Consider the following 57,671-nt stretch of genomic DNA (forward strand, 5'->3'; position numbering starts at 1 on the left):
TCCGGCTTCCTGGCCGTGACGATGCACGCTGTGCTGTTGCTGTTCCTGTGGGTCGGCGTCAGCTGGCAAAACAATGATCCGGTGGAAGTGCAGGCCGAAATCTGGGACATGAAGGTGCAGGAAGCCGCGCCGCCGGCGCCAACGCCCGATCCCGCCCCTGAGCCGGAACCCGAGCCGGAAGTGGTTCAACCGCCGCCGCCCGTGCCCAAGGTCGAAGCGCCGCCAGAGCCGAAGGAAGATCCGGAAATCGCCCTGCAGCGCATCAAGAAGAAAAAGCTGGAAGAAGAGAAGGCTGAGAAGCTGGAACAGGCGCGCCTGAAGAAAGAGGCGGACGAGAAGCTGGCCAAGCTGGAAGCCAAGAAAAAAGCTGAGCAGAAGGCCAAAGAGGAAAAAGAAAAGGCCGAGGAAGAAGCCAGGGAAAAGGCCCTCGCCGAGAAAGAGAAGAAAAAAGCCGCCGCTGAAAAGCTGGCCAAGGAAAAGGCCGAGAAAGCCGCCAAGGACAAAGCCTTCGCAGCGGAGATGAGCCGCATCACCGGCGCCGCCGCCAAAGGCACCACCGGGACTGCCGCGCAGTCGACTGGCGGACGCACCGACGGCGGCTACCGGGCAGCAGTGATCGCCAAGATCAAGAGCAATTTGAACGGCAATTTCGATGACAACCTGACCGCCAGCTATGCCATCAAACAATTGCCGACCGGCGAGATCATCGGCGTTCGCAAGCTGAAAGGCAGTGGCTCGGACGCCTATGACCGCGCGATTGAGAGCGCGATTAACGCATCGTCACCACTACCCAAGAAAAAAGATGGTACGGTAGAGAGCGACATTACCGCTGATTTCAAAATGAAGGATATGCACTGACATGAAAAAACTGAATATGCTCTACACCGGCCTGGTCATCGCCGCCACCATGGGCAGCGCCCAGGCCCAGATGCGGATTGAGATCTCCGGCGTCGGCAACAATCAGATCCCGGTGGCAGTGGCCGGCTTTGCCAACGAAGGCGTCTCGCCACAGAAAATCTCCGAGATCATCAAGGCCGACCTGGAACGCAGTGGCGCCTTCAAGATCATCGACGCCGGCGTCATCAACGACGTCAACAACATCGACTATAGCGGCTGGAAAGCCAAGGGCGCGGCTGCGCTGGTGGTCGGCACCGTCGACGCACTGGCCGATGGCCGCTACGACGTGCGTTACAAGCTGCTCGACACCAGCCAGCAGGCCAAGATCTCCAACCTGGACAAGTCGGTCACCGCCCAGTTCACGCGCCTGTCGGCACACCAGATCGCTGACGACGTGTTCTTCAAGCTGACCGGCATCAAGGGTGCATTCTCGACCCGCATCGCCTACGTCAAGCAGGAAGGCCGCACCTACCAGCTGATGGTGGCTGACGCTGACGGCGAAAGCGAACAGCTGGCGCTGCGCTCGAACGAACCGATCATCTCGCCATCCTGGTCGCCGGATGGCACCAAGGTCGCCTACGTCTCGTTCGAACAGAAAAAGCCGGTGGTCTACGTGCAGAACCTGATCACCCGCGCGCGCACCGTGGTGGCCAACGAAAAAGGCAGCAACTCGGCCCCATCGTGGGCGCCTAGCGGCAACAAGCTGGCGATCGCCCTGTCGAAGAGCGGCAATACCCAGGTCTACACCGTCAACGCCGACGGCAGCAACCTGCGCCGCGCCTCCAACAGCTCCGGCATCGACACCGAACCGCAATGGTCGTCCGATGGCGAAAGCATCTACTTCACCAGTGACCGCAGCGGCGGCCCGCAGATCTACCGCATGAACGCCGACGGCGGCGACGCCAAGCGCGTCACCTTCGGCGGCAGCTACAACATCAGCCCGCGCATCTCGGCCGACGGCAAAACCCTGGCCTACATCTCGCGCCGCGACGGCAACTTCCAGCTGTACGTGCTGGACCTGGCCAGCGGGCAGGAGCTGCGCCTGTCGGACACCACCAGTGATGAATCCCCAAGCTTTGCCCCCAACGGCAAATACATCATGTACGCCACCCAGGCCGGCGGCCGCAAATCGCTGGCCGTGGTTTCGGTTGACGGACGTGTTAAACAACGCCTGACCACTCAGGCGGGCAACATCAAGGAGCCCACCTGGGGTCCGTTCATGCAGTAATAACGATCTACTACTAGGAGAATTAATATGCGTAAACTCAGCAGCTTAGCATTTGCCATCACGACCGCCGCCATCCTCGCCGCTTGCTCGTCGACCCCGATCGATGACAAAAAACCTGCGCCAGTGGTAGAGCGTCCGGTCGACAAAGCCGTACAGCCACAAGCCGACACCCGCACCGTTGCGCCAGTCGAAACCAAATCGCTGGACCCGCTGGACGATCCAAAAGGCGTGCTGGCTAACCGCAGCGTCTACTTCGACTTCGACAGCTACGCCGTGCGCGCTGACGGCAAGCCAGTGGTGGAAAACCACTCGGCTTACCTGGTCAAAAACAAAGCCCGCGCTATCCTGATCCAAGGTAACACCGACGAACGCGGTGGCGCCGAGTACAACCTGGCCCTGGGCCAGAAACGCGCCGAAGCCGTGCGCAAAGCCATGGCCACCCTGGGCGTGCCTGAATCGCAGATCGAAGCCGTCTCGCTGGGCAAGGAAAAACCAAAAGCCACCGGCGCCAACGAAGAAGCATGGGCACAAAACCGCCGTGCTGACATCGTTTACAAATAATCAAAAGCACTACCTTTTTGCCGGGTCACAGGCATAATACGGGGCGGCGCGCGGTACAAATCCGCGCCCTGCCCCGTTTTTTTATTGTTTAGATTTGTGTGAAAGAGCGCCCGACATGATGAAATTCTCCAAATCCGGCCTGAGCGCCGCCCTGCTGGCTGCGATGACCTGGCTGCCGCTGCAAGCCCATGCCGGCCTGTTCGACGACGACGAAGCCCGCAAAGCCCTGCTCGACCTGCGCGCCAAGGTGGAAGCGATGCGCACCGAGCTGCAAGCACGCATCGACAACAAATCCGACAAGTCCAGCACCCTGGACCTGATCAACCAGAACGACGCCACGCTGCAGCAGGTGAACCAGCTGCGCGGCCAGATCGAAGTGCTGGCCAACGAACTGGCCAACGCGCAAAAGCGCCAGAAAGACTTCTACGTCGACCTCGACACCCGCCTGCGCAAGCTGGAGCCGCGCGAAGTCACCATCGACGGCAAAACCTCACAGGTTGATCCTGGCGAGCAGCGCAACTACGAAGCCGCCACCAAGCTGTTCACCGCCGGCGACTACAAGGCGGCCGGCGTAGCGCTGCAGGAATTCGTCCAGCGCTATCCAGGCTCCAGCTACGCGCCGAACGCGCAATACTGGCTGGGCAACGCCTACTTCGCCCAGCGCGACTGCAAAGCCGCCATCGCGGCGCAGCTGGTGGTGCTGAAAAACTACCCGGACAGCCCAAAAGCCCCGGACGCCATGCTGAACATCGCCAGCTGCCAGACCGAGCTGAAAGACAAGGCTGCCAAAAAGACATTGCAAGACCTGATCAAGCAATATCCTGACTCGACGGCGGCCGAGACGGCGAAACAGCGCCTGGGCGGCAAATAATTACCGCTGGGTATTTGACAGCCGGGCTAGTGATCCCCTATAATCTCGCTTCTTTCGGGGGTCGTTAGCTCAGCTGGTAGAGCAGCGGACTTTTAATCCGTTGGTCGCAGGTTCGAATCCCGCACGGCCTACCATTCCGAAAGTACCTAGGTTTTATGCCTATGGGTCGTTAGCTCAGCTGGTAGAGCAGCGGACTTTTAATCCGTTGGTCGCAGGTTCGAATCCCGCACGGCCTACCAAGATTCATCAGAAAAGCCACCTTCGGGTGGCTTTTCTGTTTTCCCGAAAAGAAGGCGCGCCATGACTTACGAAGAATTCCTTGATGAAATAACCACCCTGCTCACCGAAATGTACGACCTCGATGACCAGGCCGCAATCAAGCTGGTGGTCGATGCGCAAGCCAACGACTACTTTGTCACGCACGACGACAAAGAAGAACTGCGCACCTTCGCCCAAGCCAAAGTAGAAGCCATCGCACTGTACGAGGCCAAGCAAAACAAAAACGAAACCCAGCGCAAGCAACAGCAGCGCCAGGTGCAGAAGAAAAAAGCCCGTTGATAGGCTGTAGTAAAAAATCAGCGTTTAAGTCAGCGGACTTTTAATCCGTTGGTCGCAGGTTCGAATCCCGCACGGCCTACCAAGAATTATCAAGGAAGCCCACGAATTTCGGTTCGTGGGCTTTTTTGTTTCTGGTCCATTTCTGGTCCCATCCCTCCTATCCCCGTGCTTAAGGCCGGTGCACATTGCTCTCCAGGGGATAAAGGGAGGGGGAATGAAACCGGGAAATCAAGCCTAGACTCGCTCGTCATGACCGGTTTTCACTTCTCAATCACCTGACGGACGATCGGCTGTTCGTTTGCTCGCCGAATTGACCCTGTCCGATTGACCCGCCTTCCACTGCCTGGCGAACGCCGCCACGCGGTCGTATGACCCCTCGTAACCCAGCTCTTTCAGGTCTTCGTGGATCTGCTTCAAATTGCGTCGCTGCTTGCGCGGCTTGACCGTCTCAGCCTTGAGCCAGCCCGACAATTGCAAAGAGTATTTGTCCAGCGCGCTGGACGCTCGCCGCTCCGCATAGGAGGGCTCTGTGATTTCCGAGCGCAGATAGCGTCGGACGGTGTTCCTTGAGATGCCCAGTCGCCTGGCAATCTCCCTGAGGGGGACCTGGTCACGCAAGTGCCAGCGTCGAATTATGCCTAGCAATGCCACGTCTATCACTCCGTTCTCCTGCCGATGAGACAGGTGGATTGTGCTTCAAACGTGGGTCAGATTCATTTGCAAATTACTGGGGGAAACGGGTCAATTTTCGGCGCAAATCAACACTTCCCCTGATGGCCCTTCGCCAGACTAGGGGGCATTCCAGGCCGCCGTGCTCGCTTTAGCCAGAGCCACGGATTCGAACTCCGTGCTCCTCAACGCCTCGCATTATTGCGCAGCCGCAAGTCGCGACATTTCCACACCCAATAAGCTAAGGGACACGTATTTGGAGAGGGTTATGGGACAGAGCAAAGCTAGCGATGAACAATCTCTTTTTGAGAGCACAATGAAGTCACTTGAAAGCCAGGTAAGCAATGTGGGAGCTCATCTCACTATCGACACGCAGGCACGCTTGCTATACGTTCAAGAGATCAAACGAATGTCAGACCGATTGCGAGCCAATGCAAGTGCTGGAAGAATCACCTGGTCCGCCGCAGCCTGTGAAGCGCAAGAAACCCGCAACCTCATCATGGGCATAGTGCGCGCACGGAGCACACCGGTAGGACGATCATTCGCGGAAAAGCTGAAACGCAAAGGCTATTCGTTGAACCAACTGATCGCGAAAAAGACGATTGAATTACACGGTGAAAACGCTATTTTCTCCCGCCTATCGAACACAAAGCAGAACGTCATTTATGCAAACATAGTCACATCTGCCGGCAAGTCCAATCCTCAAGTTACTCGGGCAATGGCAGGCCTTTCGTATGCGGGACGTGGGGTGCTTTTCCTAGCGCTGGCTCTCTCGGCTTATCACATTGCCACGTCGACAAACAAAGCAGCCACACTTAGGAAAGAGCTTGTTGTCAACGGCGCCAGCGTTGCAGGCGGCATTGCAGGCGGTGCATTGGCGGGCCTGGCATGCGGCCCGGCGGCGCCAGTTTGCGTCACGGTCGGAGCGTTCGCGGGAGGTGCATTTGCCGCGTTTGGAGCCAGCTACAGCTGGTAGAGAAACGATGAAATTACTACATACACCGGCGTATTCGATACGCGTCATCACACTGTCGGACGCTGATACGGTACCCCTGTGTGAAATCATCATGGCCGGAAAAGCGACCGGCGTGATCCTCCAGGGTGCGGTGTTCGAGGCTGCTCTCAAGTGGCACGACTACACCTTGCTCTTTCTCACCAACGATGTGCCTTTTGAAGACACACTGAACATCTACCTACTCGACCGGGACCTGAATGTCGCAGACTACGCGCGCATGTACTTTATGTACGCAACAGGTATCTTTTCCGATCTGGACCTCACCGAGGCGGATACTGTCCGTTTTAATTTCCTAGGAGAGAAGCGCTGGATTCTTAAGTTGTTTTCACAGAAAAGATTTTTTGTCCCAGTGGCTTCGAGCGCTTTAGAAGTGCATCGTCCATTTACATTCTTCCGCAGATTTCAGCTATCTGCACAAGCATTGCCCAGCCAAGATCGAGAATCCGACAAGAGCAGCCAAGGCTGATGTACTCGAGCACCGGCTACGCCTCATGATTCTCTAAAGGTCTCAAACGCTGCCCGCACGCTCGACCACGAGAATGCGGGCCTCGCCACGCGGATGAGCGCAGTGGGCGTCGCCATCGCCAGCAAAGAACAGATCGCCTGCGCATAGTGTGACGATCTGTTCGACGCCATCCTGGCGATAGTGCATGTCCACCTCGCCATCCATCACCGCGAAGACTTCCTCGCCATCGTTGACGTGCCACTTGTATGGCTGATCGGTCCAGTGCAATCGCACCGTCGCATCGGGAATGGCGGCCACCAGCTCGGCGCCCCAGGCGCGCGACGCGACAAACTCTTTGCTACGGATGATTTTCATGTTGGGGCGGAATGTTAGCTATGGCCATCGATAATGGCACGGCAGCCGCCACAGGCCATGACATTCATGGTTGAATATCTGCCAGCTCTCTTCGATTCCGCCTCATCCAGATAAGAACGCCAGCTCCGCAACCGCAAGCTGGCGTTCTCTACGCTTAGAACGCCGCGCGTAGGCCCACATTCACGCGACGGCCAACATCCTCCAGCGTCAGGAACTGCGTTTCGTTCAGCGCATACTCACGCGTGCGTGCATTGCTCAGGTTGATCGCGTCGAGATACAGCGCCAGCTTCGGCGTGATGTTGTAGCGCAGGCTGGCGTCGGTCTGGCCGTAGGCCGCGCGGTTGCGTGGCTGGGTGCTGCCGCCGCCGCAATCGACCGAGAAGTGATTACGCCAGTTGTAGCTCACACGCGCCTGGAAGTTGCTGTTCTCATAGAACAGCGAGGCGTTGTACGACTGTGGCGACAAACCTGGATAACCGCAGTTCGGCGTGCCGCTGTCGACTTCGCGGGTGGCGGTGGCGTCCACGTAGGTGTAGTTGGCGGTCGCGCCGAAGCCGCGCAGCCAAGGCACCACGGTATCGAAGGCGTACTGGCCGGCGATCTCCACGCCCTTAATCTTGCCTTTCTGACCGTTGCGCACGCGGGTGTCATGCACCACCTCGCCCGGATACTGCGGCAACGAAATATCGACCAGGCGCGTCTCCAGGAAGTCGCTGACGTTTTTCTGGAACACGGCGGCGCTGACGTAGTTGGTTTTGGACAGATACCATTCCCACGACAAGTCGTAGTTGTTCGACTTCATCGGCTTCAGGTTGGGATTGCCGCCGCCGGTCTGCACGTCGCCATAACGGCCGCCATAGGAGTTGGTCACGCCCAGTTGATTCAGCGTCGGACGGGTTTCCGTTTTCGACGCCGCCAGGCGCAGCAGCATATCGCGCGACAGGTCGAACTTGATATTGGCCGACGGCAGCACGCTGTTGTAGCTGTTATCCATCTTGAGCGTGCTCATCGGGCCATAGTTCAGGATGTACGTCGTGTCGTTCGGGCTCTTGGTGGCCGACAGCAGCACGCGGCTGGTGCCCGACGATTCCGACTGCACATGCACCAGGCGCACGCCGGCGTTGGCCGACCAGCGCTCGCCTTCCCATTTGCTGTCGAGGAAGATGCTGCTGACCTTCTCCTTCACCGCCCAGGTCGATGGCTTGGTGTAGTCAATCGCCATCGGGCCGTTCGGGTACAGCGTGGTGTTCATGTACAGCGCCGGATCATTCGACTGGGTCAGGATCGAGCGCTGGTTCAGATAGTTCATGTACTCATAGGGATTGAAGCGCAGATAAGCGCTTGGCACCGTGGCGCCGCCGCCGACAAAGTTCTCCAGCGGCGTCACCGTGAACAGCGACGATGGCAGCGCCACATGGTAGCCACTGTAGGTATTCCACGAATCACTGCTCCACGAAGTGCGGCCGACCTCGCGCTGCGAGTAGCTTAGACCGGTATCAATGCCCTTGAAGTAGCCGATATCGTGGCCCCAGTTCAGGGCCAACCGGCCTTCGGACAATTTATCGGTATTCTGCACATCGCCATTCGAGACAGCGTGCGCGCGCACTGCGCTCGGGTCGGCGATGCCGTCGCCAAACACGATCGATGGCGAGCCGTTAAAGCTCAGCAGGTCGCCATTTTTCGGCACCATGCCGGCCACCACCCACATATCCGGCGAACCGGAGGACGTGCGCGAGGTATTCACGTCGCCCTCCAGCTTCCATTCCGGCGCCAGCGCCCATTTCGAATTCAGGCCGAAGGCGCGCGTGATCGATTTGCGGTCGCCGCCCTTGACGATCATGTCATTGGAATTGACCTCGCCCAGCAAATTGCCGCTACCGGACAGCGCCGGGTTATTCGCGTAGAAAATCGAACCCGGACGCTGCAGGCTGGTGATCTGGTTGCCACTGATCTGCGCGCCCAGCACCTGCGGATTAATCCAGTCGCTGACGGCGATCACATCGTTACGCTGGTCCAGGTGCGAATACAGCGCGTCTGCCGTCAGCTTCCAGGTCGGCGACGGGTTGTACTGCACCGTCAGATTGCCCACCAAACGCTTGCGGCTCTCGTCCTCCTGCTGGAAGCCGTAGCTTTGCGGGATGTAGAGCTTGCGGGTGGTGACGTTGGCCATGGTCAGGCCCTTGGAATTCAGGTCGCCATTGATGACCGATACGTCGCGGTAATTCCACGCATCGGTGATCGCCTTGTTCTGCTTGGACGCGCGGTCGGTGTACGACAGCGAGGCGTTGACGCCGAAGTTGCGTTCCTCGTTGGCAAACGAGTACATGCCGCTGATGTTGGGCGTTTTCTTTTCCGAGTTGTTGTCGTACGAGCCGGAGGCGTTGATCACCGTGCTGTGCCCGGTCTTGCCGGACAGCGGACGCGCGGTCTGGATATCCACCGTCGAACCGATGCCGCCTTCTGGCAGGAACGGTTGCGAGGTCTTGTACACCAGCGCCTTGGAAATCAGATCCGACGACAGCAGGTCGAACGAGAATTCGCGGCCGCCGGTGTCGCTGGTCATGGTGCGGCCATTGACCAGCACGTTGTTGAACTCCGGCCCCAGGCCGCGCACCGAGATATAGCGGCCTTCACCGCCGTTGCGCTGGATCTGCACGCCGGTCACGCGTTGCAGCGATTCGGCGATATTGGTGTCGGGGAATTTACCGGCGTCTTCGGCGGACACCGCGTCCACCACGCCATCCTGCATGCGCTTGGTGTTCAGCGACGAACTCAGCGAGGCGCGGATGCCGCTGACCACGACGGTGGGACCGGCATCGGCGGTTTCAGCGGTGGTTTGGGCTTGGGCGCCGACGCTGATCAACAGGTCGGCAATCAGTACTGCGAGCGCAGTCTTGCGAGGTATAGCCATGATGTAGTCTCCGGTTTTGTAATTTCTTTTTGATGACATCGTTTGCAACCGATTTCGATCTTACGCCCGGTCTAACCATGCCAATCTATTATTTCTTTACAAAAAGCCATTCCAAAATGGTATAACTACGCAGCTCTCCTTGTTAGCGCGGCAACGAGCGTGGCATATGGACATCACGCACAACGAGCCGTTCTGCAACAAAATGCATCAGCCGGCTCAGCGGTGATTCCACCCAGCGATGGAAAGCCGCGCCGGCGGCCAGACTGCCACTCCAGGCCAGCAGCATGCCCAGTGCCTGCCACTCCGGCTCAGCGGGTGCGAAGCGCGTGAAGGCCGCGTTGACCAGCAAACACACCGGGAAGTGAATCAGAAACACCGAATAAGAAATCTTACCCAGGCCGTTGACGACGGCCCAGGCGTAGCCTTCGGCTGCGTGGCGGTGGCGGCCCCACAGGAACAGCACGCAGGCAACCACGGCCGCCAGCGCGATACGGCTGCGGAATTCCAGCAACAGCCCAACCACGGCCGGCAACAAGGCCATCAGCATCAACACCACTGCGATGCCCGGCTTGCGGCGCGGATCGCTGGCCCACCAGGCCATCACCCCCAGGCCGTAGCTACCGAAGAAATATGCTGCCCAGTTGTCCCAATCGGCGTCGAGATTGAAATGCAGCAGCGACAGCGTGATGCAGGTTGCCGCCACCAGCGGCATCAGCCATGCCTGCTGGCGATTGCCGGACACGCGGCCAACCAGCCACAACATGCAAACCATCAGCGCATACAGCTGGAAATCAATCGCGACATACCAGGCGCCAGCCGACAGCGACTCATAGCCCAGCACACCATGCAGCAGCAGCGCGTGCGCGCTCAGCTGGCTGAACGTGGCTGGTGCGGAAATCGAATCATGCGACATCCATTGCGCCGCCCAGACAGAAGCGCCAGCGGCAGCCAGCGTAGCGGCAAGAAATGGCGGCGCCAGCTTGGCATAGCGGCGCCAGATAGCGCGCAACGGCGCGGCGCAACCGGCGTGGCCGGAAGGCGCAAGCGATTTGGCGGCCAGAAAGCCGCCAATGACGAGGAAGACTTGCACAGCAATGCGTGCGCTACCGGCGAGCCAGTCGAACAGCGCCGGGTAAATCACCCGCGCGTGATCCGACATCGGGCCGTAGAACGCCAGATGGTGCAAAACGATCAGCTGCGCCGCACCTGCCTTCAACAAATTAATCAAACCAAACTGCGCGGGAAGCATTTTCGGGGCGCCCGCCACAGTTCCTGCAACTACTTTCATCCCTAATCCTTTTAACAGCAGGGCGATATGATAGCTGAGTTGCTTGATTAGCGGCGCACGTAATAGCGTTCTACCTCAATTGATGCTTGAATTTTCGAGAGCCTGCCAGTACAATTCTGGCCCTTGGGTCGTTAGCTCAGCTGGTAGAGCAGCGGACTTTTAATCCGTTGGTCGCAGGTTCGAATCCCGCACGGCCTACCAAGATTCAACGAAAACGCCAACCTTCACCGGTTGGCGTTTTTGTTTTAGGTCCGCACTCAGCGGCGGAACTTGCGCGGCTGGCGTTTGCGCGCGGCCGAGTTCTGGTCTTGCAGGATCGCGTCGACACGCTCCGACGCTTCACGCGACAATCGCTGCGCCAGTTCGGTGTCCGGGAAGTATTCCGGTTGACGATACGCCAGCCATGCATAGGCCGAGTACAGCCGGCACGCATCTTCCACCTCTTGCAGATTCATATAATGCAGCGGCCGGTCATTGCCCTTCAGCTGCGTGACATTTTTGTGCGCCAGCGATTTCGCCCAGCTTTCCCACGCATGCTGCAACGATGGCACTTTCGACGAGATCGGCACCAGCGACAGCGCGAATTTCTCCGCCACCGTCAATTCCAGCGTATCCAGCCATGCGGCGCGCTCGAACTGGTCTTCGGTGATGCGCGGATAGAAGAAACCATCCGGCACATCGATGTTGTGCACGAAGCGCTTCAGCAGCTTGGCCAGCGCATGCTCGTGCGTGACCGATGCGATACGATGCAGATGCTCCAGCGTCGGCGCCACCGCAAAGCCGGTGGTCTTGATCGGCACCGGCTTCTCGCGCAGCAGCGAACGCATCACATTGTGCGTCTCGTTATCGTAGCCGGCCACCAGGCCTTCCTCGTGCACCCCAAAGCGCCCTGCCCGGCCAGCGATCTGGCGCGCCAGCGCGGCTGGAATCTCTTCCTCTTCATAGCCGTTGTACTTGACGGTGGTGGTCATCACCACCCGCGCGATCGGCATGTTGAGGCCCATCGCGATGGCGTCCGTGCCAACCACCACATCAGCCGAACCTTCGCGGAAACGCTGCGCCTGCGCGCGCCGCACTTCCGGCGAGAGGTTGCCGTACACAGTCGCTACTGACAGGCCCATCTCGGTCACCATGTCGCGCCACATCAGCACCTCGCGGCGCGAGAAGCAGATGACCGCATCGCCGCGCCGCAGATTGCTCAGCTTGCGCACGGCGGCCGGCTCCACCGACAGCGGCCCCTTGCGCTTGAGGATGTGCACTTCCAGCTCGCACTCCAGCCGCGCCGCCAACACCTCAATGGCACGCCGCGCTTCCGGCGCGCCGACCAGATAGACGATATGCGCCGGCGCGCCGCAGACGGCGGCAGTCCAGGCGGCGCCGCGGTCGCGGTCCGACAGCATCTGGATCTCGTCAATCACCGCCACATCGACCGGGGTGTGCGTATCCAGCATCTCCACCGTGCTGGCGACATGGGTGGCGCCCGGCACCAGCCGGCGCTCCTCGCCCGTCACCAGGCTGACTTTCAGTGGCTTGCCATGCTGTTGCATTTCCTGCAAACGTTCATAGTTCTCCAGCGCCAGCAAACGCAGCGGCGCCAGGTAGACGCCGCTTGGCGCCTTGGCCAAGGCCTCGATCGCCTGGTGGGTCTTGCCGGAGTTGGTCGGTCCCAGCACCGCGATGAATTTACGCTTCATACGCCGCGCCACCTCGAACGAGGCCGGATATTCGGCCAGATTGATGCTCTGGCGGGTACGCTCGGCGTGCTGCTCCTCCATATCCCGTTCGACCGCGTGCTCCAGCCGCATGCGGATGCGGTCGAACACGATGCCGGCCGGCTCGGACACTTGCATATCGCTCAAGGCGTGCAGGAAAGTGTCGGCGTCCATATCGCAGTCATCGCAGGCGTCAGTCAGTTCCTCGACGAAAGCGGCGACGTAGCCGTGCAGCTCGGCCACCACCGCCTCGCTGGCGCGCTCGCGCAGCAGCGCCGAGCGGGCATCAATATCCATTTTGCGCCATTTGGACGCCTTGGCCATCACACCTTGTGCGGGCACCAGATCGTAAGCCACCCGGCGACGGCCGTACTCGACCTCGCCGGTCACGCGCAGGAACACCCTGCCCTCGGCCTTGGCCAGGATGATGCCGCGTTCGGCCAGGCCCAGTTGCCGCATCAGGTCGTCGTCATCTCCCTGGTCGCCATCGGCAGCGGAAATATGAGGGGCGGGAGAGGATGGGGTCATGGCGTATCAGGTGGGATGAACTCGGCCCAGATTATACCGCCCGCCTCGGCCGCATGGCGTCCTCGCCTGATTTCTGGCACCATACGCCGCTTCACCGCAATCGATCTCCCCATGCCACAAACTATAAACTCGGCTGTTCACCATGAATTGCTGATTAAAAAAAGCCGCTTTATTGCCTGCGTCCAGCCAATGCCGGATCGCGCCAGCGCGCAGAAAGTCGTGGCGGAATTATGGGAACAACATCCAGGCGCTGCCCACGTATGCTGGGCGTTATTAGCCGGCGGCCAATCCGCTGCTGTTGATGATGGCGAACCAAGCGGCACCGCCGGCCGTCCTATGCTCGATGTATTACGCCATCAGGATCTGGAAGGCGTATTGGCCACGGTCGTGCGTTATTTCGGCGGGGTTAAACTGGGTGCAGGTGGACTGGTGCGCGCTTATACCGACAGCGTAGCACAGGCATTATTAAAGGCCGAGAAAATCGCCATTATCAAACAGCGCCAGCTCATTTGCAGCGCGCCTTATGCGATGGAAGGTTTACTGCGCCGGGAAATAGAATTAGCCGGCGCTACCCTCGATAATGTCCAGCATGCTGATGAGGTGTTATTTACATTCAGCCTGCCGGATAGCGCGGCCGACGACTTAGTTATTCGGCTAAATGAATCCGGCCATGGCCGCATCGCCTGGATCACACCAGACGATACGACCGGCACAGACTGATTTTTGGTGTATCCGCGCTAAGTTTTGGCACGACTGCCGCCCCAGGTCAGCCTATGCCATACGGTTTCAAGCGGTCCCTGGGCGTGCGATGCCAGCCACCACACGCTGAACTGCCGCTGCAACACAGCCAGCATGATGCCGATCACCAGCGCAAAACTGGCGCCGGTATATTGGTACATGCCCAGCCCGAAGCCATAATAAATCGACGTACCGATAATCGACTGCACCACATAACTGGTCAAACTCATACGCCCCAGCGGCGAGAATATCGCCAGCCAGCGACGCGAATAAAACATCTCGACAAACACCGCCACCAATACCACCATCAGCGCCACGTTGGCCCATGAAGTAATAATCACCAGCAGCGGACGGCGTACCGCCTCACCGACACCCCAGCTTTCCGGCCAGGTCTTCAATATATACAGGGGAATAAATACGAGGATGGCGAATATCAACGCCTTGCGCCAGAATAAGGCATCCTTGAAAAATCCCTTGCGGCCGGCCAGCATCCCCAGCATGAATAAAGCGGGAATCTGGAATATGCGGCCATTTTCCCAGCTCCAGCGAATAACCCCGACTTTGCCGTTGCTCAGATTGCCAGCCCACACCTGCAAAGCTGAACCATGGGCAAAATAATCATTCGCCCGGCCAAAATAAGCCCAGGAAGCGGGATTAGGCAGTTTCTCATCGGGATTTGGCAACGCCTGAATAACTTCCAGCCAGGCATATGGCTGCGCCAATAACACCAGCGCAATCGCCAGCACCCAGCGATTACTTAACCGCGCCACCGGTATCAGCGTCAATCCCAGTACCGCGTAAATACTCAGGATATCGCCGTGATAAAACATGGAATTGATCAGCCCAAACGCCAGCAGCCACATCAATCGCCAGGCGAAACGGGCGCGAAAATCCTCGCCCCGTTCGGCGCGGTTTTGATATTGGATGTAGAACGTCATGCCAAACAGCAAGGCAAAAATCGCGTAGGACTTACCGCCGAACAAGAAAAACAGGGTGTCCCAGATCACCTTATCGACCACTTTGAGCCAGGCCGGCAGCCCCTGCGGCGAGAAATAAAAGTCGAAATGCTCGATGTTATGCAGCAGCATGATCGACACGATGGCAAAGCCGCGCAGCGCGTCAATCACGTCCAGCCGCGAATGTTGAGTTGTTATGGTCATGCGTCTCCACTCCTTTATGAATAGAATGCCAAGTTTATCTGGAATTCATCAGCGCCAATATTAATGTGGCTGAATGTCTGCAACTTTCATCACCTTAGTTGCCATAGGGGAATTATGTGTGTATATTGGTGACTATTCACTGCATTTCTGATCGCCTAATTCTTGCGATCGCCTCTCTTTCTCCGGCCTTATTCCCGCCAACGTTCCCCACGGAACGCGAGTGACTTTCTCGATTACGGAATATCATCATGGACATCAAGAACCTCAAAGTTGGCACCCGGCTGGGGCTGGGTTTCGGCGTGGTACTTCTTCTGCTGGCGATCACCATCGGCCTGAGCATCTACAGCCAGGGCGAGCTGGCCGACAACACGGACGACATCGTCACAGAAACCTATCCCAAAGTGCTGCAGGCGCAGCTGATCATGAATCACAACAACAAGATCGCACGCGCCCTGCGCAATGCGCTGCTGATCCATGATGAAACCAAGGCCGCCAAGGAAATGTCGGTGGTGATGGAGCGGCGCAAGGAAATCGACGTTGAGATGAAAAAACTCGACCAGATGGTCAAATCGGGCAAAGGCCGCGACCTGTTTGAGGCGATGGCCACCACCCGCAAACCGTATGAAGCCTCGCTGGACGAAGTGATGCGCCTGCGCCGCGCCAACGATGTGGATGGCGCGGTCGGCGAAATGCTCGGCAAGATGCGCGGCCTGCAACTGGCGAATATGGACGCCATCGACGCGCTGATCGCGCACCAGAGCGCCAGCATGGAACGCGCCCGCGCCAGCGCGGAAGAAACCTTTAAGGACTCGCGCAATCTGTCGATTGGGCTGGGCCTGCTGTCGCTGGCTATCGGCGCGGCCATGGCGTGGGGGATCACCCGCCAGCTGCTGCACCAGCTGGGCGGCGAGCCAGCCGATGTGACCGTCATTGCGGGCAAGATTGCCGATGGCGACCTGGCGGTGCCGATCGCCCTGCGTGAAGGCGACCAGCGCAGTCTGCTGTTTGCGATCCAGGGCATGCGTGACAGCCTGGCGGACATCGTCGGCCAGGTACGCAGCGGCGCCGACAGCATCGTCACAGCAGCGACTGAAATCGCCAGCGGCAATATGGATTTGTCCTCGCGTACAGAGCAGCAGGCGGGCTCGCTGGAAGAAACCGCGTCGTCGATGGAAGAGCTGACCGCCACCGTCAAGCAAAACACCGAAAATGCGCGCCAGGCGAATATGCTGGCAAAGAGTGCGTCGGACATCGCCCAGCAAGGTGGCGAAGTGGTATCGGACGTGGTCAAGACCATGGATGCGATCAACGAATCGGCGCGGAAAATTGTCGACATCATCAGCGTCATCGACGGCATCGCCTTCCAGACCAACATCCTGGCCCTGAACGCGGCGGTAGAAGCTGCACGCGCCGGCGAACAAGGCCGTGGCTTCGCGGTAGTGGCGTCGGAAGTACGCACGCTGGCGCAGCGTTCGGCATCGGCCGCCAAGGAAATCAAAGTACTGATCGACGACTCGGTCAGCAAGGTTGGCGCCGGCACCGAACTGGTGGGCGAAGCTGGCGCAACGATGGAAAAAATCGTCGCCGCCGTGCAATCGGTGACCGCCATCATGGCCGAAATCAGCGTCGCCAACAACGAACAGGAAGCGGGCATCGAGCAGATCAACCACGCCATCGCCGAAATGGACACCGTGACGCAGCAGAATGCCGCGCTGGTGGAAGAAGCAGCTGCAGCGGCCGAAGCGCAGCAAGACCAGGCGCATCAGCTGGTGCAACTGGTGGGCGTATTCAAACTCAGCACCGACAGCAGCATCGCATCGGTGAGCCCACTCTCCCGGCCACAACCGCAACGCCTGGCCCTCGCCGCCTAAACTCCGGGATTGGGTTTAGAGGCGGAAGACTTTGACGGCTTCGGCCAGGCCGGCGGCTTGTTCTTGCAGGGCGGCAGCGGCAGCGGCGGCCTGTTCGACCAGCGCCGCATTTTGCTGGGTGGCGCTGTCGATGGCGCCGATGGCTTGGTTGACTTGGTCGATGCCGACTTCCTGCTCGCGGCTGGCGGAGGCGATTTCGGCCACGATGGCGGTCACGCGCTGGATGCTGCCGACGATTTCTTCCATCGTGCCGCCCGCCTGCGCCACCAGCGCGCTGCCTTCGCCGACCTGCACCGCCGATGCTTCGATCAATTGCCGCACTTCTTTGGCCGCCGCGTCCGAACGGTGCGCCAGGCCGCGCACTTCCGACGCGACCACCGCGAAGCCGCGTCCCTGCTCGCCGGCGCGTGCAGCCTCCACCGCCGCGTTCAAGGCCAGGATATTGGTCTGGAAGGCGATGCCTTCGATGACCGCGATGATGTCGACAATTTTCTGCGACGACGCGGTGATGCCGCCCATCGTGTCCACCACCTGCGCCATCACCTCGCCGCCACGCGTGGCCACCTCCGCCGCCGACGAGGCGAGCCGGTTGGCCTGGTCGGCGTTGCTGGAGTTCTGCCGCACCGCCGACGTCATTTGCTCCATCGACGATGCCGTCTCTTCCAGCGAACTGGCCTGCGACTCGGTGCGCGCCGACAAGTCCATATTCCCCACCGCGATTTCGCCGGAGGCCAGCGCAATCGCATCCGTGCCGCCGCGCACCCGGCTGACAATGCCGTGCAGGCTGCCATTCATGTCGCGCAAGGCGCGCTTGAGCTGCCCGGTTTCGGTCCGGTCGTCCTCGGCCAGCGTCACCCGCGACGACAGATCCCCCTGCGCCACGCGCGAGGCGAAGCCCACTGCGTCATCCAGCGGCAGCAGGATGGAGCGCGAAATCATCTGCCCCACCACCAGCGACACCAGCACCGCCAGCAGGCCGAAGCCGATGATCTGGATGCGCGACTGGCTCACCGCCGCGTCGCCCACATCGCGCGTATGCTCGGAATCTTTTTCGATCAGCTCGCTCAGCGCCGCCATGCTTTTCTCCAGCACGCGGAAGCTGTCCATAAACGCCGGGAACTTCGCCTGCGCCGCCGCCGGATTGGTCAGCGACAGCTCGACCATCTCTTCCGCGCTCTTCAGGTAGCGGTCAACATCAGGCCGCACCTGGTCCATCGCCCGCCGTACGTCGGCACTGGTGCTGGCGGCGTCCATTTCCTTGATCAGCTTGCGAAACAGCGCGATGTGCTCGGCGGTATCCTCACGCACTTCCTTCACTTCGGCCGGGTTACTTCCGCCCGCCGCCAGGCGCGCGGCCAGCACGTCGGCACGCAGGGCGTCGTGGGCCTGGTCGGCTTGCAGCTGGTCTTTCATGGCAGAGCTATTGGCGCTGATGCCGTCCATCGATTGGTCCAGCACGTAGACGGCGTAATATCCGACCACCCCGATCAGCGCCACAAACACCAGCGTGGTCAGGTTGATCAACAACAGGCGCTGCTTGATGGTCAGTCGCATGAAGCCTCCTGCTTAGAATTTGATGGATAAGCCTGCGGTCCAGCTCCAGTCCGGCGTGTTGCGGTTCAGCCCGCGCGACAATGCGGTATCGATCTGCACGGTGTCGGTCAGCAAATAGGCGGCGCCGATGTCGAAGGTGGTGACCGAGCCGCCATGCCGGCCGCGCGCAATCGCCGGCGCAGAGTATTCGATGAAGGTACGGAAGCGCTCATTCCACTCCTTGCCCAGCACGATGCCGAAGATGCCGCTGGTGTAGCGCCCGCCATTGTCGTCGCGCTGCCAGGCGATGCCGGGCATGACGCCCAGCGCCAGCTCGTCGCTCAACTCCCATTCCGCCGCCAGGCGCAGCGAGCCGCCTTTGCCGGCGGCGCGGAAAGCGCTGGAGCCGCTGTCGAGGTCGACATGGGCCAGCACGCCCATCGAGGGACGGGCGCCTTGCGCGTCCGCCACATGCCATTTGATGCCCAGCGCAAGGTCGGCATAGCCGTTGACGGTCTGCCGTCCGGCGATCGGGTCATCAACCACGCTGCGCATGCGCCCATCGGTTTCGATGCGCGCCTCCAGCGTGTCGCTGATGCCAAAGCGCAGCAGCGTCGGCGTGGAATAACTTCGTTCCCTGACCCCGTCAGCCTTGTTGCGGTCCAGCGCGAAGCTGGTCTCGATCTGGAAACGTCCCTTGCCAACCACATTGCTCGACTCGACGAAGTCCGGGCGATCGGTGACGATCTGGTCCGGCTCCTCTGCCGCGTGGGCCAGCGCAGGCAATGCCAGCAACGCAGCAATCATCTTGATATGCATGTCTCCTCCGCACGTAGTCAGCCACCCTATCACATTGCCTTAACCCAAGTGGTTGGAAATTTTCCACAGCGCAGGGCGCTGTCCGTTTCCGGACGATGCTGCGCGGAGACGGGCAACCGCAATCGCCGCACGTAGCACATAAGCCATTGATTTACAAGGATTTACTGAGGTGGCACGGGGATTGCAATAAGGAGGACATGGATACCGATATCAGCCCTCACCTCATTCGCCGACGCAAGCGCAACACCGTGCTGGCGGTCGCTGGCCTGCTGGCCACCATCAGCCTCGCCGCCTGGGGCCTCAACCGCGCCGTCGGCCCCAGCGTGGACGCCGGCAGCATCAATCTCGCCACGGTCCGCGTCGGCAACATCGCCAACAGCATCAATGCGTCGGGCATCGTCATTCCGGTGCATGAGGAGCTGGTTTCCAGCCCGATCCAGACCCGCGTGTCCAAGGTGCACGCCAAGCTGGGCCAGCAGGTGCAGGCCAACGAGCTGCTGCTGGAGCTGGACAACCGCAGCATCCTGCTGGCCAGCGACTCCCTCAAGGAGCAGCTGGCGCAGCAGGAGAACCGCATTCTCGCGCTAACGCTGGAACTGGACCAGAAGCGCAAGCAGCTGGCCAGCGCCATCGAGCTGCTGCAACTGGACCTGGAAGCCGCCCGCGTCAAGCTGGGCCGCTATCAGACCTTGCGCAAGGCCGGCGGCGTGTCGGCCGAGGATTTGCTGACGGCCGAGCTCAACGTCAAGCGCGCCGAAATCCAGCTGCGCCAGCACCACGAGCAGCAGGAAGACAACAAGCGCGTCACCAGCAGCAATATCGAAGGCGCGCGGCTGCAAAAGAGCATCCTGCAAAAGCAATTGCAGGAGCAGCAGCAGTTGCTGGCGCAGATGCAGGTGCGCGCACCATTCTCCGGCATGCTGACCTGGCTGCTGGCCGATGAAGGCGCCAGCGTCAGCACCGGCCAGCTGGTCGCCAAAGTCTCAGAGCTAAACAACTACAAGGTGGAAGCCTCGCTGTCCGACTTCCATGCGCGCGCCTTGAGCGCCGGCCAGCAGGTACTGGTGGAGCAAGGCAATATCAAACTGCGTGGCGAGGTGCAGACCGTGCTGCCGGAGATCCAGAACGGCACCGTCAAGCTGCTGGTCTCCTTGCAGGAGCCGCACCACAATATGCTGCGCAACAAGCTGCGCGTCGAAGTCAACGTGATCACCGAGCAGAAGCAGAATACGCTGCTGGCGGACGCCGGCCCGGCCTTCAACGGCCGCGGCCCGCAAGACATTTTCGTGGTACGCGATGGCCTGGCCCGCAAGACCACCATCAACATCGGCGCCAGCGATGGCAAATCGGTCGAAATCCTCTCCGGCGCGCGCGCCGGCGATCAACTCATCATTTCAGACACCAGCCGCTACAAGGACCGCGATAGCGTCCGCGTGGCCCAATAAAGGAGAATACTTTGATACGCCTGAACAAAGTCAGCAAAACCTACCAGACCGACAAGGTGGAAACCCTGGCGCTGAAGGATATCGACCTGCATGTCGCCAAGTCGGAATTCGTCAGTATCATGGGGCCCAGCGGCTGCGGCAAGAGCACGCTGCTGAACCTGATCGGCCTGCTCGATGAACCCGGCAGCGGTTCGATCGCTGTCGCCGGCACGCCGGTCGCATCGTACAAGGATAAATACGTGGCCAAGCTGCGCAACAGCACCTTCGGCTTCATCTTCCAAAGCTTCCACCTGATTAACGACCTGCGCGTGATCGACAATGTCGAGCTGCCGCTGCTGTATCGCGCGATGTCGGCCAAGAAGCGCCAGCGGCTGGCGCGCGAGGCGCTGGAAAAAGTCGGCCTGGGTGCGCGCATGGACCACTATCCGAACCAGCTGTCCGGCGGCCAGCAGCAGCGCGTCGCCATCGCCCGCGCCATCGTCGGCCAGCCGCAAGTGCTGCTGGCCGACGAACCCACCGGCAACCTGGACAGCAAAATGGGCCAGGAGGTGATGGAAATCCTGCTCAAGCTACACAGCGAAGGCACGACCATTGTCATGGTCACCCACAACGAGCAGGAGGCGCAACAGGCCACCCGCATCGTGCGCGTGTTCGACGGCCAGCTGGTCGCTTAAGGAGCCCGCATGTTACGCAATTACCTGCTGACCGCATGCAAGGTCTTCATGCGCCGCAAACTGTTCACCGCCATCAACCTGCTGTGCATCGTGCTGACGCTGGTGGTGCTGATGGTGATCACCGCACTGCTGCAAAACACCTTCTATCCGGCTGGCGTTGAGGGCAAGAGCGAGCGCTTCGTGCAGATGGTGATGGTGCAATCCACCAATGCTGAAAAGACGACCCAGCGCCGTGGCACGCTCGGCTACAAGCTGATCGAGCAATACCTGAAGCCACTGAAAAACGCCGAGCTGGTGTCGACCACCGGCCTGCCGCAATCGGTGTCGGTGTATCAGGAAGGCCGCGTCAGCGACCAGATGATGCGGCTGACCGATGCGGAGTACTGGAAGATCCTCGATTTCAACGTGGTTTCCGGTCGCGTCATCAACGCCGACGACGTAGCGCAAGGCCGCATGGTGGCAGTGCTGAATGAAACCACCGCGCGCAAGCTGTTCCCCGGCCTGCCCTACCTGGGCCAGAAGTTCAGCGCCAACGGCCAGACCTTCACCGTCATCGGCGTGGTGCAGGATGAGATGCACGTCAACGCCTACGCCGATATCTGGACGCCGATCAGCGCGCAGCCGTCAAGCGATTACAAGAACAATATCTTCGGCGGCTTTGGCGCCATCATCCTGGCGCGCAGCGCGGACGACTTGCCGGCCTTGAAGCAAGAGATCATAGCGGCGGCCAAGTCGGTGCAATATGAGGACCCGACCGTCTTCAATGAATTCCACTTCTGGGGCGACTCCAAGCTGGCGCTGTTCTCGCGCACGCTGCTGAGCAGTGAGGCTGAAGACGGCGACGCCGGCACGCTGCTGACCATCATCGTGGTGCTGATGCTGCTGTTCATGGCCCTGCCCGCGCTGAACCTGATCAACCTGAACGTCGGCCGCATCATGGAGCGCAGCAGCGAGATCGGCGTGCGCAAAGCTTTCGGCGCCACCAGCCGCCAGCTGGTCGCGCAACTGGTGCTGGAAAATGTGCTGCTGTGCCTGATCGGCGGCGCCATCGGCCTGGCCGGCGCGGCCGCCGTGCTGTGGTGGCTGGAAGGTTCCGGCCTGATTCCCTATCTGAAAGTGAGCCTCGACCTGGCCGTGTTCGGCTATGGCCTGCTGATTACGCTGGTGTTCGGCATCCTGTCGGGCGTCATTCCGGCCTGGAAGATGTCGCGGCTTGCGCCCGTCCACGCTTTGAAAGGAAATGCCTGATGTTGCGCCATCTGTTGAAACTGATCTGGAAACGCAAGTCCCGCAACATGATGCTGAGCCTGGAAATCATGCTGGCTTTCCTGGTGGTGTACGCCATCATCGCGTTCGGCCTGCGCTACTGGCAGCTGTACCAGCTGCCCACCGGCCATAGCTGGCAAAACCAATGGTCGGTGAATATCCGCGCCGCCAAGGACATTCCCAATGATCCCGCCGTCTTCGACAATCTGAAGCGCGGCCTGCAAGCGCTGCCGGAAGTCGAATCGGTCGCCTTCAGCTCCTTCGGTACCTACGAGCTGTCGCGCTGGACCGGCGACTACGGCCTGCCTGACGGCAGCCTCAAGCTGCATGTGGACGGCATGGGCGTCAGCGACGATTACTTTGCCACCATGGAGATGAAGATTCAGCAAGGCCGCTTCTTCTCGCGCATGGACGACAACGCCGACGCCGCACCGGTGGTGATCAACCGCCGCCTGGCCGACAAATGGTTCGCCGGTAAAAATCCGGTCGGCCAGCTATTCACCGAGCAGCTGCGCAGCAAGCGCGAAGGCCAGCGCTATCGCGTGGTCGGCGTGGTGGAGCAATTCCGCTCGCATGGCGAATTCATGGACCCGGTCTACTTCATGCTGCCGCGCTGGATACCCGGCGTCGGCAAGGAAGCCGCGCACACCATCATGCTGAAGCTGAAACCGGGCACGCCGCGCGTCTTTGAAGCCAAGCTGAACGCTCGCCTGAAGCAGATCCGCAGCGACTGGAACTACGTGATTACGCCACAGACCGAAGCGCGCGCGTCGATGCTGAAGATGCAGACCATACCGTTGATGATCTTGTCGGTGATCGCCTGCTTCCTGCTGGTGATGGTGGCGTTCGGCCTGTTCGGCGTGCTGTGGCAGAACACCACCCAGCGCATTCCGGAAATCGGCCTGCGCCGCGCGCTGGGCGCGGATGCGGGCGACATCTACCGCCAGATCATCTCCGAACAGTTCTTGCTCAGCACTGGCGCCATCCTGGTCGCACTGGTGCTGCTGGTGCAACTGCCGCTGACCGGCGTACTGGGCGACAGTCTGAACTGGCCGGTGTTTTTCGGCGCGGCCGCGCTTTCGGCCAGCGTGATCTATCTGTTATCCTTGCTCTGTTCGCTCTACCCCGGCTGGCATGCGGCGCGCCTGAGCCCGACGCAAGCGCTGCACTATGAATAAATGATGGAATCCACACGCAAGCAACGCATTTTAATTATCGACGACGACAGCGCGGTACAGGTGTCGCTGGCCCTGCTGCTGAAGCAGGCGGGCTATGACGCGCTGTGCGCCGACGGCCCGCAACAGGCGCTGGCGGTGCTGCACGGCGCCACCGCGCAGCCAGTCGACCTGGTGCTGCAGGATATGAACTTCTCGCTGCAAACCAGCGGCGAGGAAGGCTTGCAGCTGCTGGCCGATATCCGTGCCGCGCAGCCAGCGCTGCCGGTGCTGCTGATGACGGCCTGGGGCTCGATCGCGCTGGCGGTGCGCGGCATGCAGGCCGGCGCGGCCAACTTCTTCACCAAGCCTTGGGACAACACCCAGCTGGCCGAACTGATACGCAGCACGCTGGAGGCGGCCACGCCGGCGCCGGCCGGCAGCGCATCGCGCCAGGCGCTGGATGCGCAATTCGATTTCAGCGGCATCATCGGCGAGCATCCGCGCCTGCTGAAAGTGCTGACCACCATCGGCCAGGTGGCCAACACGCGCGCGCCGGTGCTGATCCTCGGCGAAAGCGGCTGCGGCAAGGAGCTGATCGCCGACGCCCTCCACCGCAACAGCCCGCGCGCAGGCAAAGCCATCGTCAAGATCAATATGGGCGCGATCACGCCATCGCTGTTTGAAAGCGAGATGTTCGGCCATGTGCGCGGCGCCTTTACCGACGCCAAGGCCGATCGCAAGGGCCATGTCGCCAGCGCGCACGAGGGCACGCTGTTCCTGGACGAGATCGGCGAACTGAATCGCTCCGACCAGGTCAAGCTGCTGCGCGTGCTGCAAGACCAGACCTACCAGCCGGTCGGCGCCAGCCGTACCGAACGCGCCGATGTGCGCGTGGTATCGGCCACCAACCGCGAACTGGCGGAACTGGTGGCTGGCGGCGAGTTCCGCGAGGACCTGTTCTACCGGCTGAACCTGATCACCATCCGCCTGCCGCCATTGCGCGAGCGGCGCAGCGACATTCCGCTGCTGGCGCGGCACATCCTGGCCGAAGTGGCGGCCAGCTATGGATTGCCGTCGCCAACCATCGCGCCGCAGGCGCTGGAATGGCTCAGCGCACAGCCGTGGCCGGGCAATATCCGCCAGTTGAAGCAGACACTGGAACGCACACTCCTGCTGGTTGGCCATAGCGAATTGCGCCAAGCCGATTTTGTCGCGGTCGAACAGCACGAGCATGGCGGCAGCAGCGCCGCTGGCGGCCTGCGCGGCGTCGATGGCATGACGCTGGAGCAGGTCGAGCGGCATATGATCGCGCACGCGCTGGAACAGCATCAGGGCAATATCTCGCGCGTGGCCAAGGCGCTTGGCCTGAGCCGCACCGCGCTGTACCGCCGCCTGGAACGGCACGGCCTCGGCAGTGCCCCTGAATCCACCGACGACGGCAATCTCGCCCACGCCGCCAGCATCACGCGTATGGGCAGCGGGCGATGAGCCTGCGGCGGCGGCTGTACGCCTATCTGATCGCATCGCACCTGCTGTTCCTGGCGATCACCGTGCTGCTGTTCCGCAGCCAGCCCTTGCTGATGCTGGGCCTGGAAGCGGCCGTGCTGTTCAGCCTGGCGCTGGGCGTGTACCTGATCCGCCGCGCGCTGGAACCGCTGGGCTACACGCGCCACTTCCACGACCTGCTGCAAGACCAGCACTACGCCGCCCGCCTGCAACACAGCAGCGACGCCGAACTGAACGAGCTGGTGCAGCTGTTCAACACCATGCTGAGCGCGCTCTACCAGGAGCGGCTGCAGATCGGCGAACAACAAGGCTTCCTCGACCGCCTGCTCGAAGCCACGCCCAGCGCCGTCATCGTGTTCGACTTCGACGGCCGCATCAGCCTGCTGAACGCCAGCGCGCAGGCGCTGCGCGGCCTGGGCAACGCCAAAGGCCTGCCGCTGAACGCATGCCTGCGCGAACCGGGCGGCCTGCTGGCGCAGCTGGACGCGCTGCCGCTGGGCGAATCACAACTGCTGACCGACGCCGACGGCCGCCGCTACCGGGGCCAGCGCGGCCAGTTCTACGATCGCGGCTTCGCCCGCCACTTCCTGCTGGTCGAAGAACTGACTGAAGAACTGGAAAGTTCGGAACGCACCACCTACGAAAAACTGATACGCGTACTGGCGCACGAGGTCAACAACACCGTCGCCGCCACCGGCTCGGTGCTGGATTCGCTGCTCTACTATCGCGGCCAATTGGCCGAGCGCGACAGCGAAGACTTCAGCACCGCCATCCTGGCCGTGCAGCGCCGCAACGCCAGCCTGGGCGAGTTCATCGAGCGCTTCACCCGCGTGGTCAAGATGCCTGCGCCGGAACTGCGTCCGGTGGCCGTACGCGACATGATGGACGACATCCTCTACCTGTACCGCGAACAATGCCGCAGCCGCGGTATCACGATTGCGTGGCAGCGCTGCGACCAGGCGCCCGCCATCGCCATGGACCGGCAACTGATGGAGCAGGCGCTGCTGAATGTAGTGAAAAACGCGATGGAGGCGGCCGAAACCGGCGCCGGCGCAGACAGGCGCATCGACTTTGTGCTGGCGCGCGAGGCGCAAGGCGTGCGGCTGTCCGTGATCGACAGCGGCAACCTGCTGGGCGACGTGCCGGCGCGCCAGCTGTTCACGCCCTTCTTCACCACCAAAAAAGGCGGCCAGGGCATCGGCCTGCTATTCGTGCGCGAAGTCCTGAACCGTCACGGCTTCCGCTATCAGCTGGCCGCCACCGGCAACGGCGCGACCAGCTTCGACATCTGGCTGAGCCGCCAGGATTAGAACTCTTCCCACTCGCCGTCACCGCCGGATGAGGTGGCCGAGGCGGGCCGTTGCGGCTTGGCAGCAGGTGCTGGCGCAGCCGGACGCGCCAGCGCGGGCCGGACCGGCTTGGCCAGCGGCGTCTTGCGTGCGGCCGGCGCAGCGCTACGCACCGGCGCCGCAGCGCCACTCATCCGCTGCACGCCATCCAGCTGGAACACGCTGACCACCCGCTCCAGATTGGCCGCCTGATTCTGCATCGCCTCCGCAGCGGCGGCAGCTTCCTCCACCAGCGCGGCGTTCTGCTGCGTCACCGTATCCATTTCACTGACCGCCTGGTTGATCTGCTCGATGCCGGCGCTTTGCTCATCGCCGGCGGTCGAGATATCGGCCATGATGGCGGTCACGCGCTGCACGCTGGCCACCACTTCACCCATGGTCTGGCCGGCCTGCTCGACCAGCTTGCTGCCGATCTCGACCTTTTCGACCGACGCGCCGATCAGCTCCTTGATTTCCTTGGCGGCAGTGGCCGAGCGCTGCGCCAGCGTGCGCACCTCGGACGCCACCACCGCAAAGCCGCGACCCTGCTCACCGGCGCGCGCCGCTTCCACGGCGGCGTTCAGCGCCAGGATGTTGGTCTGGAACGCAATCCCGTCGATCACCGAAATAATATCGACAATCTTGCGCGACGAATCGTTGATCGCGCTCATGGTGTCGACCACCTGCGCCACCACCGAACCGCCCTGCTGCGCCACTGCCGACGCCGACTGCGCCAGCTGGTTGGCCTGGCGCGCGTTGTCGTTATTGGCGCGCACGGCGCTGGTCAGTTCCTCCATCGACGACGCGGTTTCCTCCAGCGAGCTGGCCTGTTGCTCGGTGCGCGCCGACAAGTCCTGGTTGCCGCTGGCGATCTGGGTCGACGCCGAGGCGATGGTTTCGGTGCCGGTGCGCACCTCGGCCACAATCCGCGCCAGCGCGTCGCGCATCATCTTCATCGCGTGCAGCATGCTCTTGCTGTCGTTGCTGTCGGTGGACACCACCACCGTCAGGTCGCCGGCGGCGATGCGGCCGGCGATCTCGGCCGCGTAGTCCGGCTCGCCGCCCAGCTGGCGCAACAGGCCGCGTGCGATCATCATCGCCGCCGCCGCGCCCACTGCAATCGCCAGACCGCTCAGCACCAGCATCAGCACACGCGCGCGCTGATACGCGCTGGTGGCGTCGGCCGCGTCGGCCTCATTGGTGCTTTTCTGCAGCGCGGCGTACTCGTCCATGGCATCCTGCCAGCCTTGGGTGGCGGGACCGGCCTGCTTCATCAGCACCTCGGTGGCTTCGGCGTCCTGGTTGGCCAGCGCCAGCTCAAACACCCGGTCGTTGAATGGGCGCGCGGTCTTTTGCAATTCGACGATGCGCGCGCGGATATCGATGCCCTTGGCGGTGGCCGGCATGGTCGCCAGCTGGTCCAGCGCGGCGTTGTAGGAAGCACGCGCCTTGGCGACTTTTTCCATTTCCGCACGGATGGCCGGCTCTTGGTTCAGCAGCACCACCGAGCGCGAGACGCGCGCCACGATGTGCACCGACTCCGACATCTCATTGACCAGTTCGGTCTTCACCGCATTTTCGTTGACGATCCGTTCCAGCTTGGCATGGATCGTGCTCATATTGAATACACCAAGCATGGCGACCAGCAGCAACAAGAACAGCACCAGGCCAAAACCCAGGCTCAAGCGGGTACCCACCTTCATGTTTTTGATCGACATGCACTGTACTCCTTTGCAAAAAGTGATACATAAATTGTACGCTTACAACTTCGTGTAGTTGAATTAATTCACCGATTGGTAAAAAGTTACAACAGTCTATATATGAATTTCGCATAGTTATATAGCGAAATATTCTGAAATTCTTCTATAAGCGCATATAAAATGCGCGATCGGTAATAAATAAGTAGCAAGGGCAAGCAAATGGCGATAAACGTGATCCTCAATCTGCTGGTGGCGGTGGCGCTGCTGGGGCTGCTGTATGCGCAGCAACGCAAACATGCGTCGTTTTCGGTGCGTGTCTTCACCGGCATGGGGCTGGGCGTGGTGCTTGGCGCGGCGTTGCAGGCGATCTATGGCGCTGGCGCGGCCGAGATCAAAACCACTGGCGAGTACCTGGACATCGTCGGCACCGGCTACGTCAAGCTGTTGCAGATGATCGTGATGCCGCTGATTATGGTGTCGATCATCTCCGCCATCCTCAAGCTCAAAGGTATCAACTCGCTCGGTAAAATCAGTGCGCTAACGATCGGAACGCTGATGGTGACCACGCTGATTGCAGCTGGCATCGGCATCCTGATGTCCAAGGTCTTCAGCCTGAGCGCGGTCGGCCTGACCGCTTCGGCAGCCGATATCGCGCGCGGCGTCTACCTGCAAGGCAAGGTCGAATCGGCGCAAGCCATCTCGCTGCCGAGCATGCTGCTGAGCTTCATCCCGGCCAATCCCTTCCTCGACATGACGGGCGGCCGCAAGACCTCCACCATTGCGGTGGTGATCTTCTCGGTATTTATTGGCGTGGCCGCGACCGGCATCCATGACAAGAAGCCGGACATCTTCGCTTCTTTTGAGCGCTTCATCCAGGTCGCACATGCGATCGTGATGCGCATCGTCACGCTGGTGCTGCGGCTGACGCCGTATGGCGTGTTCGCGCTGATGGCGCAGGTCGTGTCGAGCTCCAGCTACACCGACATCCTGCACCTGATCGATTTCGTACTGGCCTCGTACAGCGCGCTATTCCTGATGTTCCTGGTACACCTGCTGATCGTCACCGGGCTGGGCCTGAATCCGCTGCGCTGGACCAAGAAAATCCTGCCGGTGCTGACCTTCGCCTTCACCTCGCGCAGCAGCGCGGGCGCGATTCCGATGAGCGTGCAAACGCAGACGGAGCGCCTGGGCACCTCGGAAGGCATCGCCAACTTTGCCGCCTCGTTTGGCGCCACTATCGGCCAGAACGGCTGCGCCGGCATCTACCCGGCAATGCTGGCGGTAATGATTGCGCCGACGGTGGGCATCGATCCGTTCACCATCAGCTTCATCGCACCGCTGCTGGCCATCATCACCATCGGTTCGGTGGGCGTGGCTGGCGTCGGCGGCGGCGCCACCTTCGCCGCGCTGATCGTGCTGTCGTCGATGAACCTGCCAGTCGCGCTGGCCGGCCTGCTGATCTCCATCGAACCACTGATCGACATGGGCCGCACCGCGCTCAACGTCAGCGGCTCCATCACCGCCGGCGCCGTCACCAGCCGTGTACTCGGCGAAACCGACCAGGCGGTCTTCAACAGCGACTAAAATCCGGGGAACTGCCCCCGGAGGGGATTAGAACTTGTAGTTGTAAGACAGGCCGATCAGCGACAGGTGGGTCTGGTAGACGCCACGGGTGGTTTCGCCGTTGCCGGTGCAGGTCGTGGCCAGCGGGTTGCACTGGTTGGTGTAGTTGATGCGCGCGTCTTTGAAGTCCAGGAAGCTGTACGCCAGGTCGATCGACGAACGCGGGCTCAGTTTCCAGTTGGCGCCGATCGAATACTGCATGCGGTCGCTATCTGGCAGCGCCGGGTGGGTCAGCTCGGCGTTTTTCACCGGCGATTCGTCGTAGGCGATGCCGCCGCGCAGGGTCAGATTATCGCTGTAGGCATAGTTGCCGCCCAGCGAAACGCGGACCGTGTTTTTCCACTGCTGGCGTATCACTTCGGCGCCTTCGGTGGTGCCTGGGAATTCGATGTCCAGATTGCCCATGCGGTTGTTGCGGGTGAAGGTCACGTCCGCCATGCCCGCCCATTTCGAATTGAATTGGTGGAACACGTTGGCCGACAGCGTCTCCGGCGTGCGCAAGGCCACCAGCGCGGCCGAATTCACCTTGTGCGAAGCGGCTGCCAGCACCTGGTTGACGATCGGGTCGCTGGTCACTTGCGAGAAGTCCCACACCGTGCTGCCGCGCAGCTTGTGCGAGATCGACGAGCGATAGGCCAGGCCGAAGCGGGTGTTTTCATCCAGCGTGAACATATAGCCCAGGTTGAAGCCCCAGCCCCAGTCCTTGCCGTCGTTGGAACCGTGCGCATCGCCGGCGGTACGCAGCAGTGCAGGATTGCCGCCCAGTGCGGCGATCTGGCGGATCAGCGCCGCACCCTGTGCCGCGCCGGCGCCGCTCGACAGCGCAGCAATCGAACCCGGCACGTCCACCGCCTGGCCCAGCTCGGCCTTCATGAATTCGGCATCGATGCCGAAGCCGAAGGCATGGTGTTCATTCAGCTTCCACGATACCGAAGGATTCAGGTTGATCGCTTCCAGCTTGATGTTGGACAGCGCATAGCGGCCGTTCCAGTTGTTACCATAGTCCAGCTTGGCGCCGTAAGGCACGTACAGGCCGAAGCCGACCGCCCATTGGTCGTTCAGCTTTTTGCTGACGTAGATCGACGGCGCGGTCACCGCGTCCGGCGCATAGTCCTTGGCAGGCGTGCCGCCGGTCGGCGCGCCGGTGAAGTGGGTCGAGCCGGTGTCAGTGTAGGTCGAGTGCGGCACAACCACGGTGGCGCCGACGCTGAGCTGGGTGCCGTCCAGGCGCGACAGGCCGGCCGGATTGTAGAAGATGGTCGACGCGTCAATCGCTTCGGCGCCATTGGCGTCCGCCGTGCCTTGGCCGGCCACGCTTTGCGAACCGAAACGGTAGCCGGACGCATGCGCGCCTACGGAGAAGGCGCTCAGAGCGGCGGCAATGATCAGAGGGAGGTATTTGGGCTGCATAGAGTCTCGCTTTATGAATGGTTTTATGGTTCCCGTAGCCAAAGGGTACGGGAAGGCTAGCAGCTTACTACACAAATAAAACATCCATTTAGAGCAGAAATACTAAAAAAGGGCCCGCAGGCCCTTTTTTTAACTAAGAAGATATATTTTTAAGCAATTTTCCGCTCTTCTTCGACCGGCTGCTCAGGCTGTGGCTTGGGACTGCGGCCAGTCAGCTTGTACACGCCCTTCATGAAGCTGCGGAACAGGAAGCGTATCAGCAGCAGCGTCAGCACTGCCTCCAGCAGCGTCACCACGCCGGCAACCACCAGCGGCCAGCGTGCCGCGCGACGGCTGAACTTGGCGCCCATGCGGTCCTTGCTGATTTCGATGCTGTCGTAGAAGGTTGGCACCATCAGCAGCGTCAGCAAGGTGGAAGTGATCGTGCCACCGATAATGGCGATCGCCATCGGACGGTAGAACTCGCCGCCCTCGCCCAGGCCTATCGCCACCGGCAACATGCCGGCGATCAGCGCGAAGGTGGTCATCAGGATAGGACGCAGACGCATGCGGCCGGCGTACATCAGCGAGTCCTCGCGGCTGAAGCCCTCTTCCTGGCGCTTGCGCGCCGCGTCCAGCAGCAGAATCGCGTTCTTCGCCACCAGGCCCATCAGCATGATGACGCCAATCAAGCTCATCAGGTTGATGGTACTGTTGGTGGCCAGCAGGCCCAGCACCACGCCGATCAGCGACAGCGGCAGCGACAGCATCACGCCGATCGGCGCGGTGAACGAGCCGAACTGCATCACCAGGATCAGATACATCAGGCCGACGCCAGCCACCAGGGCGATGCCCATGGCGCCAAACACTTCCTGCATGTCCTTGCCGGCGCCGCCCAGCGCCAGACCATAGCCCGGCGGGAAGTCGATGTCTTTCACCAGCTTCATCGCGTCGGAGGTCACTTCGCCCGGCGAACGGCCCTCCACGTTGGCGCTGACCGAAATCACCCGCTTGCCATCCTTGTGCTTGATGGTCGATGGGCCTTTGCCCATGGTCACGCTGGCGATCTGATCCAGCGGCACCATCTGGTTGGTGCCGGCTACGGCAATCGGCAGGCGCTCGATGTTCTCGGCGCTGGTACGGTCTTCCGGCGCCAGGCGCACCGCCACGTCGCGCGACTCGCCGGTCGGGTCCACCCAGTCGCCCACTTCGATACCGGCGAAGGCCACACGCAGCGCGCTGGCCGCGTCGCCGGCGGCAATGCCCATCGAATTGGCCAGGCCACGGTTCAGCACGATTTGCAGCTCGTCTTTCGGGTCCATCTCCGACAGGCCGACGTCCACCGCGCCCGGCACTTTGCGCAGGCGGTCCATGAAGGCGTTGGTGATTTCCATCAGCTTGCGCGAATCGGTACCGGTGAACTCAATCTGCACCGGCTTGCGGGCGCCGTTGCTCAGGTCATCCAGCACCGTATACTCGGCGCCGACCAGGCCGGCCAGTTTCTGGCGCAACTCCTTGGCGATGTCCACCACGCCGCGATTACGCTCGGTCTTCTTGCCGACGTCCACATAAATGCGGCCGCCGCTCAGGTTGACGTAGCTATTGGTATCCTTGGTTTCCTTCAGCGTACGGGCAATCACCGCCGCGTTTTCCAGCTTGCGGCGCGAATATTCCAGCGAGCTCGACGACGGCGTGCGCACGTCAATCGCAATCGTGCCCCAGTCCGACGCCGGCACGAAGCTGGCGCCGCCGAACTGTGCCTGCAGATAGATCGCGCCGACAAAGGTGGCCATCGCGATCACGCCCATCGAACGGCGGTGATGCAGCGCCCATTCGATCACCCGGCCATAGCGGTCGGCCTGATGGTCGAACCAGACATTGAATTTGGCGAAATACTTCTCGATACCACGGCGCGGTGCGTCATGGTGATCCGGCGGGTCGCCCCAGAAGGCCGACAGCATCGGGTCCAGCGTGAAGGAGATGATCAGCGACACCGCCACCGAGCAGGTCACGGTCAGCGCGAACGGACGGAACCATTCGCCGGTGATGCCCGGCATGAAGGCCACCGGAATGAACACCGCCATGATCGAGAAGGTGGTGGCGGCCACCGCCATGCCGATCTCGGCCGTGCCCTTCAGCGCGGCGGTGCGGCGGTCGGCGCCCAGCTGCATATGGCGTACGATGTTTTCCCGCACCACGATGGCGTCGTCGATCAGCACGCCGATCGCCAGCGACAGGCCGAGCAGCGTCATGAAGTTCAGCGTAAAGCCGCACAGCCAGACGCCGATGAAGGCCGCCAGCACCGAGGTCGGCAGCGACAGCGCGGTAATCAGCGTCGAGCGCCACGAGTTCAGGAAGGCGTACACCACGAAGATGGTCAGGCCGGCGCCGAACACCAGCGCATGGATCACATTGTCCAGGCTGGACTCGGCGTTTTCGCCATCATCCTGGGTGATTTCCAGCTTGGTGCCGGCTGGCATTTCCTTCTGCATTTCCTCGGCCATGGTCTTGATTTTCTTGGCCACGGTCACGGTCGATGCATCGCGCGAGCGGGTCACCGAGATACCGACGTTGGGTTTGCCGGAACGCACGCTCAAGCTATTGGTTTCGGCAAAGCCGTCGACAATGGTAGCCACCTGCGCCAGGCGTACCAGGTCGTCGCCATTGCGTTTGACCACCACTTTCTGGAACTCTTCCGGACGCTCGATGCGGCCGACCAGGCGGATACTTTTCTCGTCCAGCTCGCCGCGCACCTTGCCGACCGGCGCGTTGGTATTCTGGTTGCGCAGCGCGTTGACCACGTCGTTGACGGAAACGTTGTACTCGCGCAGCTTCTCAGCTTTCAGCAGCACGCTCAGCTCACGCCGCAGCGAACCGTCGATGTTGACCGAGGCCACGCCATCGATGCTGCGGAAGCGGTCGGCCAGCTTGTCCTCGGCCATGCGCGAAATTTCCGCATGGCTTTGCGAGCTGGACGACAAGGCCATCTGCATCACCGGCTGCGCCGACGGGTCTATCCTCTGCAGGATGGGCTCGCGCATCTCGATAGGCAGCTTGTAGCGCACTGCCGCAATCGCGTTGCGGATCTCGTCCGACGCCTCGATCAAGTTCTTGGTAAAGGTGAACTTGATGAAGATGCTGGCCGAGCCTTCCGACGCAGTACTGTTAATCTCGGTCACGCCGGTAATCGAATTCAACGATTTTTCCAGGCGATTGACGATTTCGCGCTCGACCGTCTCCGGCGAGGCACCCGGATACGGAATCGCCACCACGATGAACGGCACTTCCACATCCGGGTTCTGGTTGACGCGCAATTTGCTCAGCGCCATCAAGCCCAGGCACATCATCGCGACGATCAGCACGATCGTCGCAACGGGCCGCTTAACACTAAAATCCGATAAGAACATGGCTTTTATCCTTTTATTTGCCCGACGTTTTTTCGGTCGAAGCCGATGCCACCGCAGCTGCTTTCGGCGCGGTCAGTTCCACTTTCTGCCCATCCTTGAAGCCGGAGGTCGGTACGCGCACCACCATGTCGCCGGATTGCAGGCCAGTCAGCACCTGCCAGCGGCCACTGCGCTCGTCGCGGGTGCCGATGGTCAGCGGCACCTTGGCCAGCGTGCCGTTCTTGACGCGCCAGACATAGTTGTTGTCGCCTGCCTGCACCAGCGCCGACGGCGGTATCATCAGCGAAGACGAGGACTGCGCCTCGACCCGGCCTTCGGCGTACAAGCCGGCCACGCCCGGACGGGCGGCTTCGGCGAACTCCACCAGCACTTCCACCTGGCGGGTAATCGCGTTGGCGGCCGGATCGACGCGCTTGACCTTGCCGTTGAATGGCTTGTCGCCATAGCCATTGACGCGGAACAGCACCGGCTGGCCAACCTTGACCACGCCGATCTTGTCGGCCGACACCGTGCCCTCGAAGCGCATGCTGCTCGGGTCGATCACTTTAATCAGTTCCTTGCCCACCTGGGCCGTATCGCCATTCGACACCTTGCGCTCGCTGACGATGCCGTCAAACGGCGCGCGCACCAAGGTGCGGGTCAGCTGCTGGCGCGCCGACACCGAGCGGGACTTGGCGGCCGCCAGATCGCTCTGGGCGTTGTTGCGGCGCACCTCGGCGTCTTCCAGCGCAGTGGTGGACACCATGCCGGACGCCAGCAGGGTTTTCTGGCGCTCGTACATGCGCTGCGCCTGGGCCAGCGACTGCTCGGCGGCGCGGGTGGCTTCGTCAGCCGAAGTCAGGCTGTCGCGGATCGAGGTTTCGTCCAGGCGCAGCAGCACATCGCCCTTTTTGACGGCTTCGCCGTTTTCCTTGAGGACCTGAAGCACGATGGCGCCGACTTCGGCGCGCAGGTCGGCGCGGCGTTCCGGCTGGATCGAGCCGGTGATGACCGGGCCGGACGCCAGCGCATCCGACTGGATGGTCAGCGTGTCTTCAGGCGACATCAGCAATGTCACCTTTTTCTCGTCTTTCGCTGCGGCGGCTGAGGCCGAAGCGCTAGCTCCGGCTTTCTCAGGCTCCTTGGCTGATTTGCCACATGCAACCAGGGCAGAGGCAATGGCGAGAGCTAGAAAGGTTTTGCGCAACATAAAGTTCTCCGAGAAAGTGGCACGTTGAGTGCTTTTAGAATGAGCCAGACTACAGGGCGCAGAGTATCCGCGAGCGCCCTCCTGTGGTCAATCACAGTGCGACGGACGGTAGAATTTGTGGCTGAAATGCCAAATACGGGGATGAACGGTAAAGCCGGGAGGGAGAAACTGGCGGGAGCGGACGTCCCGCCGGACAGTGGGCGGACAGTTAGCCGCGGCCGAAAATGGCGTGGATGATGTGGGCAATCGCAATGCCGGTGCACAGGCCGCCGGCGATTTCCACCAGGGTATGGCCCATGCGCTCGCGCAGCCAGGTATGCGCTATACCTTGCCCACCGTCTTGCTTGGCCAGGCGATTGATCGCCGCCGCCTGCTTGCCAACGTGCTGGCGCAGACTATTTGCATCAATGATAACAATGAAGCACAGCGTCACCGCCACCCCAAACGCCGGATGGCCTATGCCCTCGCGCAGCGCGATCAGCGTCGCCATGCTGGACACCACGGCACTGTGATTGCTCGGAAAGCCGCCGTTACCGACCAGATTGAACGCCCATTTGCGTGCCTTGACGCTATTAATCAGAAACTTGATCGGCCCCACCGTGATCCAGGTAATCAGCGGCGTGACGAGGTAAGCGATGTCCATCGTTATGTCCTTAACATTTTTGTGGCGACATTATCGCAGATGGCTCCCCAGCGACGGAAGCAAGTAATATAAAATTCAGCCATTGCACACATTTCAACAAAGACAACCATGCAACACTTCAGAATCTCGTATGCCGTCACCTTCATTCTGCTGGCCCTGGGGGGCTGGTGGGGCTACAACCACGGCGGCATGGCCGGATTGGCGCAGGCGCTGTGGATCACCGCCGTGCTCGGCATCATGGAAGTCTCGCTATCGTTCGACAACGCCGTGGTCAACGCCTCGGTGCTGAAACACTGGAACGAGTTCTGGCGCAAGCTATTCCTGACGGTTGGCATCCTGGTGGCGGTATTCGGCATGCGGCTGGTGTTCCCGCTGCTCATCGTGGCGATGGCCACCGGCCTCGGCCTGGTGGACGTGTGGCATATGGCACTCAACAACCCGCAGGAATACTCGCGCTACCTGACCGGCGCGCACGCCGAGGTGGCGGCGTTCGGCGGCGCCTTCCTGCTGCTGGTATTCCTCAACTTCCTGTTCGACGACCAGAAGGAACTGCACTGGCTGGGCTGGATCGAGGAGAAAATGGGCAAGCTGGGCAGCGAAAGCCTGGCCGTGCTGCTGACCCTGGCGGCGATCTTCGGCTGCGTGTCGCTGGTCGGCGCCGATGAGCAATACAAAGTGCTGGTGGCGGGCGTGGTTGGCGTCATCGTCTACCTGGCGGTGGGCTGGATCAGCAGCCTGCTGGAAGAAAAGCAGCCGGAGGATGACGAGGACACCACCGAAGCCGGCGTCGGCCCGATCGTCGCCACCGTCGCCAAAGGCAGTTTTGGCGGCTTCCTGTACCTGGAAGTGCTGGATGCCTCATTCAGCTTCGACGGCGTAATCGGCGCGTTCGCCATCACCACCGACGTGGTCATCATCATGCTGGGCCTGGCCATCGGCGCGATGTTCGTGCGTTCGCTGACGGTATTCCTGGTGCACAAGGGCACGCTGGACGAATACGTCTACCTGGAGCACGGCGCCCATTATGCAATCGGCATCCTGGCGCTGATCATGCTGGCCAGTGTCAAATACCATATTCCCGAGTGGTTTACCGGGCTGTCCGGGGTCGCGTTCATTGCCGTATCGCTGTGGTCGTCGGTGCGCTACAAACGCCACAACAACGCGTGATAAGATAGCCGCCATGACGACCTCCAAACGCGTAATCCTCTACTCCTTCGGCCTGCTGATCGCCGCCCTGCTGCTGATGGCCGCCTACACCTGGGCCATGCTGCACATCTCCTACTCGGATGGCGAGCGGGCCGGCTACCTGCAGAAATTCTCCACCCGTGGCTGGATCTGCAAAACCTGGGAAGGCGAAATCCTGCTGACCTCGATGCCGGGCGCGATCCCTGAAAAGTTCGAATTCAGTGTCCGCGACCCGCAAGTGGCCAAGGAACTGACGGCGGCCACCGGCAAGCGCGTGGTCCTCAGCTACGCCCAGCACCGCGGCGTCCCAAGCCAATGCTTCGGCGAAACCGAATACTACGTCACCAAAGTCACCTTGCAACAATAATCCAGGGTTTTTACTGTTTTTACTGGTTTTAGCGGGCGCGCCAGACAGCTTTGGTGGTTTCGGCCGGGGCAGACTGGCGGGCAGCTTCTTTGCGGGCGCGGGCGTCGTCCAGCGTGGCGACGTTGCCGTCGGCCGCCAGCGCTTCTTCAGCGGCGATCTTGGCTTGCACCGAGGCCAGCACTTTTTGCGCTGCGCCCAGGCGGCGGGTTTCCAGTTCCAGCAGTTTTTGCTTGGCGGCGGTCATCGCGGCGGTGGTCTCGGCGACTTTGCGCTGCATCGCGGCGTGCGCCTGGGCGGTTTCCAGCAGCGATTTCTGGGCGGCAGCCTTGTCGGCCAGCGCCTGCTCGGCAGCCTGCTCTTCTTCGGCGCGCTGGCGGGCGCTGCTGGCCACGGTTTTTTCCGCTTCCAGGCGGCCGGCGATGGCTTGCGATGCACGCACTTCGGAGGCGGTGGCGATGCGCTGCTGGGTCAGTTTCTGGTCGATCAGCGCCAGCGATTTGCGCTCGGTCTCGATGAATTCACGTTCCGCCGCCAGCAGTTCTTCCGCCCTGGCGGCTTTTTCCTGCTCGACGCGGGCGCGTTCGGCATGCACAGCACCCAGCTCGACCGCCAGGCTGGCCTGCGCCGCCAGTGCCTGGGCGGCGATGGCTTTTTGTTCGGCTTCGGCCGACACTTGCTCGGCCATCACGCGCGCCGCTTCGGCTTCGCGGCTGGCGGCGTCGGCCAGGCGCTGTTCGGCTTCCTGCTGCTGACGCAGTGCTTCGCTTTGCGCGCGCTCGGCTTCCACGCGCTGACGCGCCGCTTCGGTGGCGCGCTGTTCGGCATCCAGTTTTTCTTTCAGCGAAACGATGGCCAGTTGCTCGGCCTCCGCACGGTCCTGCTCGGCTTGCAGCAGCGCGCTGGCGCGCTCGGCGCGTTCGACGGCAAACGCGTTGGCTGCCTGCTGCGCCTGCACCTGTTGTTCCATGGTGGCGATTTCGGCCTGTTCGGCGGCGTTCTGGCTGGCCGCCAGTTCGGTCGCAGCACGCGACAGCGACTCGCGCTCCTGCGCCAGACCAGCGGCACGTTGCTGTTCCAGGCTGTCGGCGTGCGCTGCTTCGGCGGCGGCTTGGTCAGCTGCCTGGCGCAGCTTGGATTGTTCCAGCGCTTCGGCTTCCGCTTCCACTTTGGCCAGGGTCACCATTTCGGCTTCTTCTTCAGCGTGCACGCGCGCCAGCGAGACGGCGCGCAGCTGGTTGTCGACTTCGATGCGCGCTTCGGTCGCGGCAATGATGCGGGCGTCGGCTTCGCGGCGCGCCTGCGCACTGGCGGCAGCCACGGCTTCCATGCGCTCGCGGTGGATGGCGGCATCGCGGATTTCTTTTTCGGTTTGCAAACGCAGGCGCAGCGATTGCGCGGCGCTGTGTTCGGATTCTGCCTTGGCCTGGGCGATTTGCTCGCGCTCCTGCTCCAGGTGGGCCAGCGCGCGGGCTTCTTCCAGCGCGCGCACCTCGGCGGCCGAACGTTTGAAAGCGGCTTCCAGCGCCACTTTGTCGGCACGCTCACGCTGCTTGGTCAGTTCCAGCGCTTCGGCTTCGGCTTCGGCCAGCTGTTGTGCGGTCAGACGGGCGCCGGCGGCGTGGCGTTCACGTTCGCGCGCCAGCGTGGCGACGCGGGCGTCGGCCGAGGCGATGCCGACTACTTCTTCTTTGGCAGCCTGCACGGCGGCGACGCGCTCGGCAGCTTGCAGACGGGCTTGTTCGGTTTGCGCCTGCAGCTCGGCGGCGGCGCGCGAGGCTTGCTCGGTCAGTTCCGCTTCGGTGGCGATCTGTTCGTGGGCGCGTTTACGGTTTTCTTCTTCGGCCTTGGTGCGCTCTTCAGCAGCTTTGCGGATCTGGTTGTCGGACTCGGCACGGGCGCGCAGCCCGGCGGTTTCCAGCTTCACGGCATCCAGGCGGGCCACGCTGGCCTGGGCTGCGGCACGCAGCGATTCCAGCCGTTCTTTATTAGCGACGATCGCCTCTTCCGACGCCTGCGCATTCTGCAGCGCAACGGCCGCAGCAGCGGCATCGGTGGCGGCGCGGTCCTCGGCCAGCGCACGGGCGCGGGCTTCGGCGTGGGCGCGGCTCTCGGCGGCACAAGCAGCCTTGGCTTCGGCTTCGACCCTTGCGATGGCTTCCTGGATGGCTTTCATTTCCATCGCGGCGCGTGGCATCTGGGCTGGCGCGGCAGCGTCGGCTTCACGCACGGTTGCCATCGGCAATGGCAGCAGGGCGACGTCGTCGTTGGCGCGTTCTTGTTTGACCAGTTGTGCTTGCATGAGAGTCTCGCTGAGAGGTTTTCCGAGTACTCATTATCATGTAGCCATCAAGCAAGCCTAGCGGCAAGCAGAAGCGGAAACACCCGCTATTTCTTCAGACTGGCAGCGGCGCCTCGTCCATCAGGGCGACCTGCTCGCGCAGCTCCAGGATGCGGTCCTGCCAGTAGCGCTGGGTGTTAAACCACGGAAAAGCCGCCGGGAAGGCCGGATCGTCCCAGCGCCGCGCCAGCCAGGCTGAATAATGGATCAGCCGCAGCGTGCGCAGCGCTTCCACCAGGTGCATCTGACGCGGATTGAACGCGCAGAAGTCCTCGTAGCCGGCCAGGATATCGCCCATCTGGCGCACCTGCTCGGAACGCTCGCCGGACAACATCATCCACAAATCCTGGATGGCTGGCCCCATGCGCGCATCGTCGAAGTCGACGAAGTGCGGACCGGCGTCAGTCCATAAAACGTTGCCGCCGTGGCAATCCCCGTGCAGGCGCAGCTGCGGCAGCTCCCCGGCGCGGTCGTAACAGCGGCGCACGCCGTCCAGCGCCTGCTGGGCGATGGCGGCGTACGAGGCTTTCAGGTCCATCGGGATGAAGTCATTCGCCTGCAGGAATTCGCATGGTTCGGTGCCGAAGGTGTCGATGTCCAGCGCCGGCCGGTGCGCGAACGGCTTGACGCCGCCCACCGCGTGGATGCGGCCGATAAAGCGGCCGGTCCACTCCAGCACCGCCGGATCGCCCAGTTCTGGCGCGCGGCCGCCGTGGCGGGTGAACACCGCGAAGCGGAAGCCCTGGTACTGATGCAACGTGGCGCCGTTCAGCATCAGCGCCGGCACCACCGGAATCTCCGCTGCGACCAGCTCCTGGGTGAACGCATGTTCTTCAAGAACGGCCTGATCGCTCCAGCGGCCCGGCCGGTAGAACTTGACCACCAGCGGATTGTCGTCTTCAATGCCGACCTGGTAGACCCGGTTTTCATAGCTATTCAGCGCCAGCAGGCGGCCATCGCCGCGCAGTCCGATGCTGTCGAGGGCGTCGAGCACGCAGTCGGGGCTCAACGCGGAATAAGGATGTGATGCAGTCATAAGCGCCATTGTACGGGGCGCGGCGTGTATACTGTCACCCTTACCCCAAATAAAAAGAGCAAAATATGCAACTCGACCAGCCACTGAGCGAAAAAGAATTCGACGAACTGGACAGCTTCCTGCTGTCCGAACGCAGCCCTGAAGACGCCATGACCATGGACATGCTGCACGGCTACCTGACCGCCATCGCCATCGGCCCGGAAACCGTCATGCCAGCCGAATGGCTGAAAAAAGTCTGGGGCAAGGAAGATACCGACGTGCCGCAGTTCAAGCACGAGAAGGAAGAGCAGCGCATCATCGAACTGATCATGCGCTTCATGAACGAAGTGCTGGTCACGTTTGAAGTGGCGCCGAAGGAATTCGAGCCGCTGTTCGTCGAGCACGAGCACGAAGGCCAGACCCTGATCGACGCCGAAGCCTGGTGCTGGGGCTTCTGGGAAGGCATGGAGCTGCGTCCAGGCTCGTGGGACGCGATCTGGGATTCGGAAGTGGGCGATCTGATGCGTCCTATCTACCTGCTCGGCGCCGACGAGATCGAGGAAGAGGAACTGCCGCTGGTTGAAGATCCGGTCAAGGCGCACAAGCTGGCGCAGGAACTGGAAGCCAATCTGCCGAATATCTACAAATTCTGGCTGCCACGCCGCAAAGCCGCCGTCGAGACGGTCAAGCGCGACGAGCCGAAAGTCGGCCGCAACGACGATTGCCCTTGCGGCAGCGGCAAAAAGTTCAAGAAATGCTGCGGCGCCGACGCAGTGTGACATTGACAAAATGACAGAGGCGCTTGTCTCTCTTTCTACAGTAGAATTTAGGCATTCAGTTCAGGATGCCTATGTTCGCCCTCCCCTTCAAGCTGCCTTTTAAGCTCCCTACTACGGCCACCGCGCCGTTCTGTCCGTCCGAAGTGGCCGGCACCGTCACGGTGCCGGAGGGCGGGCCTTTCTGGAAAAAAATCCTGCGCTTTGCCGGCCCCGGCCTGCTGGTGTCGGTCGGCTATATGGACCCCGGCAACTGGGCCACGGCCATCCAGGGCGGCTCGCAGTTCGGCTACCAGCTGCTGTTCGTGGTGGTGCTGTCCAGCCTGGCGGCCATCGTACTGCAATGCCTGAGCATGCGGCTCGGCATCGTCACCGGCAAGGACCTGGCCGTGCATTGCCGCGAGCAATATCCGCCGGCGGTCGGCAAGACCTTGTGGGGCTTCGCCGAGATTTCCATCATCGCCTGCGACCTGGCCGAAGTGCTGGGCTGCGCGCTGGCGTTCAAGCTGCTGCTGGGCGTGTCGCTGCCGACCGGCGTGGCGCTGACCGCGCTCGATACGCTGATCGTGCTGGGCCTGAAAGGCAAAGGTTTCCGCCAGGTCGAGGCGATTGTGCTGGGGCTGATCCTGACGGTGGCCATCTGCCTGTTCACCGAGCTGATTTTCGTCAAGCCAGACTGGCAGGCGGTGGCGGCGGGCCTGGTGCCGTCGCTCAGCGCGCTGTCGTCGCGCGAGCCGCTCTACCTGGCGATCGGCATCCTCGGCGCGACCGTGATGCCGCACAATCTCTACCTGCACTCTTCCGTAGTGCAAACGCGGGTGGTCAGCCAGACCGAAAGTGCCAAGCGCGAAGCCATCGGCCTGTCGCGCATCGACACCATCGTCTCGCTGCTGCTGGCGCTGCTGATTAACGGCGCCATCCTGGTGCTGGCCGCTGCCGCGTTCCACCAGCCGGGCAAGCCGGCGGTACTGGATATCGACGAAGCCTATCTGCTGCTGGAACCGGTGGCTGGCACCGCGCTGGCCGCCATCCTGTTCGGGCTGGCGCTGCTGGCGTCCGGGCAAAGCTCGACCTTCACCGGCACCATCGCCGGCCAGGTGATCATGGAAGGCTTCCTGAAGATGAAGATCCCGTGCTGGCAGCGGCGCGCCCTCACCCGTGGGCTGGCGCTGATACCGGCCATGATCGGCGTACTGGTGCTGGGTGAGCATTCGGTCGGCAAACTGCTGGTGCTGAGCCAGGTGGTGCTGAGCATGCAACTGCCGTTCGCCATGTACCCGCTGGTCAGCCTGACCTCGCAACAGCGCATCATGGGCAACTTCGCCAACGCCTGGTGGACGGTGGCGCTGGCCTGGTTCCTGTTTGCGGTCATTTCCGCCGCCAACGTGTGGCTGGTGGTGCAGGCGTTCTCGGAATGAACCCGGCCGCGCCAGCCGGCACGCTGTCCGAGAATATCGGCGCGGGCCTGCTGTCCTCGGTCATCATGCTGTGCTACGCGCTCAGCTACGCGGCGCTGATCTTCAGCGGCGACCTGGCCGCCTATCTGCATTCCGGCGTGCTGGTGACACTGATGTGCTGCGTGGTGGTGGCGCCGGTGATTGCACTGAGCAGTTCGATCCGTTTCACCATCGGCGGGCCGGACGGCAATTCCGCCGCCATCCTGGCCGGCATGGCCAGCGGCATCGCCGCCGATCTGGCCTATACCAGCGGCCAGGGCGTGCTGGTCACGCTGCTGGCGGCGCTGGCCCTGAGTTCGCTGCTGAGCGGCGTGCTGCTGTACCTGCTGGGTGCCACCAAAGGCAGTGCGCTCATCCAGTTCCTGCCTTACCCGGTGATGGGCGGCTACCTGGCCGGCACCGGCTATCTGCTGCTGTCCGGCTCCTTCCGCGTGCTGACCGGCGAGCGCCTGCAATGGTCGCAGTTGCGCCACCTGCTCGACCTGCCATGGCTGGCGTGGCTGCCGGCGCTGGTAGTGTGCGGTGTGCTGATGGCCGGCGCGCGCCGCATCAAACGCTTGACGCTGGTGGTCCCGCTCGGCATCGGCGCCGGCCTGCTGGTGTTTTTCGCCGGCCTGACTTTTACTGGCGTGACGCCGCAGCAGGCGCGCCAGGCCGGCCTGCTGTTCGAGAGCGTGCCACTATCTGCGCTACAGCTGCCGGTGCTGCTGCCGCCCGAACAAATCCATTGGCGCGTGATCGTCGCCCACCTGCCCGAATTTTTCGTGGTGGCGGCGGTGTCGGCACTGACCATTTTGCTGAACGCCACCGGCGCCGGCCTGGCCTGCCGCCAGGACCCCGACCTGGATCAGGAAATGCGCGCAGCCGGCGTCGCCAACCTGCTGAGCGGCGCGCTGGGCGGCATCGTCGGCTACCAGTCGCTGAGCCGCACGCTGCTCAATCACCGCGCTGGTGGCGTCAGCCGCATCAGCGGGCTGGCTGCCGCCGCTGGCTGTCTGATCGTGGTGCTGGCCTTCCCCGGCCTGATCGGCTGGATGCCCAAGTCGGTGCTGGTCGGCCTGCAACTCTACCTTGGCATCGGCCTGTTGCAGGAATGGCTGCTGCGCTCCTACCGCCGGCTGGGCCGCGCCGAATACCTGCTGATCCCGCTGATCGTGGTGGTGATTGCCGTGCATGGCGTGGTCGCTGGCGTCGGGCTGGGCATGGTCGCCGCCTGCATGCTGTTCGTCATCAAGTACGGGCGCATCAGCGCCATCCGCAGCGAGTTCGATGGCCGCAGCTTCAGTTCCAATGTCGAGCGCGCGATGGCAGACAGCGCCGCGCTGCGCCAGCATGGCGGCCAGGTGATCGGCGCCAGCCTGCACCGCTTTCTGTTCTTTGCCACCGCCAACGCCATCCTGCAACGGGTACGCGCGCGGCTGGCCGAGGCTGAGAGGCCACGCTATGTGCTGCTCGACTTCCGCCGCATCGATGGACTGGACGCCTCCACCTCGGTCAGCTTCCTCAAGCTGCGGCAGATGTGCGAAGCAGCCGGCGTGACGCTGGTGCGCAGCCTGTCGCTGGCGGCGCTGCACCACATGGAGGCCGAAGATGGCGACACCGCGCAGCAGTTCCACCGCTTCGTGGTCAAGGTGCTGGCGGCGCGCCTGGCGCTGGCCAACGACGCGGTGCGCGCCGCGCACTAAGGCGGCCCGCTGGCGTAAAATAGACGCCCCATCAAGGAAAGTCCATGTCGAAAGAAGCATCGAACCGCCTGCCGCCGCGCCGCATACTCACGCTGGAAGAAGCAGCGGCCAAAAAACAGGCGCTGGAGCAGCGCGACGCCGAGATACGCGGCGTCAGCTCGATCCACGCCATGCGCGAAGCAATCAGGCAAGCCTCGCGCACGCTGCCGGTCATGGCCGAAGTGCCGCGCGTGAAGCTGCGCGACGCCGCCGCCTTCCGCGAGCGCGCCATGCAAGGCTTGCCGTTTCTGGTGGACTGCGTGGTGGGCCGCTGGCCATTGGCACAGCAAACGCCGGCCATCCTGCGCGAGCGCTATGCGCAGCTGCACGTACGCGCACGCGTCGGCGACTACATCGGCACCGCATTCGCAGCCGACCGCGCCATGCAGGATATGACGATGCTGGAATACCTGGATCTGGCCGACGCCGCCGAAGGCTTGCCGCCCTATCTGGGCAACCTGGAGCTGCGCGAGTTGAACAGCATGTGCCACTGGCCGACCTGGTTCGAGAAAATGGGGCCGCCGCGTTTCTGGATCGGTCCGGCGCGCACCATGACGCCGCTGCATTGCGACTACGACGACAATATCTTCGCGCAGATCTGGGGCAACAAGCGAATTTTCCTGTCTCCGCCGCATCACGACGAATACCTCTATCCGCGCGAGGCGAATCCCATCCTGTTTGGCTCACCGTTCAATCCGGAGGCGCCGGACTACGGCGCTTACCCGTTGGCGCACCAGGCACAGATGATCGAGGTGCTGGTGCAGCCGGGCGACATGCTGTATGTGCCGGCCGGCTGGTATCACCAGGTGCACGCACTGACGTTCTCGCTATCGTCCAACCGCTGGGCGCGCGGCGTACCTTACGTTATGCGCCAGGTGTAAGCACGAAGGCGGCGACATCATCCAGCGTGGGCGCCAGCCAGCGCAGCGGCGCGGCGACCGACGCCACCAGCGTGGTGTGGCTGACGCGGTCGTAGTAAAGCTCCCGTACCGGCACCTGCTGCGCGCGCAGCAAAGCCGCCAGCTGGCCGGTATTGCGCTCCGGCGCCACCAGCTTGTCCCTGCGCGCGGCGATCAGCAAGGCGGGCGGCGTCGCGCGGCTGACGTGGTGCACCGGCTGCGAGTCGCGTGGCGTGTTTGGGAAGTGGAATACCGGCTTGGTGGTGGGATTTTCAATCGGCAGGAAATCGTAGGGGCCAGCCAGGCCGATCCAGCCGCGCAGTTCGGACGGCGCCATGCCCTGCTCTTTCAGCCAGCGCGCATCCAGCGCCAGCATCGCGGCGTTATAGGCGCCGGCGCTGTGCCCCATCACAAACAGCCGCTGCGGATCGCCGCCGTAGCGCGCGGCTTCCCGTCTGGCCCACGCCACGGCCTGTGCTGCGTCGCGCAGGAAGTCGGGATAACTCACTTCCGGATGGAGCCGATAGTCGGCAATCACCGTGACAATGCCGCGCGCCGCCAAGGCGCGGCCGACAAAGGCGTAGTCGCCACGCGCGCCGTTCACCCAGTTGCCGCCGTAGAAGAACACCACCACTGGCGCGGCGCTGCGTGCGCCCTGTGGACGGTAGATATCCAGCTTGCGGCGCGGACCTTCGCCATAGGCCACGCCGTCAACGCATTCGGTGTCGCCGGCGGGTGACAGCGCGTTCAATGTCGTCAGCGGGGAGCAGGCGGCCAGCGCCAGCAATAACAAGGGCAGGCTGACGGCCAGCAGGAGACAGGAGCGGGACATGGCAATCCAGAGTAAAGTGGCGATGCGCCACTTTAGCGCCGCCATGCGAGACGCGCCGTGCGGCAGCCCACCATGGGCGCGGGCCGCAGCGGTATGCGGGATCGGCGCTGCTTACTTTGCCTGTTGCGCGATCCAGCTGCGCAGCATGAAGCCGCCGCCAGGCATGCCCCGGCACAGCGGGCCGTTGGACGATTCCAGCAGCTTGAAGCCGTCGGCGGTCCACAGCCAGCTGTCAAAGCCGCCGCAGTCGCCCAGGCCCCGGCCTTTGGCGTAGGAACTCAATATGCCGTTCTCGAAATAGGCTTCGACCGCCGCATCCTCTTCCTTGCCGTCGGCGCCCGGCAGCATCAAACGCACTGCCGCATACGGCGGCTTGTCGTCAACGCGCCAGACGCCATACGCACCCTGATAGGCGCCCAGCCAGCACTGTCGCACCACCAGCAGCTGCGTGGCGGAGATGCGGTAGACGTCGCCGTAAGCGCCTTCGCTGGCGATGGCCTCGCAGTCGGCGTCCTTGAGCACGTCCAGAATGGCCGGCAGCAGCGCCTTGTCGCTGTCACGCTGCGGCGGTAGCGGCAAGGCGCGCAGCACCGGCGCAGGCAAGGCCGCCGGCACCGCGCTGGCAGGCTTGACGCCCGCACGCGCCAGCGCCGTCACCGTGCCGACGCGGCCCTGTACATCATCCATCTTCAGCAGCGCGGCGTTCAAACCGGCCAGCGACAAGGTCCATGCACGCTTGCCGTCGCTGACCTGCGCAGTGTCGGCCTTCTTTAAGGCCGGCAGCAGGCGCGCCATCTGCTGCGCTGTCAGCTCCTGCTTGATGGCTTTGATCTGCACCTCGCCAACGCGGATGCTGAGCGGCGCCTCGCTATCGTCTTCGCTATAGGCCATCAGCTTGCCGAGTACCGGCGCGTTGCCGCCTGCGTCACGGCCCAGCCACAGCGTAACCGGCGCGCCCTGCTCCATGTCCTGGTAGCCGACCGCCTCGCAGTGGCGCGTGTTGTCGCAGGCGACTGCCCAGTCCTTGTGCACGAACTCGCCGGCCTGTGCGCCCGCAAACAGCAAGGCGCCCAGCGCCAGCAATGCGCGCCTCATCACAGCTTGATGAAGTGTTCGCGGTAGTACTTCAGTTCTTCGATCGATTCCAGGATGTCGGCCAGCGCGGTGTGCTTCTGCGCTTTCTTGAAGCCGCTGACCATTTCCGGTTTCCAGCGCTTGCCCAGTTCCTTCAGCGTCGATACGTCCACATTACGATAGTGGAAGAAGGCTTCCAGCTTCGGCATGTAGCGCACCATGAAGCGGCGGTCCTGGCCGATGGTGTTGCCGCACATCGGCGCTTTGCCCTTCGGCACCCACAGCTTCAGGAACTTGATCAGTTCTTCCTCGGCATAGGCTTCGGTGATGGTCGAGGCCTTGACGCGCTCGGTCAGGCCCGAGCGGCCGTGCGTGCCGGTATTCCATGCGTCCATCTTGCCCAGGGTTTCGTCCGACTGGTGAATCGCGAACACCGGCGCTTCGGCCAGCACGTTCAGGTGCATATCGGTGACCACGATGGCCACTTCGATAATACGGTCGGTGTCCGGTTCCAGGCCGGTCATTTCCATATCCACCCACACCAGGTTGAATTCGTTCGGGCGTGGCGCGGCAGCGGCGCCTTCTGGCAAATCAGTAGCTTGTGACATAATTCTCTTTTCTTGGCTAAATTAATCCGAATCTGCCATTTTCTCACAGGCACAGAATGTATTCACTCGCGTTTTCGATTTTGTTCGTATCTTTCATCATTTTGACGCTGCTGGTGCGTTTCTGGCTCGCTTCGCGCCAGCTGCGCCATGTGCTGGCGCACCGCAACGCCGTGCCGGCGGAATTTGCGGAAAAGATACCGTTGGCTGCCCACCAGAAGGCCGCCGACTACACGGTCGCGCGCACCAAGTACGGCATGCTGACGCTGATGGTGAATACCCTGGTGCTGCTCGGCTTCACGCTGCTGGGCGGGCTGCAATGGCTGTCGGTGCAGATTTTCCAGCTGACCGGCCCCGGCATGGTGTACCAGTTGGCGCTGCTGGCGGCGTTCGCGCTGATTTCCGGCGTCATCGACCTGCCTTTCGATTATTACAAGCAGTTCAAGCTGGAACAACGTTTTGGTTTTAACAAGATGAGCAAGGGCCTGTTCTTTGCCGATATGTTCAAGGGCGTGCTGCTGGGCGCAGCCATCGGCCTGCCGCTGGCGTGGCTGGTGCTGACGCTGATGAACCAGAGCGGCGACCTGTGGTGGCTGTACACCTGGGTGGTCTGGAGCGGCTTCCAGCTGCTGATGATGGTGCTGTTCCCGACCGTGATCGCGCCGCTGTTCAACAAATTCACGCCGCTGGAAGACCAGTCGCTGAAAGCCCGCATCGAGGGCCTGATGCAGCGCGTCGGCTTCGCCTCCAGCGGCCTGTTCGTCATGGACGGCTCCAGGCGCAGCGCGCATGGCAATGCCTATTTCTCCGGCTTTGGCGCCAACAAGCGCATCGTGTTCTTCGATACGCTGCTGGCGCGCCTGCAACCGCAGGAAATCGAAGCGGTGCTGGCGCACGAACTGGGCCACTTCAAGCTGAAGCACATCATCAAGCGCATCGCCATGCTGTTCGTGATCTCGCTCGGTTTCCTGGCGCTGCTCGGCTACCTGAAGACCCAGCCGTGGTTCTACGACGGCCTGGGCGTCAACCCGCTGCTGCTGCCGGGCCAGGACAACGACGCCATGGCGCTGCTGCTGTTCATGCTGGTGCTGCCGGTGTTCACCTTCCTGTTCAATCCACTGACCTCGATCGGCTCGCGCAAGCACGAATTCGAGGCGGACGCTTTCGCCGCCCGCCACACCGACGCGCGCGATCTGGTATCGGCGCTGGTCAAGATGTATGAAGACAACGCTTCGACGCTGACGCCGGACCCGCTGCACTCGGCCTTCTATGACTCGCATCCGCCTGCCAGCGTACGCATCCGTCAACTGAACCTGGCGGCGGCACAATGAGCAAGCAGCAAGCCGAACAGCGCACCGCCGTCATCATCGCCGCCCACGGCCGCCACTACCTGGCAGAGGCGGATGGCCAGAAGCTGCAATGCGTCACCCGCGGCAAAAAGACCAATGTGGCGGTGGGCGACATCGTCCACATCACCATGACCTCGCCCGACCAGGGCGTGATCGACAAGATCGCCGAGCGCAAGACGCTGCTGTACCGCTCGGACCAGTACAAGTCCAAGCTGCTGGCGGCCAACCTGACGCAGCTGTTCATCGTGGTCGCGACCGAACCTGGCTTCACCGACGACCTGGTGTCGCGCGCGCTGGTGGCGGCCGAGGCGGCCGGCATCAAGGCGCACCTGATCCTGAATAAAACCGACGTGGCCGACGCGCTGCCGCGCACCCGCGAACGCGTGGCGCCGTATGCCGCGCTGGGCTACCCGGTGCACGAGGTGTCGGCCACTGCCAGGCCGGACGAAGCCATCGCCACGCTGCAACCGCTGCTGGCCGGCCAGTCGTCGATCCTGATCGGCCAGTCCGGCATGGGCAAGTCCTCGCTGATCAACCTGCTGGTGCCGGAAGCCGATATCGCCGTGCGCGAGATTTCGGCAGCGCTCGACACCGGCAAGCACACCACCACCTTCACCCGGCTGTACACCCTGCCGGACCTGGGTCCGGACTCGGCGATCATCGATTCGCCGGGCTTCCAGGAATTTGGCCTCTACCATCTGAGCGAGGGCATGCTGGAGCGTGCTTTTGTAGAATTTGAGCCGTATCTCGGTCATTGCAAGTTCTACAACTGCCGGCACCTGATCGAACCGCAATGCGCGGTGCTGGCCGCCGTTGCGGAAGGCAAGATCGCCAAAATGCGTCACACGCTGTACGGCCAGCTGTTGCATGAGTCCTCACAGACCCTGTATTAAAACAAAGATTTTGTGTCTATAATGCCTTGGGGCAAGTACCTGGGGAATGCCGATGGACCTGTTTGCGCTGGACGACGCAGTAGCCGATTGGGAGGCCGCCCTGTCCTCCCTGCGTGGCGCTGCGCGTTTGCCGGCGCTCTTGCCGCTGGCCTGGCATCTGCGCCAGCGCGACACCCCGCGCGCACTGCGCCTGGCCGCCGAAGCGCAGGCGCTGATCCCCTCCGCCGCCCTGCCCAGCGATGACGCCGATGCGCTGAACGCACGGCTGCAGCTGATCCACGCCGAGGCCGCCTGGCTGTCCGGCCAACTGGCTGTCGCCGACGCGCAGGCGCAGCAAGCCGCCGACTGCTTTACCCGCTTGCAGCTTCATCTCGGCATCGCTGACGCCCACTGGCTGCGCGCCTGGGTGGCCATCGACAGTGGGGATCACGAACGTTCCGAAGCCGCGCTGGAACAGATGTCGGCCGCCGCCCGCAGCGCCGGCGACTTGCGACGCTGTGCCATCGCCGATGCGGTCAACGCCCGCTGGAGCGTGCTGCGCGACCTGCCAAGCACCCAGCAACGCTGGGCCGGCCGCTTCAGCCAAGACGACGAACATCTGCCCACCGTGGCCAGCTGGATTTACGACTATTACGGCCTGGCCGCCAGCCAGTCCAGCGACTTCGGCGCCGCCGCCGCGCACTATCTGCGCTGCTACGAGGCGGCGCAGGACAGCGGCCAGCTGCGCATGGCGATCACCGCCGCCATCAACATCGGCCTGAATTTCACCATTCTCAACGACCACCATGCGGCGCTGGAATGGCTGGAGAGCGCGCTCGACCTGGCCCGCCCGACAGGCTGGCCGCGCAGCATCGGCGCCTGCCTGATGCACACCGCCGACACCATGCGCCGCCTGGGCCGGCTCGACGCTGCCGGCGAGCTGCTGCGCGAAGCGGTGCAGATACTGGCGCCGCTGTCGGCCGCGCGGCCATACGCGATCGCGCTGCACTACCTGGGCGACCTGGCGCTGGACCAGGGCGACTACCCGGCCGCGCTGGACACTTTCCGCCAGCTGGAGGCGCGCGCCCACGCGCTGCACCACGCCGACTTCCTCAGTATCTCGCGGCGCGGCCAGGCGCACGCGCTGTGCTTCCTCGACCGGCCGCAGGAAGCGCAAGCGGCCGCCGCGCGCGCCGCCGAGCTGGCGCGCGAACAGGCCAACAACTACAACCAGGTGGCGGCGCTGCGGGTGATGTCGCTGATCCACATGCGCCATAAGCTGCCGGCGCCGGCCGGCATGACCGAGCCGAACGCCACGCTGCACTTCCTGCATCAGGCGCTGCTGGTGGCCGGGCATATCAACGGCTACACGCTGCCGGCCGACCTGCACGAAACGCTGGCGCGCGAATACGCGCAGATCGGCGACTACCAGCAGGCTTACGCCTCGGCGCAGCTGGCGGCCGCCGCGCGCGCCAAAACGCATAGCCAGGATGCCACCAACCGCGCGGTCGCCATGCAGGTGCGCCACCAGACCGAGAACGCGCGCGCCGAAGGCTTCCATCACCGCGAGCTGGCGGCCGCCGAAGCGCGCCGCGTGCAGCTGCTACAGCAGACCAGCGCCATGCTGGAACGCCTGTCGGCGATCGGCCAGGAAATCACCACCCACCTCGACGCCGGCGCCGTGTTCAAGGCGCTGGACCGCCATGTGCAGGCGCTGCTGCCGGCCGACACGCTGGCGGTGTATATGTGCGATCCGGGCTGCGACACCATCAGCCGCGTGTTCGGCATGGAGAACGGCCGGCCGCTGTCCGGCAATACCATCCAGATCGACAATCCGCGTGCCAACGCCGCGCGCAGCCTGCGCGAGCGCGCCGAGATTTATATCGCCGAAGCCGGTCCGGACGATATCTTCCTGGCGCCCGGTACCCAGCTGATGGCCAGCGCGCTGTACGTGCCGCTGCTGGTCGGCGAACGGGTGCTGGGCGTGATGACGGTGCAGTCGATCGAGATCGACGCCTACGGCGAGCGCGAACGGCTGATCTTCCGCACGCTGTGCGCCTATGGCGCGATCGCGCTGGACAACGCCGAAGCCTATCGCCAGCTGAAGGATGCGCAGACCCAGCTGGTGTCGCAGGAAAAGCTGGCGGCACTGGGCGCGCTGATGGCCGGCGTGGCGCATGAGCTGAATACGCCGATCGGCAACAGCCTGCTGATCGCCAGCACGCTGTCGCAAAAGACCGAGGAAATGGAAGCGCAGATCAACGGCGCCGGTCTGAAACGCTCGGCGCTGCTGGCCTATCTGGACGATGCGCGCAAGGCGCACGAGCTGGTGATGCGCGGGCTGACCAGCGCCGCCAACCTGGTCAACAGCTTCAAGCAGGTGGCGGTCGACCGCACCACCGAGCAGCGGCGCGAATTCAATCTGGCGCAGGTGTCGCAGGAAGTGATCGCCACCATGATGAACCGCATCCGTGCCGCCAGCCACCGGATCGAAGTCGAGGTGCCGGAGACGATCATGCTGGACAGCTATCCCGGCCCCTATGGCCAGGTGATCGCCAATTTCATCAACAACGCGCTGCTGCACGCCTTTGGCGGCAAAGATGGCAACAGTGGCAACAATGGCAGCAGTGGCGGCAGCATGTGGCTGCGCGCCCACGCACCGGTGGACGGGCGCGTGCAGCTGAGTTTCCGCGACAACGGCAGCGGCATCGCGCCCGAGCACATGTCGCGCATCTTCGATCCTTTCTTCACCACCAAGCTCGGACAGGGCGGCAGCGGGCTGGGACTGTCGATTAGCTACAACATTGTCACTTCGCTCATGGGCGGCCAGATTTCCGTACACAGCGCGCGCGATGGCACCACGTTTACACTGGATCTGCCGCTGACCGCGCCGGAGCAGCAGCAATCGGCTACTACCCAGATCTATCACTGAGCCGCACAGGATAATCTGCGGTAATTAGCCCTCCCCGCCGAATTGCCTTTATAATTGATCGGCTAAGCCGTAGCCATCTGTCAGTTGTCATTATGCCTATCCAAAAACCGATCAAGCATTATCTGCAGTTTTCCGACCTCACACTGGAAGAGTATGAGTACGTCATCGAGCGCGCGCATATCATCAAGCGCAAGTTCAAGAACTACGAAATCTATCACCCGATGATCGACCGCACGCTGGTCATGGTGTTCGATAAAAATTCCACCCGTACCCGCCTCTCCTTCGAGGCCGGCATGCACCAGCTGGGCGGCGCCGCCATCTATCTGAACACCCGCGATTCCCAGCTGGGCCGTGGCGAGCCGGTGGAAGACGCCGGCCAGGTCATGTCGCGCATGTGCGACATCATCATGGTGCGCACCTTCGGCCAGGACATCATCGAGCGTTTCGCCGCCAATTCGCGCGTGCCGGTGATTAACGGCCTGACCAACGAACACCACCCATGCCAGGTAGCCGCTGACATCTTCACCTATATCGAACATCGCGGTTCGATCAAGGGCAAGATCGTGGCCTGGGTTGGCGACGCCAACAACATGCTGTATTCGTGGCTGCAGGCAGCTGAAATCTTCGGCTTCCACGTCAACGTATCGACCCCGCACGGCTACGAGATGGACATGTCGCTGGTCTCCACCGACCGCTACACCTTCTTCAAAAATCCGTCCGACGCCTGCGAAGGCGCACATCTGGTCAACACCGACGTGTGGACCAGCATGGGCTACGAAGAAGAAAACGCCGCCCGCCTGAAAGCCTTCGACGGCTGGATCGTCGACAGCGCCAAGATGGCGCGCGCCGCACCGGATGCGCTGTTCATGCACTGCCTGCCCGCCCACCGTGGCGAGGAAGTCGCGGCCGACGTCATCGACGGCCCGCAATCGGTGGTGTGGGACGAGGCGGAAAACCGCCTGCACATTCAAAAGGCGCTGATCGAGTACCTGCTGCTCGGCCGCCTGGAAAACAACTAATTACTAACTGGGATCAACCATGAGCGACATTAAAAAAGTAGTCCTCGCCTACTCGGGCGGCCTCGACACCTCCGTCATCCTGAAATGGCTGCAGGATAACTACCAATGCGAAATCGTCACCTTCACCGCCGACCTGGGCCAGGGCGAAGAGCTGGAACCGGCACGCGCCAAGGCGCTCAAGTTCGGCATCAAGCCTGAGAACATCTACATCGACGACGTGCGCGAAGAATTCGTGCGCGACTTCGTGTTCCCGATGTTCCGCGCCAACACCGTGTACGAAGGCGAATACCTGCTGGGCACCTCGATCGCCCGTCCGCTGATCGCCAAGCGCCTGATCGAGATCGCCAACGAAACCGGCGCCGACGCCATCTCGCACGGCGCCACCGGCAAGGGCAACGACCAGGTACGCTTCGAACTGGGCGCCTACGCGCTGAAGCCTGGCGTCAAAGTAATCGCGCCATGGCGTGAATGGGACCTGCTGTCGCGCGAAAAACTGCTGAAGTACGCGGAAGACGCGGGCATCGCCATCGACATGAAACACAAGAACGGCGGCGCGCCATACTCGATGGACGCCAACCTGCTGCACATCTCCTTCGAAGGCCGCCACCTGGAAAATCCAAGCGCCGAAGCCGAAGAATCGATGTGGCGCTGGACCGTCAGCCCTGAACAGGCGCCGAACGAAGCCGAATACATCGACCTGGAATACGAAAAAGGCGACATCGTCGCCATCAACGGCGTGCGCATGTCGCCAGCCACCGTGCTGACCGAACTGAATCGCCTCGGCGGCAAGCACGGCATCGGCCGCCTGGACCTGGTGGAAAACCGCTACGTCGGCATGAAGTCGCGCGGCTGCTACGAAACCCCTGGCGGCACCATCATGCTGAAAGGCCACCGCGCCATCGAGTCGATCACGCTGGACCGCGAAGTGGCCCACCTGAAGGACGACCTGATGCCACGCTACGCTTCGCTGATCTACAACGGCTACTGGTGGGCACCGGAGCGCGTTGCGCTGCAAACCCTGATCGACCACACCCAATCCACCGTCAACGGCTGGGTTCGACTCAAGCTGTACAAGGGCAATGTGATCGTGGTGTCGCGCGATTCGAAGACCGACTCGCTGTTTGATATGAACATCGCCACCTTCGACGAAGACGGCGGCGCCTACAACCAGGCCGACGCCGGCGGCTTCATCAAGCTGAACGCGCTGCGCATGCGCATCGCCGCCAACGCACGGCTGAAGCGCGGCCAATAAGCCCGCGCTGTTGCGGGATCAGGAATGGCCGCTCGCTGAGCGGCCATTTTTTTGATACATTGACTCCACGTCCTGATCGAGAGTGGAGCACCCATGCTGAAAGACCTCAGTATCAAGAAAAAACTCGCCAGCGGATTCGGCGCCATTGTCGCTATCATCGTGATCCTGCTGGCCATGGCCTACACCAATTTCACCAGGCTGTCGGCGGCCAGCGGCTGGGACATGCACACCATGCAGGTGCTGCTGGAAGCCAACCAGATCGAAACCGCGATCGTGCAGATCCAGAGTTCCACGCGCGGCTACCTGCTGACCGGCGACGCCAGCGCAGCGCAGCGCATCCGCGCCGAAGAAGCGGTGCTGATGCGCCATCAGGCGGAAGTCGCCAAGCTCACCGCCGATAATCCCGCCCAGCAGGCGCGCCAGCAAAAGCTGACCGCCTTCCTCGACGACTGGCTGAAGACCGTCATCAACCCGCAGCTGGACCAGCGCAGCGCCGTCACGCCGGCGGATATGGCCGACGAGGTGCAGGCCGGCGGCCGCGCCATGGCCGAGGCGCGCGCCATGATCAAGGAGATCACCGACGAGGAACGCCGCCTGCTGGCCGAGCGCACCAAGACCACCAGCGGCCTGGCTGAATCGATGATGCTGCTGCTGGTGCTGGGCGGCGCGGTGTGCACGGTGCTGGCGCTGATCATCGGCGCGTTGCTGCTGCAGGCCCTGGGTGGACCGATCAGCCGCCTGGCTGCGGTAGTGGAACGCATCGCGCGCGGCGAACAGGATGCGCGCGTGGAAGTCACCTCGCGTGATGAACTGGGCCAGATGTCGAACGGCTTCAACCAGATGGCGCAAGCCATACAGGACAGCCTGCAGAAAGAACTGGCTGCCTCCGAGGTGCTCAAATCCAAGGTCGATTCGCTGCTGACGGTGGTGTCCAGGGCCGCCGCCGGCGACCTGACCGGCAAGATCACGGTCCAGGGCGACGACGCCATCGGCCAGCTGGCCGATGGGCTGGACCGCATGTTCGAGAATCTGCGCGCGCTGATCAACGAGGTGCAGAAGGCCGGCATTCAGGTCACCACCTCGGCCACCGAAATCGCCGCCTCGGCCAAGCAGCAGGAAGCCACCGGCGTCGAACATGCGCAGACCAGCGTCGAAATCCTCAGCACCACCAAGGAAATCTCGGCCAATATCGCGGAGCTGGTCAAGACCATGGAGGACGCCACCAGCGTGGCCGACTACACCACCCACGCCACCGCCGACGCCCAGGGCAATCTGCGGCGCATGGACGGCACCATGCAGACCATGGTCACCGCGACCGACTCGATCAACGCCAAATTGGCGGCGCTATCGGAAAAAGCTAGCAATATCAACAGCGTTCTGATTACAATCACCAAAGTGGCCGACCAGACCAATATCTTGTCGCTGAACGCCGCCATCGAGGCCGAGAAGGCTGGCGAGGCGGGACGCGG

45 protein-coding genes, 3 tRNA genes and 1 pseudogene (2 of these 49 only partly in view) are annotated in these 57,671 nt (G+C 62.4%); 31 read left to right on the forward strand and 18 right to left on the reverse strand.

The window, feature by feature from the left end:
- The 7 genes from tolA to KW842_RS24790 all read left to right on the forward strand — a co-directional run.
- A protein-coding gene (tolA, locus tag KW842_RS24760) for a cell envelope integrity protein TolA (RefSeq protein WP_218306788.1) crosses the window boundary here: on the forward strand, window positions 1-858 show its 3' portion. It extends 60 nt beyond the left edge of the window; the window shows 858 of its 918 coding nt (coding positions 61-918); its start codon lies off the left edge, out of view; it ends in the stop codon at window positions 856-858.
- 1 nt (window position 859) lies between these two features.
- Entirely contained in the window at window positions 860-2,125 is a 1,266-nt protein-coding gene (gene tolB, locus KW842_RS24765) for a Tol-Pal system beta propeller repeat protein TolB (protein WP_218306789.1), read from the forward strand.
- A 27-nt stretch (window positions 2,126-2,152) separates the two neighbouring features.
- Complete coding sequence (pal, locus tag KW842_RS24770; protein WP_218306790.1) at window positions 2,153-2,686, forward strand: peptidoglycan-associated lipoprotein Pal; 534 nt, start codon at window positions 2,153-2,155, stop codon at window positions 2,684-2,686.
- A 115-nt stretch (window positions 2,687-2,801) separates the two neighbouring features.
- Window positions 2,802-3,557 carry a tol-pal system protein YbgF gene (ybgF, locus tag KW842_RS24775; protein WP_218306791.1) on the forward strand — a complete coding sequence of 252 codons (756 nt, stop codon included), beginning with the start codon at window positions 2,802-2,804 and terminating at the stop codon, window positions 3,555-3,557.
- Between the two features lie 58 nt (window positions 3,558-3,615).
- Window positions 3,616-3,691: transfer RNA gene (locus KW842_RS24780), tRNA-Lys, on the forward strand.
- A 29-nt stretch (window positions 3,692-3,720) separates the two neighbouring features.
- Window positions 3,721-3,796, forward strand: a tRNA-Lys gene (locus KW842_RS24785).
- 61 nt (window positions 3,797-3,857) lie between these two features.
- A complete protein-coding gene (locus tag KW842_RS24790) occupies window positions 3,858-4,115 on the forward strand; it encodes a hypothetical protein (RefSeq protein ID WP_218306792.1) in 258 nt (85 codons plus the stop codon).
- A gap of 333 nt (window positions 4,116-4,448) precedes the next feature.
- On the opposite strand, the pseudogene KW842_RS24795 reads toward KW842_RS24790, so the two are convergent.
- Window positions 4,449-4,775: pseudogene (locus tag KW842_RS24795) on the reverse strand (helix-turn-helix domain-containing protein); the annotation flags it as partial.
- A gap of 277 nt (window positions 4,776-5,052) precedes the next feature.
- On the opposite strand from KW842_RS24795, the gene KW842_RS24800 reads away from it, so the two are divergent.
- Both KW842_RS24800 and KW842_RS24805 read left to right on the forward strand, forming a co-directional pair.
- Entirely contained in the window at window positions 5,053-5,760 is a 708-nt protein-coding gene (locus KW842_RS24800) for a hypothetical protein (RefSeq protein ID WP_218306793.1), read from the forward strand.
- A 7-nt stretch (window positions 5,761-5,767) separates the two neighbouring features.
- Window positions 5,768-6,265, forward strand: a complete 498-nt coding sequence (locus KW842_RS24805; protein ID WP_218306794.1) for a hypothetical protein — start codon at window positions 5,768-5,770, stop codon at window positions 6,263-6,265.
- A 42-nt stretch (window positions 6,266-6,307) separates the two neighbouring features.
- On the opposite strand, the gene KW842_RS24810 is transcribed toward KW842_RS24805, so the two are convergent.
- From KW842_RS24810 to KW842_RS24820, 3 genes are all read right to left on the reverse strand, one after another.
- Entirely contained in the window at window positions 6,308-6,619 is a 312-nt protein-coding gene (locus KW842_RS24810) for a cupin (RefSeq protein ID WP_218306795.1), read from the reverse strand.
- Window positions 6,620-6,773: 154 nt separating this feature from the next.
- On the reverse strand, window positions 6,774-9,530 hold the full coding sequence (locus KW842_RS24815) for a TonB-dependent receptor (protein WP_218306796.1): 2,757 nt from the start codon (window positions 9,528-9,530) through the stop codon (window positions 6,774-6,776).
- Window positions 9,531-9,672: 142 nt separating this feature from the next.
- Window positions 9,673-10,779 (reverse strand): acyltransferase, encoded by a 1,107-nt coding sequence (locus KW842_RS24820; RefSeq protein WP_218306847.1) that lies wholly within the window; start codon window positions 10,777-10,779, stop codon window positions 9,673-9,675.
- Window positions 10,780-10,943: 164 nt separating this feature from the next.
- Here KW842_RS24820 and KW842_RS24825 point away from each other — a divergent pair.
- A tRNA-Lys gene (locus tag KW842_RS24825) sits at window positions 10,944-11,019 on the forward strand.
- Window positions 11,020-11,075: 56 nt separating this feature from the next.
- Here KW842_RS24825 and KW842_RS24830 read toward each other — a convergent pair.
- The gene (locus KW842_RS24830) at window positions 11,076-13,058 is read right to left on the reverse strand and encodes a helicase-related protein (protein WP_218306797.1); all 1,983 of its coding nucleotides are present in this window, start codon (window positions 13,056-13,058) and stop codon (window positions 11,076-11,078) included.
- A 111-nt stretch (window positions 13,059-13,169) separates the two neighbouring features.
- Between KW842_RS24830 and KW842_RS24835 the strand changes: the two genes are divergently transcribed.
- Window positions 13,170-13,778, forward strand: a complete 609-nt coding sequence (locus KW842_RS24835) for a YigZ family protein (protein ID WP_218306848.1) — start codon at window positions 13,170-13,172, stop codon at window positions 13,776-13,778.
- Window positions 13,779-13,795: 17 nt separating this feature from the next.
- Here KW842_RS24835 and KW842_RS24840 read toward each other — a convergent pair whose 3' ends face one another.
- Window positions 13,796-14,923, reverse strand: a complete 1,128-nt coding sequence (locus tag KW842_RS24840; RefSeq protein ID WP_373925234.1) for a DUF418 domain-containing protein — start codon at window positions 14,921-14,923, stop codon at window positions 13,796-13,798.
- Between the two features lie 281 nt (window positions 14,924-15,204).
- Between KW842_RS24840 and KW842_RS27730 the strand changes: the two genes are divergently transcribed.
- Complete coding sequence (locus KW842_RS27730; RefSeq protein WP_218306799.1) at window positions 15,205-16,827, forward strand: methyl-accepting chemotaxis protein; 1,623 nt, start codon at window positions 15,205-15,207, stop codon at window positions 16,825-16,827.
- A gap of 15 nt (window positions 16,828-16,842) precedes the next feature.
- Here the strand turns inward: KW842_RS27730 and KW842_RS27635 are convergent, their stop codons facing one another.
- Both KW842_RS27635 and KW842_RS24855 read right to left on the reverse strand, forming a co-directional pair.
- A complete protein-coding gene (locus KW842_RS27635; protein ID WP_218306800.1) occupies window positions 16,843-18,381 on the reverse strand; it encodes a methyl-accepting chemotaxis protein in 1,539 nt (512 codons plus the stop codon).
- Between the two features lie 12 nt (window positions 18,382-18,393).
- Window positions 18,394-19,179, reverse strand: coding sequence for a transporter (locus KW842_RS24855; protein WP_229223890.1), 786 nt, complete (start codon window positions 19,177-19,179; stop codon window positions 18,394-18,396).
- Between the two features lie 197 nt (window positions 19,180-19,376).
- On the opposite strand from KW842_RS24855, the gene KW842_RS24860 reads away from it, so the two are divergent.
- Genes KW842_RS24860 through KW842_RS24885 form a run of 6 tightly spaced genes read left to right on the forward strand, consistent with a single transcriptional unit; the run spans window position 19,377 to window position 26,537 of the window.
- On the forward strand, window positions 19,377-20,624 hold the full coding sequence (locus tag KW842_RS24860) for an efflux RND transporter periplasmic adaptor subunit (RefSeq protein ID WP_218306801.1): 1,248 nt from the start codon (window positions 19,377-19,379) through the stop codon (window positions 20,622-20,624).
- An 11-nt stretch (window positions 20,625-20,635) separates the two neighbouring features.
- Window positions 20,636-21,298: an ABC transporter ATP-binding protein gene (locus tag KW842_RS24865; protein WP_218306802.1), complete on the forward strand. Its 663-nt coding sequence runs from the start codon at window positions 20,636-20,638 to the stop codon at window positions 21,296-21,298.
- Window positions 21,299-21,307: 9 nt separating this feature from the next.
- Window positions 21,308-22,546, forward strand: a complete 1,239-nt coding sequence (locus KW842_RS24870; RefSeq protein WP_218306803.1) for an ABC transporter permease — start codon at window positions 21,308-21,310, stop codon at window positions 22,544-22,546.
- Complete coding sequence (locus KW842_RS24875; RefSeq protein ID WP_218306804.1) at window positions 22,546-23,742, forward strand: ABC transporter permease; 1,197 nt, start codon at window positions 22,546-22,548, stop codon at window positions 23,740-23,742. The genes KW842_RS24870 and KW842_RS24875 overlap by 1 nt, the downstream gene beginning before the upstream one ends.
- Window positions 23,743-25,209, forward strand: a complete 1,467-nt coding sequence (locus KW842_RS24880; protein WP_229223891.1) for a sigma-54 dependent transcriptional regulator — start codon at window positions 23,743-23,745, stop codon at window positions 25,207-25,209.
- Window positions 25,206-26,537, forward strand: coding sequence for a PAS domain-containing sensor histidine kinase (locus KW842_RS24885; protein WP_218306805.1), 1,332 nt, complete (start codon window positions 25,206-25,208; stop codon window positions 26,535-26,537). Before KW842_RS24880 ends, KW842_RS24885 begins: the two co-directional genes overlap by 4 nt.
- Here the strand turns inward: KW842_RS24885 and KW842_RS24890 are convergent.
- Window positions 26,534-28,273: a methyl-accepting chemotaxis protein gene (locus tag KW842_RS24890; protein ID WP_229223892.1), complete on the reverse strand. Its 1,740-nt coding sequence runs from the start codon at window positions 28,271-28,273 to the stop codon at window positions 26,534-26,536. The genes KW842_RS24885 and KW842_RS24890 overlap by 4 nt on opposite strands.
- A gap of 201 nt (window positions 28,274-28,474) precedes the next feature.
- Between KW842_RS24890 and KW842_RS24895 the strand changes: the two genes are divergently transcribed.
- The gene (locus KW842_RS24895; RefSeq protein WP_218306806.1) at window positions 28,475-29,839 is read left to right on the forward strand and encodes an L-cystine transporter; all 1,365 of its coding nucleotides are present in this window, start codon (window positions 28,475-28,477) and stop codon (window positions 29,837-29,839) included.
- A 27-nt stretch (window positions 29,840-29,866) separates the two neighbouring features.
- Here KW842_RS24895 and KW842_RS24900 read toward each other — a convergent pair whose 3' ends face one another.
- The 4 genes from KW842_RS24900 to KW842_RS24915 form a co-directional block, all read right to left on the reverse strand.
- A complete protein-coding gene (locus KW842_RS24900) occupies window positions 29,867-31,288 on the reverse strand; it encodes an OmpP1/FadL family transporter (protein WP_218306807.1) in 1,422 nt (473 codons plus the stop codon).
- A gap of 149 nt (window positions 31,289-31,437) precedes the next feature.
- On the reverse strand, window positions 31,438-34,674 hold the full coding sequence (locus KW842_RS24905) for an efflux RND transporter permease subunit (RefSeq protein WP_218306808.1): 3,237 nt from the start codon (window positions 34,672-34,674) through the stop codon (window positions 31,438-31,440).
- A 13-nt stretch (window positions 34,675-34,687) separates the two neighbouring features.
- Window positions 34,688-35,863, reverse strand: a complete 1,176-nt coding sequence (locus tag KW842_RS24910) for an efflux RND transporter periplasmic adaptor subunit (RefSeq protein ID WP_218306809.1) — start codon at window positions 35,861-35,863, stop codon at window positions 34,688-34,690.
- Window positions 35,864-36,071: 208 nt separating this feature from the next.
- Window positions 36,072-36,506: a divergent PAP2 family protein gene (locus KW842_RS24915; RefSeq protein ID WP_218306810.1), complete on the reverse strand. Its 435-nt coding sequence runs from the start codon at window positions 36,504-36,506 to the stop codon at window positions 36,072-36,074.
- Between the two features lie 108 nt (window positions 36,507-36,614).
- Here KW842_RS24915 and KW842_RS24920 point away from each other — a divergent pair, with 108 nt between their 5' ends.
- Both KW842_RS24920 and KW842_RS24925 read left to right on the forward strand, forming a co-directional pair.
- Complete coding sequence (locus KW842_RS24920) at window positions 36,615-37,673, forward strand: DUF475 domain-containing protein (protein ID WP_218306811.1); 1,059 nt, start codon at window positions 36,615-36,617, stop codon at window positions 37,671-37,673.
- A 13-nt stretch (window positions 37,674-37,686) separates the two neighbouring features.
- Window positions 37,687-38,058, forward strand: a complete 372-nt coding sequence (locus KW842_RS24925; RefSeq protein ID WP_218306812.1) for a hypothetical protein — start codon at window positions 37,687-37,689, stop codon at window positions 38,056-38,058.
- A 28-nt stretch (window positions 38,059-38,086) separates the two neighbouring features.
- On the opposite strand, the gene KW842_RS24930 is transcribed toward KW842_RS24925, so the two are convergent.
- Both KW842_RS24930 and KW842_RS24935 read right to left on the reverse strand, forming a co-directional pair.
- The gene (locus KW842_RS24930) at window positions 38,087-40,357 is read right to left on the reverse strand and encodes a hypothetical protein (protein ID WP_218306813.1); all 2,271 of its coding nucleotides are present in this window, start codon (window positions 40,355-40,357) and stop codon (window positions 38,087-38,089) included.
- 94 nt (window positions 40,358-40,451) lie between these two features.
- A complete protein-coding gene (locus KW842_RS24935) occupies window positions 40,452-41,441 on the reverse strand; it encodes a serine/threonine protein kinase (RefSeq protein WP_373925235.1) in 990 nt (329 codons plus the stop codon).
- Between the two features lie 56 nt (window positions 41,442-41,497).
- Here KW842_RS24935 and KW842_RS24940 point away from each other — a divergent pair, with 56 nt between their 5' ends.
- The 4 genes from KW842_RS24940 to KW842_RS24955 all read left to right on the forward strand — a co-directional run bounded on the left by KW842_RS24940 (window position 41,498) and on the right by KW842_RS24955 (window position 46,249).
- Window positions 41,498-42,190 carry a UPF0149 family protein gene (locus KW842_RS24940; protein WP_218306815.1) on the forward strand — a complete coding sequence of 231 codons (693 nt, stop codon included), beginning with the start codon at window positions 41,498-41,500 and terminating at the stop codon, window positions 42,188-42,190.
- 71 nt (window positions 42,191-42,261) lie between these two features.
- Window positions 42,262-43,605: an Nramp family divalent metal transporter gene (locus KW842_RS24945; protein ID WP_218306816.1), complete on the forward strand. Its 1,344-nt coding sequence runs from the start codon at window positions 42,262-42,264 to the stop codon at window positions 43,603-43,605.
- Window positions 43,602-45,329, forward strand: coding sequence for a SulP family inorganic anion transporter (locus KW842_RS24950; protein WP_218306817.1), 1,728 nt, complete (start codon window positions 43,602-43,604; stop codon window positions 45,327-45,329). Before KW842_RS24945 ends, KW842_RS24950 begins: the two co-directional genes overlap by 4 nt.
- Window positions 45,330-45,373: 44 nt before the next feature.
- Entirely contained in the window at window positions 45,374-46,249 is an 876-nt protein-coding gene (locus KW842_RS24955) for a cupin-like domain-containing protein (RefSeq protein WP_218306818.1), read from the forward strand.
- Here the strand turns inward: KW842_RS24955 and KW842_RS24960 are convergent.
- The 3 genes from KW842_RS24960 to orn all read right to left on the reverse strand — a co-directional run bounded on the left by KW842_RS24960 (window position 46,233) and on the right by orn (window position 48,781).
- Window positions 46,233-47,099, reverse strand: coding sequence for an alpha/beta hydrolase (locus KW842_RS24960; protein ID WP_218306819.1), 867 nt, complete (start codon window positions 47,097-47,099; stop codon window positions 46,233-46,235). The genes KW842_RS24955 and KW842_RS24960 overlap by 17 nt on opposite strands.
- Before the next feature lie 111 nt (window positions 47,100-47,210).
- On the reverse strand, window positions 47,211-48,194 hold the full coding sequence (locus KW842_RS24965) for a DUF1176 domain-containing protein (RefSeq protein WP_218306820.1): 984 nt from the start codon (window positions 48,192-48,194) through the stop codon (window positions 47,211-47,213).
- Window positions 48,194-48,781 carry an oligoribonuclease gene (gene orn, locus KW842_RS24970; RefSeq protein ID WP_218306821.1) on the reverse strand — a complete coding sequence of 196 codons (588 nt, stop codon included), beginning with the start codon at window positions 48,779-48,781 and terminating at the stop codon, window positions 48,194-48,196. The genes KW842_RS24965 and orn overlap by 1 nt, the downstream gene beginning before the upstream one ends.
- Window positions 48,782-48,837: 56 nt before the next feature.
- Here orn and KW842_RS24975 point away from each other — a divergent pair, with 56 nt between their 5' ends.
- The 6 genes from KW842_RS24975 to KW842_RS25000 all read left to right on the forward strand — a co-directional run.
- Window positions 48,838-50,109, forward strand: a complete 1,272-nt coding sequence (locus KW842_RS24975; RefSeq protein ID WP_218306822.1) for a M48 family metallopeptidase — start codon at window positions 48,838-48,840, stop codon at window positions 50,107-50,109.
- Complete coding sequence (gene rsgA, locus KW842_RS24980; RefSeq protein ID WP_218306823.1) at window positions 50,106-51,020, forward strand: ribosome small subunit-dependent GTPase A; 915 nt, start codon at window positions 50,106-50,108, stop codon at window positions 51,018-51,020. Before KW842_RS24975 ends, rsgA begins: the two co-directional genes overlap by 4 nt.
- Before the next feature lie 52 nt (window positions 51,021-51,072).
- Window positions 51,073-53,931: an ATP-binding protein gene (locus tag KW842_RS24985; RefSeq protein WP_218306824.1), complete on the forward strand. Its 2,859-nt coding sequence runs from the start codon at window positions 51,073-51,075 to the stop codon at window positions 53,929-53,931.
- Window positions 53,932-54,023: 92 nt separating this feature from the next.
- On the forward strand, window positions 54,024-54,950 hold the full coding sequence (gene argF, locus KW842_RS24990) for an ornithine carbamoyltransferase (RefSeq protein ID WP_218306825.1): 927 nt from the start codon (window positions 54,024-54,026) through the stop codon (window positions 54,948-54,950).
- Between the two features lie 19 nt (window positions 54,951-54,969).
- Entirely contained in the window at window positions 54,970-56,202 is a 1,233-nt protein-coding gene (locus KW842_RS24995; protein WP_218306826.1) for an argininosuccinate synthase, read from the forward strand.
- 93 nt (window positions 56,203-56,295) lie between these two features.
- Window positions 56,296-57,671 carry the 5' portion of a methyl-accepting chemotaxis protein gene (locus KW842_RS25000; RefSeq protein WP_218306827.1) on the forward strand. It continues 418 nt past the right edge of the window, so the window shows 1,376 of its 1,794 coding nt (coding positions 1-1,376); its start codon is at window positions 56,296-56,298; its stop codon lies off the right edge, out of view.

The organism is Duganella sp. sic0402 (assembly GCF_019219065.1).
In the GTDB taxonomy this organism is placed as follows: Bacteria; Pseudomonadota; Gammaproteobacteria; order Burkholderiales; family Burkholderiaceae_D; genus Rugamonas.

Coding starts and splice junctions, on each gene's coding strand:
- tolB (WP_218306789.1), top strand. CDS start 860: ATGAAAAAACTGAATATGCTCTACACCGGCCTGGTCATCGCCGCCACC.
- pal (WP_218306790.1), top strand. CDS start 2,153: ATGCGTAAACTCAGCAGCTTAGCATTTGCCATCACGACCGCCGCCATC.
- ybgF (WP_218306791.1), top strand. CDS start 2,802: ATGATGAAATTCTCCAAATCCGGCCTGAGCGCCGCCCTGCTGGCTGCG.
- KW842_RS24790 (WP_218306792.1), top strand. CDS start 3,858: ATGACTTACGAAGAATTCCTTGATGAAATAACCACCCTGCTCACCGAA.
- KW842_RS24800 (WP_218306793.1), top strand. CDS start 5,053: ATGGGACAGAGCAAAGCTAGCGATGAACAATCTCTTTTTGAGAGCACA.
- KW842_RS24805 (WP_218306794.1), top strand. CDS start 5,768: ATGAAATTACTACATACACCGGCGTATTCGATACGCGTCATCACACTG.
- KW842_RS24810 (WP_218306795.1), bottom strand. CDS start 6,619: ATGAAAATCATCCGTAGCAAAGAGTTTGTCGCGTCGCGCGCCTGGGGC.
- KW842_RS24815 (WP_218306796.1), bottom strand. CDS start 9,530: ATGGCTATACCTCGCAAGACTGCGCTCGCAGTACTGATTGCCGACCTG.
- KW842_RS24820 (WP_218306847.1), bottom strand. CDS start 10,779: ATGCTTCCCGCGCAGTTTGGTTTGATTAATTTGTTGAAGGCAGGTGCG.
- KW842_RS24830 (WP_218306797.1), bottom strand. CDS start 13,058: ATGACCCCATCCTCTCCCGCCCCTCATATTTCCGCTGCCGATGGCGAC.
- KW842_RS24835 (WP_218306848.1), top strand. CDS start 13,170: ATGCCACAAACTATAAACTCGGCTGTTCACCATGAATTGCTGATTAAA.
- KW842_RS27730 (WP_218306799.1), top strand. CDS start 15,205: ATGGACATCAAGAACCTCAAAGTTGGCACCCGGCTGGGGCTGGGTTTC.
- KW842_RS27635 (WP_218306800.1), bottom strand. CDS start 18,381: ATGCGACTGACCATCAAGCAGCGCCTGTTGTTGATCAACCTGACCACG.
- KW842_RS24855 (WP_229223890.1), bottom strand. CDS start 19,179: ATGCATATCAAGATGATTGCTGCGTTGCTGGCATTGCCTGCGCTGGCC.
- KW842_RS24860 (WP_218306801.1), top strand. CDS start 19,377: ATGGATACCGATATCAGCCCTCACCTCATTCGCCGACGCAAGCGCAAC.
- KW842_RS24870 (WP_218306803.1), top strand. CDS start 21,308: ATGTTACGCAATTACCTGCTGACCGCATGCAAGGTCTTCATGCGCCGC.
- KW842_RS24875 (WP_218306804.1), top strand. CDS start 22,546: ATGTTGCGCCATCTGTTGAAACTGATCTGGAAACGCAAGTCCCGCAAC.
- KW842_RS24880 (WP_229223891.1), top strand. CDS start 23,743: ATGATGGAATCCACACGCAAGCAACGCATTTTAATTATCGACGACGAC.
- KW842_RS24885 (WP_218306805.1), top strand. CDS start 25,206: ATGAGCCTGCGGCGGCGGCTGTACGCCTATCTGATCGCATCGCACCTG.
- KW842_RS24890 (WP_229223892.1), bottom strand. CDS start 28,273: ATGTCGATCAAAAACATGAAGGTGGGTACCCGCTTGAGCCTGGGTTTT.
- KW842_RS24895 (WP_218306806.1), top strand. CDS start 28,475: ATGGCGATAAACGTGATCCTCAATCTGCTGGTGGCGGTGGCGCTGCTG.
- KW842_RS24900 (WP_218306807.1), bottom strand. CDS start 31,288: ATGCAGCCCAAATACCTCCCTCTGATCATTGCCGCCGCTCTGAGCGCC.
- KW842_RS24905 (WP_218306808.1), bottom strand. CDS start 34,674: ATGTTCTTATCGGATTTTAGTGTTAAGCGGCCCGTTGCGACGATCGTG.
- KW842_RS24910 (WP_218306809.1), bottom strand. CDS start 35,863: ATGTTGCGCAAAACCTTTCTAGCTCTCGCCATTGCCTCTGCCCTGGTT.
- KW842_RS24915 (WP_218306810.1), bottom strand. CDS start 36,506: ATGGACATCGCTTACCTCGTCACGCCGCTGATTACCTGGATCACGGTG.
- KW842_RS24920 (WP_218306811.1), top strand. CDS start 36,615: ATGCAACACTTCAGAATCTCGTATGCCGTCACCTTCATTCTGCTGGCC.
- KW842_RS24925 (WP_218306812.1), top strand. CDS start 37,687: ATGACGACCTCCAAACGCGTAATCCTCTACTCCTTCGGCCTGCTGATC.
- KW842_RS24930 (WP_218306813.1), bottom strand. CDS start 40,357: ATGCAAGCACAACTGGTCAAACAAGAACGCGCCAACGACGACGTCGCC.
- KW842_RS24935 (WP_373925235.1), bottom strand. CDS start 41,441: ATGGCGCTTATGACTGCATCACATCCTTATTCCGCGTTGAGCCCCGAC.
- KW842_RS24940 (WP_218306815.1), top strand. CDS start 41,498: ATGCAACTCGACCAGCCACTGAGCGAAAAAGAATTCGACGAACTGGAC.
- KW842_RS24945 (WP_218306816.1), top strand. CDS start 42,262: ATGTTCGCCCTCCCCTTCAAGCTGCCTTTTAAGCTCCCTACTACGGCC.
- KW842_RS24950 (WP_218306817.1), top strand. CDS start 43,602: ATGAACCCGGCCGCGCCAGCCGGCACGCTGTCCGAGAATATCGGCGCG.
- KW842_RS24955 (WP_218306818.1), top strand. CDS start 45,374: ATGTCGAAAGAAGCATCGAACCGCCTGCCGCCGCGCCGCATACTCACG.
- KW842_RS24960 (WP_218306819.1), bottom strand. CDS start 47,099: ATGTCCCGCTCCTGTCTCCTGCTGGCCGTCAGCCTGCCCTTGTTATTG.
- KW842_RS24965 (WP_218306820.1), bottom strand. CDS start 48,194: ATGAGGCGCGCATTGCTGGCGCTGGGCGCCTTGCTGTTTGCGGGCGCA.
- orn (WP_218306821.1), bottom strand. CDS start 48,781: ATGTCACAAGCTACTGATTTGCCAGAAGGCGCCGCTGCCGCGCCACGC.
- KW842_RS24975 (WP_218306822.1), top strand. CDS start 48,838: ATGTATTCACTCGCGTTTTCGATTTTGTTCGTATCTTTCATCATTTTG.
- rsgA (WP_218306823.1), top strand. CDS start 50,106: ATGAGCAAGCAGCAAGCCGAACAGCGCACCGCCGTCATCATCGCCGCC.
- KW842_RS24985 (WP_218306824.1), top strand. CDS start 51,073: ATGGACCTGTTTGCGCTGGACGACGCAGTAGCCGATTGGGAGGCCGCC.
- argF (WP_218306825.1), top strand. CDS start 54,024: ATGCCTATCCAAAAACCGATCAAGCATTATCTGCAGTTTTCCGACCTC.
- KW842_RS24995 (WP_218306826.1), top strand. CDS start 54,970: ATGAGCGACATTAAAAAAGTAGTCCTCGCCTACTCGGGCGGCCTCGAC.